Raw genomic sequence first — 55575 nt, 5'->3', positions numbered from 1 at the left:
GTAGTGATGAAATAAAAAAAGGGTACCCTCGTGCCCCAAACCGTTCCCTCCTCCGCTCACTTGGGGTCAGTGATCAGGAGATGGATCTCCCCTTCATCGGGATAGCTAATGCCTGGAACGATATCGTCCCCGGCCACACCCATCTCCGGAACCTCTCCCAGAAGGTCAGGGAAGGGATCGCCGCAGGCGGGGGCGTCCCCTTTGAATTTGGCGTCATCGGAATCTGTGACGGGATTGCGATGGGCCACCAGGGGATGCGGTACTCCCTTCCGTCCCGTGAGAATATTGCAGACTCAATCGAACTGATGACAGAGGCGCACCGGTTCGATGGTATCGTCTGTATCGGGACCTGCGACAAGATCGTTCCCGGCATGCTGATGGCAGCTGCCCGCCTCGACATCCCTGCGATCATGCTCACCGGCGGGCCGATGATGCCAGGATACCTTCAGGGGAAGGATCTCTCCCTCGTCGATGTCTTCGAGGCGGTCGGGAAGGTCGCCGCAGGAACCGTTCCCGAAGAGGCGCTCTGCGCCCTCGAATGCGCCGCAATGCCGGGATGCGGCAGCTGCCAGGGTCTTTACACCGCAAATACGATGGCATGTATGACCGAGGCGATGGGAATGTCCATCTCCGGGTCAGCCGCCATGCCTGCTGTTGAAGCCGGGAAGCTCAGGGTTGCAAGGGAGACGGGAGTGCGCATCATGGATCTCGTCAGATCCGGAACAAACGCGACCGATATCATCACAAATAAGAGCCTCCGAAATGCCATACGCGTCGATATGGCGCTCGGAGGATCAACCAATACCGTCCTCCACCTCATGGCGATCGCCCGGGAGGCAGGGGTTCCCCTGAACCTTGAGACCTTCAACAGCATCAGTGACACAACACCCCATATCTGCCATATGCAGCCGGCAGGGCCGCATGCAATGGTCGCCCTTCACAGGGCTGGCGGAATCCCGGCGGTCTTTCACAGGCTGATCGATTCGCTTGAGGATGCCGAGACGGTTTCAGGAAAGACCGTGTACCAGATCGCAGAAGAGATCCAGCTCATCGACGAGACGGTTGTCCGGCCGATCACCGATCCGGTCCATACAAGCGGCGGCCTCCGGATCCTCTCCGGAAGCCTCGCCCCGAATGGTGCCGTCGTCAAGTACGCGGCGGTTCATGAGTCCATGTGGCAGCACAGGGGACCGGCCCGTGTCTTTGATGGCGAAGAGCTGGCGATCAAGGCGATCCTTGGACGGGAGATCCGGGAAGGCGATGTCGTCATCATCAGGTACGAAGGTCCACGCGGGGGTCCGGGGATGCCGGAGATGCTCGCACCAACATCAGCACTGATGGGGCTTGGATACAAGAAGGTGGTCCTGATCACCGATGGAAGGTTCTCCGGGGGAACACGGGGGCCATGCATCGGCCATGTCGCACCTGAGGCGGAGGTCGGGGGCCCGATCGCTCTTGTCAGGGACGGGGACGAGATCATCGTCGACATCACGACAAAACGTATGGATATAAACGTTGATGAGGCAGAACTCGACCGGAGACGGAGTATGTGGAGGCCGAAGGCGCGCACGCTCAAAGGGGTGCTTGGACGCTATGCACGCACCGTCGGCCAGGCAGATTCCGGTGCTGTCGAATTATAACCCTTTTTTTCCTCTGGAAAAGCCGTATCTCCAGCACCCTCAATTCAGAGTGTTTATATCGGTTCATCACCAGAATCAGAAAAAGGGGAGAATAACCCCGGTGTTCACATGATTGAAGAATTCATCAAAGGAAACAGGTCTTTTATCAAGAAGGATTTTGAGAAGGATCGTGCACGGTACGATGCCCTTGCCGTCTCGCAGAGCCCAAAAGCACTCTGGATCGGATGCGCAGACTCGCGGGTTGAACCCGAACGGATCATCGATGCAGATGCAGGCGAGCTCTTTGTTCACCGGAATATCGCAAACATCGTGCCGGTCGGAGACTGGAACTTCGCTGCCGTCCTTGAGTATGCAGTCGCCCACCTCAGGGTTCCGGGTATCGTCATCTGTGGCCACTCCGAATGCGGAGGGATCAAGGCACTCGACAAGGAGATGGATGACTCCTATATCCCCCTCTGGATCGACAATGCCCGTGAGGCGAAACGGAGGGTCGATGCACGGATAGCTGCACCCATAACCCCGGAAGAGTCAAAGAACAGGCTCACTGAGATGGAGAAGGAGAATATCAGGCTTCAGATCGAGCATCTGAGGACATATCCGATCGTGAAGAGGGCCGAAGCAGGGAAAAAAGTGGAGATTTACGGGGTATATTACGATCTCGCAACCGGTCTCCTTGAAGAAGTTAAATAACTACTTATCCAGTTCTTTTTGTATCTCTTTCCGAATATGATGGAGAGATACCCGCCCAATCGGGGTGACACGCCCATTGATGATGACGATTGGGAGAGGCGGCTGATGCTCCTCGATGATATCGCGTATCCGCCGTGGGACGCCATCGTCGAGGAGGGTAAGCGTGACGCTGATCCCATCACCATATTCCGATCTGAGCTTCTTTTTCAGTGCATCCACAGCCGGCAGGAGACGCTCGGTCGGGAAACATTCTGTCAGTTCACAGGAGCGGTCATCATCGCAGGGGAACGGTCCACAGGGGAGTTCAGACAGACCGATGATCTCAATCTCAATATCCATAGAAGATATCTGAATGGAGACGATTTAGCACCATCGTTTGATGCAGGGGAGTATCCGCAGATACACCCTCACTCATCGAGATTCAGCAGAACCATCTGCGACTCATCGATCCCCTGCACCGTCAGGCTCCCGCCGCCGGAGCCGGGATACGTTGTTTGAAATGACTCATGCGGCGGCAGGGCGACCCGCCAGCACTTCGTCGTCTCCCCGTCGAGATCAGAGACGAAGTGCGGAGGAACGGTCGCCCCCTCACCGGTATCTGCTGAGATATCGTAGAGTGTCAGCTCAACCGGCTTAGCCGTATGGTTATCAACCCGGATAGAGACCACATCTCCACGGAGCCCCCGCTTCACCACCACGCGGCGCATGATCCTCCCTTCAATAGCCGAGGTGTCGGGGACCGGAGCTTCCACAATCTCTGCGACCTTCAAGGCGATATCAGGGATGATGGCACAGACCGCACGTGCCCGATCCTCTGCTATCCTGCCCCGGTCCCGCCGTGAGAGGAAGAGTTTCAGATCCCGGCCAAGCTCCTGGAGTGCAAGGACGATCTCACGTTCGACCTCGGGGATGGAGGCGACGGCATCCTTGCTCTCACTTGTAAAGGGGACATTCGTCGAGGCGACATGGACGAGGATCAGAACCGGGCCCATCGGGAGGCCTGCCTGGGATATCCCATACCCTTTCCAGTTGATCGACTGGACCGACTGGGTGATGGCACATGCCCCCTGCTGGTAAAGGAGGGGGACGCGGTTTGCAAACCTGAGTATCTTTGCGGATCCTTCGGCATCAAGCCTCCCTCCATATCCGATTGCCGCCTCCACCACAAAGGAATGTCCGGAGAAGACCCCGGGTGCCCTGCTCCGGGCCTTCACAAAGTCGAGGGCAAACTCCTTCTCAAGCCCCTCAACCAGAAGCTCCTCCCCGATTGGGGAGAGGCAGGTCTGCGCCGGTGGTGCCGGGATCCGGACCGTCTGCATGGTGGCAAGGAGCGTCTTCAGATCTGGTGGCGGGAGTGATGATGCAGGAAGACTCCCTTCTATCGATGCAAGGGCAAGGATCTCAGAGGCGGTCTTCTTTCCGACACGCGAGAACTCCTCCTGGAGGAATTGTTCCACCGGACTATCGCTTCCCGCCGCCATCCGTTTCAGGATACCAAGCTCGATTCCATGCGGATGCGGCTTGATCGACCGGGGGCAGGGGGGTACCTCACCGGATACCCGTTCAAAGGTCGTCCCCTCGCCATCGATCTCGATCCGGAACCGGGCATGCGGATTGACGATGGAGGTGTACTTCAGGTACTCAAGGAGCCGCTTCTTTGCAGCCATCGAGCTGGCAAACTCAAGCTCGATCCTGGTTCCGTGAGGGAGCGCCCAGTCTGTCTCCTCATGCGAGAGGATATCCGGCTCATTCGTCTCCGTCCTGATCATCAGGGTGAACCGGTGCGCCTTCGTCTTCGCCCCGGTCCGTGAGATGACCACCGCGGGTGTTCCGCTCGTCAGCTGGGCATAGAGGACGGCAGCCGAGATTCCGATCCCCTGCTGACCCCTGCTCTGCCTGACCTGGTGGAACCGGGAGCCGTAGAGCAGTTTTCCAAAGACGAACGGAACCTGCTCCGGCATGATACCGGGACCGTTATCCTCAACAGCAATTGAGTAGGTATCCGATCCCGTCTTCCTGATGATCACCAGAATATCAGGGAGGACCATCGACTCTTCACAGGCGTCGAGGGCATTATCTATCGCCTCCTTTATCGTGGTGATGATGCCGCGTGTCGGGGAGTCGAAGCCGAGAAGATGCTTGTTCTTCTCAAAGAACTCCGCTACACTGATACTCTTCTGTTGCTTCGCCAGTTCCTCAGCGAGAACCACCGTTCACCACCCGGAGCACCGCCTCATCCACCGAAACCGTCTCCTGATCACCGCTCCCGAGGTTTCGAAGCGTCACCATCCCGCTCTCAGCCTCGCGGCCACCGATGACGACGGCAAAGTCTGCATGTTTTGCCGCATACGAGAGCTGTGCCGAGAGACTTTTTCCGGTCAGATCAGCAAGCGTCCGCACACCGGCTCTCCGGAATGATGCAGCAGCACCGATACCCGCCAGTCTCCCTTCAGGCGTCACCACCAGGGCAACCGTCACCGGGCGCAGAACCCCCTGTTCACCCCGGGAGACCATCACACGGTCAAAGCCGATGGCAAACCCGCAGGAGGGGGTATCCTCGCCGCCGAAGAGGTGGGCGAGCCGGTAGGCGCCACCTCCCATAATCTGGTTCTCAGCACCGAGATTCTCGGCAAATGCCTCGAAGACACAGCCGGTATAGTAATCAAGGCCCCGTGCAATGCCGAAGTACTGGGTATATGCCACCTCGTGTGCATCAAGGAGGGCAAATGTCTCCCGAATCCGCTCCTCTTCGGGGATTGATCCGGTGATCGCAAACGCATCATCGAGGGTTCGTGACTCGATGAGTGCGGTGAGCCGCTCCGCGAGATCACCCTCCGGGAGCACCGTCTGAAGAGCACCATAATCCCGCTTATCGAGGCAGCCCATCACCTGCTTCTGGTGATCGGCCCCGAGATCGGCGATGAGACTCTTCATCATCGCGAGATGGCCGACACGGAGTTCAAATCTCACCCCGGCAGAAGTGAGGAGATCAGAGCCGACCGCGATCACCTCGGCATCCGCCTGTGCGGTATCCGCACCGATCAGCTCGATACCAAACTGCCAGAACTGACGGTAGCGGCCCTTCTGTGGCCGTTCATACCGGAAACAGTCCCCGAAGTAGTACCACCGGACCGGCCTGTTCAGCACCTTCGCCTCATTGACATACATCCGGAGGACCGGGGCGGTCAGCTCGGGACGGAGCGAGAGATCACGGCCTCCCTTATCCTGGAATGCGTACATCTCCCCGATAATGCCTTCGCCGGAACGTATAGTGAAGAGTTCGAGATGCTCAAATTCGGGTGTTGCAACCTCCCGGTATCCCCACCGCGATACCGCCCTGCGTAATGTCTCCTCAACACCCCTCCGTTCTTCCAGTTCATCCGGGAAGAAATCCCGGGTTCCTCTCGGTCTCTGAATCATCACATACCACGTCGCTTATCTCTTCTGTATCCTGACCGCGCCGAGGAACCGCTCAAGGGAACCCTCGCTTGTCCAGACCCGCTCACGCTCATCCTGCCCCTGCATATACAGGGCACCGAGGACGAGAGCGATCCCGATGAAAGGCTGATTGAAATCCGCTGCTGCAACACCTGCAAGCCCCGTCGCCGACCAGAAGACTCCCCGGAGGGCTGCCCTCCGATACCCGGCTTTGCCTGTCCGCCCGTAGATCCGGAGGTCGCGGAGCCAGAGGAAGATGACGACGGCGGCTCCAAAACAGGTGACGTAGAAGAGGATATTCATGCAATGCACTTAATATGCGCCTCATCCCTTGATAATAATAATCATGGCGAAACATCCATTCCTGATGGATCTCCTGGAGGAGGTACGGACCGGGAAGAGAACCCCGCAGGAGGCTCTGGAGGAGATCTCCGGACTCCGGGTTGAGGAGGTGGGATCCCTTGCCAGGATCGACCTTGGGCGGACCCTCCGTTGCGGGATCCCCGAGGTCGTCCTTGCGGAAGGGAAGGATACCCCGCACCTTGTTGCAATCATGAAACGCTATCTTGAGACGACCGGCCGGTGCATTGCCAGCCGGGCGACTGAAGAGCAGGCAGATGCGGTGCGGAGTGGGATCCCGGATGCCTCCTGCGAATACTCCCCGGATGCACGGATGATCATCCTCTCAGATGGCAGACCGGTACCGAAGACAGGCGGAACGGTTGCGATCATCACCGCCGGCACCTCCGATATCCGTGTCGCCGAGGAGGCGCGGATCATTGCCGAAGAGATGGGGTGCACCACCCTCACCGCATATGATGTCGGTGCGGCAGGGATCCACCGCCTCTTCCCGGCACTTCAGAAACTCAAGGATGCCGATGCCTATATCGTCTGTGCAGGGCGTGAAGGAACACTCCCTGCCGTCGTTGCAGGGCTTGTCGGCCGACCGGTCATCGGGGTGCCGGTCTCGGTCGGGTACGGGTACATGGGGAAAGGGGAGGCGGCACTTGCGAGTATGCTGCAGTCCTGTGCAGTCCTTGCCGTCGTCAATATCGACGCAGGGTTCACTGCAGGGGCCTTCGCTGCGCAGATCGCTCACGGAGCAGGTCGATGATCCGGCGCGGATTCTATATCGGCCGGTTTCAGCCCTACCATAACGGCCACCAGGCAGTCCTGGAAGGGATTGCGGATGAGGTTGATGAGATCATCATCGGTGTCGGGAGTGCCCAGCTCTCGCATGACACCCAGAATCCGTTTACCGCCGGAGAACGGGTGCTGATGATCACCCGCGCGCTTGAAAGTATCGACTGCCCCTTCTATGTCATTCCTATCGAGGATATCAGAAGAAACGCCCTCTGGGTCTCGCATGTCACCTCGATGTCACCCCCGTTTGAGATCTGCTATACATCAAACCCGCTCGTCATCCAGCTCTTCAGGGAAGCAAATATCAGAGTCAAATCACCTCCGATGTACCAGCGTGAGTCTCTCTCCGGAACGACGATTCGTCAGAGAATCCTTGATGGTGAGCCATGGGAGAGCTATGTCCCTGGGCCGGTGGTGGATGTCATCTCCGAGATCGATGGCGTTCAGCGGCTCAGAACCATAGCAGAGACCGATTGAACATTTATAGACCAGAGGACAAGGTACAGGGTAGCAATGGCACAGAAGAAACCCACCCCACCCTTTGCAGCAGCCATCTCCCGGTACTGGTACCTGACACCAGGGGTTGCAGTGCTTGGTATCGTCCTCGTCTATATGGGGGTCACCCTTCCCCTTCCGATCTATGCCTCACCAGGCATATGGGGCTGCTTCATCGCATCCCTCCTCCTCTGCGGGATGGCTTTTGCAGATCCACGCCGGGATCTCGTTTCAATGTTCACCCCGCTCTATGCGATCATCTTCTTCTTCCTCCCCGGTGACATCCCCTTAGGCCTCCCGCTCTTCGTCTTCTTCACCTTCACCATCGTCATCCTGACGATACGGCTCCAATGGCGTATCCACAAATGGGATGGAGACAGGAAGCAAACCCGTTCAGAGGATGCTCAGCCTGAAAAAGATCAGTACTGAAACGTACGTGCCGGAATGAGTGAGATAACCCTTCCGGCAATCCGGATCTCGTCCTCCTGATCAGCAGTCAGAATATATCCCCTCTCCAGACCGAAGTGATCCATCGCCTCCAGCAGCCCGCCCACCTCTCTCTCTTTATTCCGGCTGGTGACCTCATAGCAGACCTGGATTGCCTGTATGACTACCGCCTTCTCTTTCACAACAAAGTCACACTCTCCCTTCTCGCGGAAATAGAAGATCTCCCGATATCGTCTCCGCAACTCCAGAAAGACATGGTTCTCAAGAAGCCTGCCCAGGTCATCCGAAAATCCTATGGAGTTTGCCCGTATGAGCCCGTTATCGATGGCATACACTTTTTTTGGGTTAACCTGCCTGACTCTTGGGGAATAGGAAAACCGCGGTACGGTAAAGAGGATATACGCATCTTCAAGAAGATCCATATAGGATGACAGGGTAGTTACCGAACCGATCTCCGGAAACGTCTTCTGAAGCCGGGAGAGGGTAACCTCTCCTGATATATTCCCAAGCAGATAGACGGCGAGATCTGTTATAATGCCTGGATTTTTGATTAGGTGACGAAATACGATATCCCTGGCGATAATATCCATGAGCAGGTTCCCAAGAACCTCATCAAGACCTGTTCTGAGGTACTCCGGAAAACCCCCGGAGAAGAGGAAAGCCTGAAATGAATCGAATGAATCCTCCCTGTTCATATACAGAAGGTATTCCTGATATGAGAATGGAAATAGTTCTATACGCAGGTTTCTCCCGGTCAGTTTTGTTCCAAGCTCCCGGCTCAGAAGAGAGGCATTAGATCCGGTGATTATCACCTTCTTATTCTGATCCAGAAGGTATCGCACATATGATTCCCAGCCTGGGAGGTTCTGGATCTCGTCAAAGTAATAGAGATCCCGGTCTCCAAACTCCTCAATGAAGACCTCCTGAAGTAGCTCAATCTCCTTGAGATCAAAGCTACCCAGACGGGGATCCTCAAAATTCATGAAATAAAATTCCTCCTCTCTCTTCATTGACTGAAGAAGGAGCGTGCTTTTACCACATCTCCGGATACCGGATATGATGACGGCAAAATTCAACAGAGGCTTCACCTTCCCGAGATCCCCCCGTATTATTCCGAATTCGCGATTTTGAAGCATATTCCTCTGAGATATGAGAATCCGCGAGAGTTCACTCTTCAGGAGCATACCAGTACAGGAAGAGGAGAACTCATAAAACTATCCATTTCAAATGGAAACTATTGATCATTTGGAATGGAAGCTTTTGATCAATACAAATGGAAAGCCATTGTACTGAAACTCCCGACATCACTGTACAACGGGAAAAATGAAGAGATCCGATCAAGGACTAGAATGAGTCAAGGGAGACGGTACCGAAGTCATCGGCTATCTGCCTGACGTTGGTGACGCCAAACGCGGTCTGGACGATCTCAAGATCCAGGGCGACCGCGGCATCAACCATATAATCGAGGATATCGACGGAGAGCTCCTTCTTCTCGCGTGACTTGCGCATCTGGTCGAGGAGAAAGGTAACCTTCGAAGGGTCCTCGCTTCTGAGCTTTGCGAGGGTGACAACACACATCGAAATGCGGGTGAGGTTTCTATCCGATCCGGTGATGGTATCGAAGAAGTTCTTCAGCACCTGTGCCTGATAGACCTCGCCTGCCATACGTATACTCTTCTCTTGATTGATATTACTTTAACCTGTCGCTCATTTACTTCGCTGTGCTGACGATCCGGATGATATCCCCACTCTTGAGCTCTGTCGAGTCTTTCACCCGCATCTTTGTCCGCGCGTCAACCGCATAGAGGAATCCCTTCCCGATATCGGTATGAACACGGTACGCAAGATCCCGGGGGGTCGAACCCCGCCTCATCAGGAAGGCATCCGGGAGGATCCGGTTCTTTCCATCGGTGAAATGGGTCTCATCCTCGACGGGATAGACGACGATCATATCAAGGAGCGAAAAGACTGCCCTGTTCACCGCCTCCTGCACACCGGTTCCATTGAACCTCTGCATCACCGCCCTGACCATTGAGAGCCCCTTCTCCTGCTGCGGAGTGAGGGTTCCACCCGGTTTGACCGTAAAGTCGGGATCACCAGGAAGATAGGAGATAACCCCGGCAGAGACGGCTCCTCTGAGGGCGAGCTCTGCCGCTGCCGTTGTCCTGACGACCTCCGGAGGAAATGCCGCAAGGAGGTCTGGTGATGCGAGATCAGCCTTGTTCGCAACCGTCACCATCGGCTTGTTGATGGCAATCAGGGCATCGGCAAACCGGCAGAGTGCATCGCCATCGGCGGTGAAGAGATCGACATCGGTCTCTGCGAGTGCGGATCTGATATCATCAGCCGTCATCGAGAGCCCGGCAAGCCCTTCTGCAAGAAGGTCGACGAGTGCCGCCTCCTTCCCCTGGGCAGCACGGGCAAGGCGCGGGAGATGCTTCTCAATAATGCCTGCAACCCACATTGCCATCTCGAACCTGAGGAACCGGATATCCTCCATCGGATCATGGCTCCCCGGATCAACGGGGTTCCCCTCGGCATCCGTCCCCCCGCTTGCATCCACGATCTGAATGATCGCATCGGCAGCCCGGAGGTTGTCAAGAAACTGATTGCCAAGCCCCTTCCCTTTGTGGGCATCCGGGACAAGACCCGCGACATCGATGAGACCGACATTGATGAACCGGAATCCGTCATGGCAGTGTCCACAGTCAAGGTCAAGCTCACGGCACGGGCAGGGAGACCGGACATAGGCGACACCATTGTTTGCATCGATCGTTGTGAACGGATAGTTTGCGATCTCGACATCCGCCAGGGTCGCCGCCTTAAAGAACGTGGACTTGCCACAGTTTGGTTTACCAGCAAGAGCAAGCGTGATCATAGTAATTCACTTGTACGACCGATGCATATTAAGATACATGGGCTACATCACACGAGAAACGGCATACTTTGACAAGCCAGGAAAAGAGAATACCGCAGATGTGGTTCATCTCGCGGTCGAACGGGCGCGCCTGCTGAATTGTACGCAGATCGTGGTCGCCAGCACCAGCGGGAAGACCGCACTCGCGTTCCTTGATGCGGTCCGGGGAACCGGGATACGCCTCGTTGTCGTCTCGCATGTCGTCGGCTTCTCAAAGCCCGGCGTCTGGGAGTTCTCCGAAGATGCCGCTGCAACCCTCAGAGCCGAAGGCCATACCATCGTCACCGGAACACATACCCTCTCCGGGCTTGAACGCGCCCTCTCACGTTCAGAGCGTGTCGGTGGAGGCTCACGATCCGAAGCGATTGCCGAGGCGCTCCGCCGCGTTGTTGCCGTCGGGCTGAAGGTTGCGGTCGAATCGGTGCTGATCGCAGCAGACCAGGGCGCCATCCCGATCGAAAATGAGGTGATCGCGGTCGGCGGGACTGCCACCGGCGCAGACTGTGCCGCTGTCATCCGGCCTGCACATACAGCCACCTTCTTCGATCTCCAGGTCAGGGAGATCATCGCGATGCCAAGGAACCGGTAACCATGATCCGTGAAGCACTCGCAGATACCGTCGGGCTCCTGAAGCGCAGGCCGCTCCTCTGGCTCTCCGGCCTTCTCATCGCAGCAGTCACAGCAGGCGATATCCTGATCACGGGATCAGATCCCCTCGCAGGCGGGCAGTTCCAGATCCTCGCTCTCCTCGTCTATCCGTTCATCATCGCCGCAAGCTATGGGATCATCAGGGAGGATTCAAATGATCCGTCCGTCTATCTCCGGTACGGGCTCTCATACTACTTCCGGGTCCTCCTTCCGCTCCTCGTCATCATCTTTGCAAGTATCATCACCATCATGCTGGTGATTGGCACGACGACGCTGATTGGAATACCGCCAACCGCTGATTTCACCATGATGATAGCGATGTGGATCATGATTCCGATCTTCCTCTTCACCTACTTCTACGACACATTCGTCGTCTTCCGGGATGAGAAGATCTTCGACTCGCTCCGTGCGAGCATCACGCTGGTCATGGTCCATGGCTGGAAGGTGCTCCTCTTCATCGCCGCAAACATCATCATCCTGCTTGGCATCCTCTTCGGCCTTGCATTCCTCTGGATGGGTCTCCTCTGGGAGAAGATGGCGGAGGTTGCAGAGATGGATCCGGATCTCATCAGCGCAATGACCGGCGATGAGGTGATGGCACTCCTCGGACCTGATGCCCTCACAGCAACCGCAGTCGTCCTCTTCATCTGGGCACTCATCGCCACCCCCTTCACCCTCACCTTCAAGGCGGCCTTCTTCAGGAGACTGGAGAAGATCTCTGTCATTCAACAGGAGATCGGTGAGTATGATGAGAAGGGGCGGTGGTATAAGTACTGAGAAGGGGGAATTCCCCTTCATGCCCCACACCCTCAGAGTGTGATTCAGACTCTTTTTTTGCAAAAGGCCGGAACGCGAACCGCACGCAATCCAAAATAAGGCAGCAGATACCGATCTCCTGATCAGATCAGCACAAGCACCAGCACTGCTGCTGCAACCCCGCCCCCGAAGGTTGCAATGAGGTTCGTCCCGGAATTACCGATGATCCCACGGTTTTCGATAGTTGCACCGACGATACTGTCGATATTTGTCCCGATGAGCCCGGCAAGGGTGCAGATGAGGAAGACCGGGAGTGTGATCATCCCGAGGAGCACCGCAAGGCCGGAGATGATCAGGGAGCCAACAAGCGCCGCCATCTCGCCACGGAGGGTCACCCCCCCGTTTGTCCCTTCCGGAACGGGCTGAAACGTCGTGATCATGTACGGGCGGCCCCCGGTGACCCCTATCTCCGAGGCGACGGTATCAGCCGTCGCCGTTGCGATGCTCCCGACAAAGATGGCGACCCAGAGCGGATCGTGTGTGATCCCAAAGACGATCGCCGCACAGGTCGCCACAAGGCCGTTTGAGAAGGCATTTTTATATCCCCGGGCACCCCCACGCTCCTGCTCAACCCCCATCAGCTGCTTCTTTCGGTACTGGTATCTGGTGCTGGCCGATCCGATGATGAAGAAGGCGAGCATCACCAGGAACCAGCGGGCATCGGCAAAGACGATCAGAAGAATGCCGATGAGCGCACCCGAGAAGAGGCCGGAGAGGTCAGCTGCACCAACACGGAACGATGAGTACCCGAAGAGGAGCGCTATCGTCACCGCAAGGATCAGGAGCAGGATATTAACCTGGAAGTCAAGCTCGAGGAAGAGGAACATCGTCATCGCCACCCCGAGCATGATGATCATATACGCATCCTCACGGGTCGCAAGGATAGACCTGAGGAGGAGGGCAACAAGCACACCGATGATCAGGACCAGAGGCTGAATATTCCCAAGATATGCCATCACGATGAGGGCTCCAAGGGTTGCGCCCGCAGTATAATGGATATAGGCAAGCTTCTCCTCACCACCGGCCCGGAATGCTAATTCGCCAAGCGTCACGATTGCCACTGTCCCCCCGAATGCAACCAGCGGCAAAAGGCCGGCGCCATAGAGGATCGCCGTCACCCCGAGTGCCAGGGAGATATACTGAGTACCGCGGATCAGGTACAGGACAGCCGAGAATGCGATGACAAAGATTGAGAAGAGCCACGCTGGCTGAATATACGGGGCAAGCAGGATACCAAGGATGGCGATACCCGTGGCCAGCAGGAGGCGTGGCTGAATCTTCATGGATACTAAAGGTTTGGTCAAATAGAGAGAAGAATCTTCGTACAGGCTCGTCCGGTTGTGCGAACAGTATATCAGATGACGATGACAACCAGATATAAATGTCGTCACCAGAGGATCTCGATAAAACCTATGATTATGCCGGGGTTGAGCAACGATGGCTCGATACATGGCGTGACGAAGACTTCTACTTTGACCGGGCCTCAACAAAGCCGAGGTACATCATAGACACACCACCGCCGTACCCGACCGGCAGACTGCATATCGGCCATGCATTGAACTGGGTCTACATGGATATCATCGCGCGGTATAAGCGGATGCGCGGATACAATGTCATGTTTCCACAGGGCTGGGACTGCCATGGCCTCCCGACCGAGGTGAAGGTCGAGGAGATCCATGGGATCACAAAAAATGATCTCCCACGACATGAGTTCCGGGCAATGTGCCAGGAGCTGACCCGTGAGAACATTGAGATGATGCGCCGCTCCATCAGGGTAATGGGCTTCTCTGTGGACTGGAGCAACGAGTACATCACGATGGAGCCGGAGTACTACAGCCTGACACAGGCATCATTCCTCAGGATGCTCAAATCTGGGTACATCTACCAGTCCGATCATCCCGTCAATTACTGTACCCGGTGTGAAACCGCCATCGCATTTGCGGAGGTTGCATATACGGAGAATACCACCCTCCTCAATTACTTCACCTTCGATGGCGTTGAGATCGCAACAACACGGCCCGAGCTCCTCGGAGCCTGTGTCGCCGTCGCCGTCCACCCCGATGATGAACGGTACACCAGCCTCAGAGGGGGAACCCTCACCGTCCCGCTCTTCTCATACCAGGTCCCGGTTATCGAGGATGAGACGGTCGATCCCTCATTCGGATCAGGCGCTGTGATGATCTGTACATTTGGCGACAAACAGGATGTCGTCTGGTGGAAGACACACAATCTTGACCTCCGGAAAGCGATCGATCACACCGGCAGGATGACCGCCATCTGCGGACCCTATACCGGGATGAGGGCGAAGGAGTGCCGCGACGCCATCCTCGCCGATATGACAAAGGAGGATATCCTGATCCGCCAGGAGGAGCTCCCCCAGCGTGTCGGCACCTGCTGGCGGTGTGAGACACCGATCGAGATCCTCTCTGAACGACAATGGTTTGTCAGGGTCAGACCCGATGAGATCACCGAAGCCGCAAAGGAGATCACCTGGTTCCCGGAGCATATGCTCACCCGGCTCCTGAACTGGACATCCCAGATGGAATGGGACTGGTGCATCTCCAGGCAGCGGCTCTTTGCCACCCCGATTCCGGTCTGGTTCTGTACAGCCTGTGGCGAATTACTCACCCCCGATGAGGCTGATCTCCCCATTGATCCGACGGTCGAATCCCCCTCGACACCCTGTCCGTCATGCGGATCAACAGAATGGGAGGGAGAGACCGATGTCCTCGATACCTGGATGGACTCATCCATATCCCCGCTCGTCGTCTCAGGATGGGACGGGAAGACCACCCCTGCGCTCTATCCGACCCAGCTCCGCCCCCAGGGCCATGATATCATCAGGACATGGGCATTCTACACCATCCTCAGATCCCTTGCCCTCACCGGTGAGAAGCCCTGGGAAGGCATCCTCATCAACGGGATGGTTCTTGGAGAGGACGGATTTAAGATGTCAAAATCCAGGAACAACGTCATCTCTCCCGATGAACTGATCGACAAGTACGGCGTCGACGCCCTCCGGCAATGGGCCGCTGCCGGCGGCGCAACCGGATCCGATATCACCTTCTCATGGAACGACGTCGTCGCGGCATCACGATTCCAGACGAAGATGTGGAACATCGTCCGGTTCTCCCTCCTTCAGATACGCCGGGATGAGATCAGACCAGATCCAACCACAGAACTTGCGGACCGCTGGCTGCTTGCACACCTGAGGAAGACCGTCGACGAGGTGACAACGGCACTTGACAACAACCAGTTCGACCGGGGGCTGAAGGCACTCCGGGACTTTGCCTGGTCAACCCTTGCAGACAACTATCTTGAGCTCGTCAAGGGGAGGCTCTATGGCGACACGCCGTCCCGTTCCGGTGCGGCATCCACCCTCAGGACGACCCTTGATGCCCTATGCCGCTGCATGGCACCCTATACACCATTCTTTGCAGCAGAGTGCTACCATCACCTCACCGGAGAGAGGGTCATCGACCAGGAATGGCCGGCTCTCCCGGAGTACGATGAGAAGGACCTGGAAGACGGGGATCTCGTTGTCACCATCGTCTCACTCCTGAGGAAGTACAAACATGATGAAGGGCTTGCCTTAAACGCCCCTCTCGGCCATGTCACCATCTATACTCCGGGCATCTCGTTCAATGATGGCGGCGATGCAGGAAGGACGGTAAACGCTGATATTGACTGGCGATCCGCTGCACCGAATCTAGATCGGATCGTCTCGGATATCACCTTCAACATGGGGATCATCGGCCCCACCTTCAGAAAACAGGCCGGCGCCGTCATGCAGGCGATCCGTGATCTCCCGATTGAGACCCTGAAGGAAGGCATCACCTCGGTCAGGATTGGAGATGATGAGATCGCAATTCCTGACGGGGCCTATACCCTTGTTCACTCCTACGCAATCGAGGGAGAAGAGGTCGATATCCTCACGATCAGGGATGTCGTCCTCGCAATTCATAAACGCGCCTGATCTCCTCTGCAACAAAGGAGGCGATCACCCCCCTCTCTTCTTCGGCATCAACCAGGATGAATCGTGAAGGCTCCGCCTCTGCCCGTGCCAGATACTCCGCCCACACTGCGGTGAGAACCTCCTCCCTCTCAAAATGCTCACGGGTACCATTCTCGTCAAGCCGCTCAAGCGCACGATGAACCGGGAGAACAAGAAGGAATGTGAGATCCGGCTGTATCGACCAGCCCTCGTGAAGAGCGGCCAGCCAGCGCCGGGGATCCGGGAGATGCCCCTGCAGGGTTACCTGCTGATATGCAAACCGGGAATCGGTATAGCGATCCGATATCACCATCCGGCCGTCATCAAGGGCAGGTCGGATGACCGATGCACAATGCATCGCGTGATCGGCAACAAAGAGGAGCGCCTCGGCGATCGGATCGACCTCCTCGGCGATGGCCTGACGGACGACCCGTCCGATCCATGTTGCACCGGGCTCACGGGTAAAGAGGGGATCAATATCGGAGAGCTCCTCCTTCAGCGAGGCAAGGAGGGTGCTCTTCCCCGCGCCGTCAATCCCCTCGATCGTTATCAGCAGAAGAGACCCCTCCTGATGAGATCAGGTGGTATGGCTCCGGTATGAAGCGCAGTTGCGATAATCGCGCCATCAAACCCGGCATCATGGAGGATGCCAAGATCCTCCTCACCCCGGACACCCCCTCCATAGAAGAGGGAGAGATCGGTTGCCGATCGGATACGCGCCGCCTCGCCGGGATCGATCCCTGAGGAAGACCCTACAGCGGTGATCTGTAAATAAATACATCCATCAAACTGCATCGTCTCTGCGCGGGAGAGGAGGGAGACCGGATCCTCACCGGTCGGGACGACGTGCCCATCCTTCACATCCACACTGAGATATCCGCCATAAAAACCAGAGAGATCCGGCCCTGCCGTCTCGGTGCCGATGACATTCTCAATAAAGGGTGCTCTGAGGATATCACCGGGAAACCGGCATCCACGATCCAGATAGCAGCGGTCGACGAGCCCGGAGAAGCCGAGAACAAGCTCATCATGGGATCCGGTTCCGGCAATCCGGTCGAGATCAGCGATATACAGATACCGCGGACGGATCACGTTGAGATATCCTCCCGGCTCCGCCGTCGGGGAGAGTCCCCAGGTGAGCGGTGTATAGGAAGATCGATTCCCGGACCTCCCATGCACCACCTGGCCACCCAGGAGATCCATTGCACAAACGAGCTTCATCATGAAACGTAATCACTATTATCCTCCGGGATCATTAAGTTCTATGCAATTGCTTGTCAGCCCGAGTTCTTTGGAAGAGGCGAAATTCTCTCTTTCAGCTGACATTATCGATGTGAAGCGTCCTGCAGAGGGATCCCTTGGTGCAAACTTCCCATGGGTAATCCGATCTATCAAGGAACTGGCCGGAATGAAGCCTGTATCTGCTGCCATCGGTGATTTCTCCCCGAAACCAGGAACAGCCGCGCTTGCAGCGTATGGTGCAGCCTGCGCAGGTGCCGATTATGTCAAGATTGGACTCTTGTTTTCAGATCAGGATGATGCGCGTTCGGTGATCCAGGCCGTCGTCAGGGCGATCAAGCCGGAGTTTCCTGAGAAGACGGTCGTCATCGCCGCATACTCAGACTATGAACGCCTCAATGCGATATCCCCGTTTGATATGGCACAGATTGCCGCCGAAGAGGGGGCGGATGTATCCATGGTCGACACAGGAGTTAAGGATGGGAAGAGCACCTTTGAGTTTATGGATGAGAGCGAGCTGACTGAGTTTACACGGGAGAACCGCCGGCTCAATATGAAGACGGCACTTGCCGGAACCCTCAAATTTGAGGATCTTCCCCTCCTCAGAAGGATAGATCCCGATATCATCGGTGTGCGGGGCATGGTCTGCGGCGGCGATCGATCAGGTGTTATCAATCCGGCACTGGTCGAGAAGGCGATTGATCTCATCCGGGGGTAATCATGTTTGAAGAGAAGTTCAAGATCCCATACTCACTGACATTCGATGATGTTCTCCTCGAGCCTGCTGAGTCCTATGTTGAGCCAAGTGAGGCTGATGTCAGATCCAGATTCTCAAAGAATGTTCCTATCCACATTCCGATCTGCAGTTCTGCGATGGATACCGTCACCGAGTCCCATATGGCAGTCACCCTTGCAAGGGAGGGTGGAATCGGTGTGATCCACCGGAACCTCACCGCAGAAGATGAAGCGGAGATGGTCCGGATTGTCAAGCGTGCCGAGGATCTTATCGAACGGCATGTTCTCTTTGTTGAGCCGGAAGCGACCATCATCGCCGTTGAGCGACTGATGAACGAACATGGTATCGGAGGAGTTCCGGTTCTTGAAGATGGCAATCTGGTCGGTATCGTCAGCAGACGTGATATACGGGCAATTGTCGGCAAGCGCGGGAGTGAACCGGTCAACAGGGTGATGACCCATGATCCCATCAGTGTCAATGAATCCATCACCCCTGAGCAGGCCCTTGAGATCATGTACACAAACAAGGTGGAACGGCTCCCCGTCCTTCATGCTGATGGGGGCCTGCTTGGAATCATCACGATGCAGGATGTCCTCGAGAAGCGGCAGTTCCCCCGTGCAAACAGGGATGAACATGGCCGCCTCCGGGTGGCAGCAGCCGTTGGCCCATTCGACTTTGAACGTGCGATGCTCCTTGATGACGCAGAGGTTGACGCCCTCGTCGTCGACTGCGCCCATGGCCATAACATGAAGGTCGTCAAGGCGTTCCGCGAGATTAAGGAGAGCGCAAAGGCCGACTGCGTTGCAGGGAATATCGCAACACGGCAGGCAGCAGAAGAGTTTGTGAATGATGTCGATGGGATCAAGGTCGGTATAGGTCCGGGATCGATCTGTACAACCCGGATCGTCGCCGGTGTCGGAGTACCCCAGATATCGGCCATCGCGGCGGTTGCGGATGTGATGAACGGTACAGGAGTCCCGGTGATCGCTGACGGTGGCATCCGGTACTCAGGTGATGTCGCAAAGGCGATCGCTGCGGGTGCGGACTGCGTGATGATGGGGAGTATGCTTGCAGGAACCGATGAGTCGCCCGGCAGGATAATCGTCATCAAAGGACGGCGGTACAAGCAGTACCGTGGAATGGGATCGCTTGGTGTCATGACAGGCGGCCAGTCAAGTGACCGGTACTTCCAGTCAAAGGGGATCGGTGCAACAAAGTTTGTGCCGGAAGGTGTCGAGGGAGCAATCCCCTATATCGGCGAGGTATCTGATATCATCTACCAGATTATCGGCGGCCTCAAGTCGGCGATGGGCTATACCGGTGCAAAGACGATCACTGACCTCCAGAAGCGGTCACGTTTTGTCAGGATCACCTCAGCGGGATACAACGAGAGCCATCCACATAACATCATGATAACAGATGAAGCCCCGAACTATCGGCTCACCTGATACCAACTTTTTTATACTAAAAATCCTAACATAATGTTAGTATGCTTAATCACGTCGAGGTTTCCCGCCTGCTCGACATCCTTGGAAATCGTAATCGAAGGCGGATTATCGAGCTGCTTCGGCAAAAACCCTGTTTTGTCACCGAGATATCCGACCGTCTCATCATATCACCAAAAGCGGTGATCGATCATCTCGGTATGATGGAGCGGGAGGCACTCATCTCCTCCTTCCTCGATGAACGGAGGAGGAAATATTATTATCTCTCCCAGGAATTTGACATCGTCGTCTCGATGAGGAAGAACGGAGACGGGATGCGGGTGGCAGGCCTCCCTTCAGCCGATCTCCGTCTTATCGAATCCCTCTCAATGCTCAGGCGCATGGCACGGGCACGGGAGAGTATCCTTGACACCCTTGAGAATCTTGAGCATGATATCGAGGCGACGATGAACGATATCTTCAGGATGAGCAGGGGGGTCTGTGAAGACGACCTGGATCTTGATATCATCATCACGCTCTCCCACCAGGATCTCACCCTCGGCGAGCTCGTCGAAGTGATGGAGAGGGATCCAGAGGCGGTCACTATAGCGCTTGGGCGTCTGGGATCAAGGGGTATCGTCACGAAGGAGGGGGAACGGTACAGGATTGCCGGGATGTATGGAGCAGTACAGACCTGAAGATGAGTACAGGAAGCGTCCCGGAACCCTGCGGATCATTGGGTGTATCCTCAGGCCCGAAGGCGGATTTGGCGGGTACCTTCTGGTTCCAACCTACTCCCCCCCGGCTGATCTCCCATTTGAGATGATCGAGACAGAAAACCGGATTTATATCACCGCCGGACTCCCGCCTGAGAATATGTTGAAATCGGCACCCTATGCCAGGATCGAGAGGGAGAGAGTTGCCATCGTCGTCAACGAACACGAGACCTGGATACCCCTCCCGACCAGGATCAATGTCTTCCATTCAAATTACACGGTGCGCAACGGGGTGATGGATATCCTCTGCCGCAAACCGGTCTTCTTCACCCTCTGAGAGATTGAATCGCCCGCCGTGCCATATCCCGGACATACGGGTTCTCGTCATCAAGGAGCGGTGTAATATCCTGAATAACAGCAGGATTGCCAAGACTGCCGAGCCCTTTGGCTGCCATGTACCGGACATGATCCCTCTCATCCTGGAGGGATCTTCTGAGATGAGGAAGCGTCTGGGAACTCTTCATCTCCCCGAGTGCCTCGCAGGCACGGTACCGGACTATCCACCACTGATCCTTCAGAAGTGCTGCAAGCTCAGGAATAGCCCCCTCACCGATGGAGGTAAGGAATGCGGATGCCGAGGCCCGGACCGTTTTATCATCATCCCGCAGTGCCGCAATGAGATGAGGGATGGCACGGCGGCCATCCATCGCTGTAAGAGATCTCAGATGGGTTATCTTCTCGTCGGCAGATGGTGCGGTAAGCATTGCTGTCACAGTCTCCTCAAAAGAGACGGTGCTCCTCTCATCCGGATGAAGATGCATGATCTCTCTTTGCCCTGCCATACTATCTTCTTTTGGAAGATAGATCCGTATGCGGGAACAAATATCTGCATCAAGCCCAATGGTATCAATGATCATAATGGACGGAGATGCCATCATCCGGGATGATACGACAGATCAGGTCCTCATAAACACACCGAAGGTCTTCTTTAACCGTGAACTCTCCTGGATACAATTTAACCGAAGAGTCCTCGAGGAGGCATGGGAGAGCGACCACCCGCTCCTTGAGCGGGTCAAGTTCCTCTCGATATTCTCAAACAATCTCGATGAATTTGTGATGATACGCCTCTCAGGACTCTGGCGCCAGGTGGCAGCCGGGGCACTGGAGCGCCCCCCCGATGCCCTCTCACCAGCAGAACAGATCGCAGGGATCCGATCAGAACTCCTCCCCCTCCTTGAAGAGGCGACAGAATGCTGGGAGGAGTATCTGCTCCCCCGGCTCCGTGATGAAGGGATCTTCATCCACAGGATGGACGATCTCCCCCCGGAGTGGAGAGAAAAGGCCCGTGAACGGTTTATAAAGGATATTTTTCCGATCATTACACCGATGGCCTTTGATGTCTCCCATCCCTTCCCGTTTATATCCAACCTCTCGCTGAATCTTGCCGTGGTCATCAACCACCCGCAGCGTGGCCGACTCTTCTCAAGGGTCAAGGTACCAAGGGGTATTGTAAAACGGTTCATCAGGCTCGTGGAGATGCCGGATACAGGGAAGAGACACTATCATTTCGTCATGCTTGAAGACCTCATTGCTGATAACCTCGATCTCCTCTTCCCAGGGATGGACGTGGAGGCGGCATACCCATTCCGGGTAACGAGGGATGCAGACTTTGAGATCGAGGAGGACGAGGCATCAGATCTCCTCACCAGCATCGAGGAAAGTGTCGAGCACAGGCGGATAGGCCAGCCTGTACGGCTTGAGGTGGACAGATCCGTCCCATCCTGGATCCGGGAGATGCTCGCGGGAAAACTTCATCTCCATCCAAGCCAGGTCGATACCAGCACCGGGCCGATCGGGATGGCAGACCTGATGGAGCTGACGGGAATCAACCGGCCCGAGCTGAAAGACCCGCCATTTCTTCCGATAACGCCTCCCGGCCTTGAGAATGAAAAGCAGATCTTCGCAGCCATCAGGCAGCGTGACTATCTCCTCTACCACCCCTATGACAGCTTCAACCCTGTGGTGGCATTCATCAGGCAGGCCGCCCGTGATCCGGATGTCCTTGCCATCAAACAGACACTCTACCGGGCCGGCACCAACTCTCCCATCGTTGAGGCCCTGATGGAGGCGCGTGAACGCGGCAAGCAGGTGACGGTCCTTGTGGAGCTGAAGGCACGCTTCGACGAGGAGAATAACATCGTCTGGGCACGGGCGCTGGAGCGTGCCGGGGTGCATGTCGTCTATGGCCTCGTCGGCCTGAAGGTCCATGCCAAACTCTCTATTGTCATAAGGCGGGAAGGCGAGAGGCTCGTCACATATACACACATCGGAACCGGAAACTACAATGCCCAGACGGCGCGGGTCTATACCGATCTCGGCATCTTTACCGCTGATCCCGATGTCGGATCCGATGCCGCCGATCTCTTCAACGCGCTCACCGGATACTCGGCAAAGAGGCGATACCGAACATTCCTCGTCTCCCATGGAAAGGACGGTCTGATGCGTGATGATATCATCATGAGAATTAACCGGGAGATCCAGCGCCACCGTGAGACCGGTGACGGCTGCATCGTCTTCAAATGTAATGCCCTTGTCGATCCCGCCTGTATAGCGGCACTCTACAGGGCATCGGAGGAGGGGGTCAGAATTCACCTCCAGGTACGGGGGATATGCTGCCTCAGGCCAGGAGTACACGGCCTTTCCCGAAATATCACCGTCTCTTCCATTGTAGGGCGTTTCCTTGAGCACACACGAATTTTTTACTTCAGGAACGGCGGGGAAGAGGACGTCTTAATCGGATCTGCGGACCTGATGCCACGAAACCTTGATCGGAGAGTGGAGATCCTGTACCCGGTACGGGATGCAACGATCCGGCAGAGGCTGATCGAGAAGATCCTCTGGATACATCTCAAGGATACCCTGAAGATGAGACTGATGAACGAGAACGGCCGGTACCAGCGGCAGGAACTCGGACCGGAACCCCTGGACTCGCAGGGGTGGATGATCACAAACAGGGGGGCCTGGCATGACGCATGATCTCACATCCACGGAGTATTACATCAATCGGGAGCTCTCCTGGCTCTCCTTTAACCGCAGGGTGCTTGCAGAGGCACATGATGATGGACATCCCCTCCTTGAGCAGGTAAAGTTCCTTGCAATCTGCGGTGCAAATCTTGACGAATTCTTCATGGTCCGGGTATCAGGACTGAGACACCAGATCAAAGACGGGGTCTGGAAAGCTCCTCCTGACGGAATTATGCCGGTGGATCTTCTCTGGAGGATTCAGATTGAGGTGGATGAACTCTACCGCCTCTATGATACATGCTGGCGGGAGAGGCTTCTTCCGAAACTGACAGACGCCGGTGTCTCGATCATCGCAATGGCTGATCTCAGCGATGAGGAGAGGGAGTATGTCCAGGAATACTTCATAACGACGATCTACCCCATCCTGACACCAATGGCGATCGATGCCGCACGCCCGTTCCCTTTCATCTCAAATCTCTCGGTGAACCTTCTCGTCGTCCTCCGCTCCGCCGAGCAGAGGCAGTACCTTGCGAGGGTGAAGATCCCGACACTCACCTTCGGGAGGTTTGTCCCGGTAGAGACAGGAAAGGGCACATCCAGGAACAGGTTCATCCTGCTTGAGGATCTCATCGCCGAGAATCTCGGTGTTCTCTTCCCAGGAATGAGGGTGGAGCGATCATACCGGTTCCGCCTGACACGGGATGCGGAGATCAAGGTTGTCATCGATGAGGCATCGGATCTCCTCACTGCAGTCGAGGAGAGTATCGAGTGCCGGAGGACCGGAATGCCGGTCAGACTTGAGGTTGATTCCGGGATGCCTGCGGACCTCATCCTCCTCCTCTCGGAACGGCTCGGCCTGAGCCAGGGTGATATCTATGGCGTCGGATCCTTCATCGGGCTTGCCGATCTCTGGCAGCTCCACAATCTGCCCCGTCCTGATCTGCTGGATCCCCCGCTCCTCCCCTTTGTTCACCCCGCCCTTGCAGCGGAACGGGATCTCTTTACTGCAATCCGAAATGAGGACTTCCTCTTCTACCACCCCTATGACAGCTTCAATCCGCTCGTCCGGCTCTTCCGCCAGGCCGCAATTGATCCGGATGTCCTTGCCATCAAGATCACCCTGTACCGGATCGATAAAAATTCTCCAATCGTCGATGCCCTGATGAAGGCGAGGCAGCATGGGAAGCAGGTGACGGTCGTCCTTGAACTGAAAGCGAAGTTTGATGAGCAGAATAATATCACCTGGGCACGGGCACTTGAGCATGAGGGTGTGCATGTCGTCTATGGCCATGAGAGGCTGAAGATCCATGCAAAACTTGCCCTCATCGTCAGGAGAGAGCCCGATGGCATCAGACGGTACGTTCATCTCAGCTCTGGAAACTATAACACAGTCACGACACGCATCTACGGTGATATCGGCTACCTGACGGCAGATCCCGAGATCGCAGCAGACATCACCGAACTCTTTAACCTCCTCACCGGCTATGTCGGAAAGGAGGAGTACAGGAAACTCCTTGTCGCCCCGGTAAGCCTCCAGCAGGAGATCATCAGACGGATCGACCGGGAGATTGACCACCAGAGACGACAGGGTGACGGGTATATTGCATTAAAGCTCAACGGCCTTCTCGATCCGGATATCATCAGCGCACTCTACCGGGCAAGCCAGGAAGGGGTGCGGCTTGATCTGAATGTCCGGGGTCTCTGTGCCCTCAGGCCAGGGCTGCCCGGCGTCTCCGAGACCGTTGTTGTGCGATCCATCGTCGGGCGGTTCCTTGAACATGCCCGAATTTACCATTTCCATAACGGAGGCGATGATGAAGTGCTCCTTGGCAGTTCTGATATGATGCAGAGGAACCTGAGACGGCGTGTGGAGGTTCTCTTCCCGGTCAGGGACCAAAGGATACGGAATGCCCTCATCAGAATCCTCAGGATCCATCTGGCAGACAATGTCAAATCATGGCAGCTCCTGCCGGATGGACGGTATGAGAAGATACATCCGGCAGATGGAGAAGAGAGATGCCATTCGCAGAACTGGCTGATCGAACATCATGGTGAATGGCATGGCTGGAAAGAGTAAACAAAGGGTGGATCCGGGTTTCTGTCTCTTTGGCGCAGAGATCATGGGGAAGCTCACCGAAGATCTCCTCTCTGAAGCAGATGGAGTGCGCGAGTCGGACGACATCGAATATATTCACCGTATGCGTGTCGCATCACGCCGGATTCGTGCAGCACTCCCCCTTTTTATCATCTGCTTTCCAGGAAAGGAATATACACGACTCAGGAAGAGCATCAGGGCTGTTACGCGCTCCCTTGGTGACGCACGGGATCTTGATGTCCAGATGGATTTCCTCACCTCATTCCTTGAGACCCTCCCTGATGAGGAGCCTCCTCTCTGGTATGCAGGATTTCTCCCACCAGGTGAGGAGACGGAGATTCTGGTACCGGAGGAGGAGCCACCGGCCCCACCCGAGCAAACAGGAGTTATCAGCAGGATTACTGAGGTCATCCGTCGGATGCGATCCTATCTTGCCGGTGAGATGGCGGTATCTGTTCAGCCTGCACCACCACCGCACTCGCCATCCCTCAGGCCCGGGATTGAATGCCTCCTCCTCAGATGGACAGAACGGCGGGCAGCAATTCAACCGGACGTCATCGCTGCCGTGGATACCTTTGAAGCATCCGGTGTCGGGGAGGAGCTCCTTGCATGGAGCAGGGATCAGATCATCTCCGCACGCCTCGATGGCACCGACAGCCACAGCAGGTATGCGTATGAAACTGCCTACAGGGTTATCAGTGAGAGGATTCTTGATATCTTCTCATATGAACGGTATATTCCGGATCCCGAAGAAGTGAGTAAGCACCATGAGATGCGGATCAGTGCCAAGCAGCTCAGGTATACCATCGAGATCTTCCGGGATCTCTATCCGGACCGGCTGAAAGAGGAGATCCAGTCGATTAAGCACCTGCAGGATCTTCTTGGGGATCTGCATGACTGTGATGTCTGGCTTGAGGTACTGCCTGCGTTTCTTGAAGAGGAGGAGGCACGGGTAACCGCCTTCTTCGGCCATTCCGGGTTCATGCAGGTCATCAGACCGGGGATCATCCACCTTGCACGTGACCGGCGTATCAGGCGCGAGGATCTCTACAGGTCTTTCGCCGCATACTGGGAGACGATGAAGAGTGAGGGGCTCTTCGACCGTCTCAGGCAGAAGATACTTGAACCACTTGTTATCGGCCACCAGAGCACGCATCTCCGGAGCGGGAGTGATCCGATTCGGATCGCCTTCATCAGCGACATCCATGGGAACCTCCCCGCTCTCAATGCTGTTCTTGAGGATGCCCGCCAACGTGGGGCATCCCATATCCTGCATCTTGGCGATCTCGTCGGCTTCGGCCCGTTTCCGGAAGAGGCGATCCGCCGTATCAGGGAAGAGTCGATCACCGGTGTTGCCGGCAATATCGATGCAGATACCCTCCTGATGACGAAGAAACAGTGTAAGAAGAAGGATTCTGAGAAAGAGATCGCCCTCTGCTGGACACGAAGACGCCTCTCAAAAGAGAGCCGGACGTACCTGGCCGGTCTTCCGGGGGAGATCAGGACACGGGCGGGCGAGATATCCATTCTTCTGACCCATGGGAGTCCGATGTCATCCACGGGTCGGATCGGGCCTGATACGCCCGATACAGAGCTCTCAGAGTATGCAGGGTCAGCCGGGGCAGGGGTCATCGCAACCGGCCATACCCACATCCCGTTCGCCCGGTATCTCGATGGCTGCCTCTTCATTAATCCGGGCTCTGTCGGACGGCCCCATGACGGGGATCCCCGGGCATCGTACTGTATCCTGCAGACACAACCCCTCTCGGTCTGCCATATCCGGATCCCATATGATATCGATAGCGTCACGGATGCACTGGAGGCGGCGAAACTTCCCGCAATCTTCAAAACGATACTGCGTCATGGTATCACCATCGAGGAGGCACGGCTCCTGATGCACCTTCCCGAGGAGAAGGGCGATACCATCTCTGCAGGCAAAAGAGCCGAACCGGAGTTTACCTGGTATGAACCGGGAAGGCGGAGTGAATGATAGCTGAAGAGACGGTCGCTTTCATCGATATCGGCACAAATTCGATCCGCCTGCTCGTCGTCCGGCTGAACCAGAATGGGTCGGTGACGGTACTCACGATGCAGAAAGAGGTTGCCAGGCTTGGGGAGGGGGAGTTTGCACACGAGGAGCTCACCCCTGAAGCGATCGGCCGTGGTGTAACCATCTGCAAGAACTTTGTCGATCTCAGCCTTGCATTCGGAGCAACGGAGATGGTTGCCGTGGCAACCTCCGCAACACGGGAGGCAGGAAATGCCGATCAGTTCCTTGAGCTTCTCCAGCGTGAGGCAAATCTGGAGGTACGGGTCGTCTCCGGCAAGGAGGAGGCGCGGCTCATCTACCGGGGTGTTGTCAGCGGGATCGATCTCGGCAGCTCCCGCGCCCTCTTCATCGATATCGGTGGTGGTTCCACCGAGATGATCATCGGTGGTCAGCATGATTACCTCACCCTCGAATCGATGAAGCTTGGTGCGATCCGGCTTACGAACCAGTTCTTCCGGGCTGATGAATCCGGGGTTGTCTCGCGGAAAAAGTACGCACAGATCCAGCAGTTTGTCAGAAACGTACTTGCACAGCCGCTAAACCGTCTGAGAAAGACACCCTATTCGCGGGTCGTCGGCAGTTCAGGGACCATTCAGAACCTTGCTGAGATAGCAGCCCGCCTCTATCCCGCGACATCCACCCCGGATTGTCTCCGGTATGAGGATCTGAGGCTTGTTATCAGGCGATTATGCTCACTGCGGCTGGATGAACGGAGGCGGGTGCCCGGGATCAATCCTGAGCGGGCGGATATTATCATCGGGGGTGCTGTCATCCTTGAGTCGGCGATGAGTGAACTTGGGATCGAAAAAATCTGGATCTCACCCCATGGTCTCCGGGAAGGGCTGCTGATGGAGTACCTCTCACGGATACCAGGCCTTCCCCATGCAGAGAAGATCTCGGTCAGGCGGCGGAGCGTGGTCCAGCTTGGCCGATCCTGCCGGATCGATGAGACGCATGCCATGACGATCGTCGGCCTCTCAGCCAGGCTCTTTGATAGCGCCCGTGATGCCGGGCTCCATCAATCAGGGGAGCGGGAGCGGGATCTCCTCCTGTACGCGGCATATCTCCATGATATCGGGAACTTCATCTCATTCTCCGATCATCACCTCCATTCCGCATACATCATCAGAAACGCAGAACTCCTCGGCTTCGATCAGGCCGAGATTACAACGATGGCAGAGATAGCACGGTACCACCGGAAGAAGCCACCCCGAAAGAAGGATCTTCCCTTCAGCCAATATGATCCAAATCTTCAGGATCAGATCAGGATCCTCGCCCTCTTCCTGAGGCTTGCCGAGCATCTCGACAGAACCCATGCCGGCCTTGTCATGGATGCCCGGCTCACACGGTCTCCTGACGGCTCGATCATGCTCACGATTGAAGGGCGGGGTGACTGCACCCTTGAGGTATGGGGGGTTCGGTCCGAGGTGGCGGCCGTCAGGAAGGTCTTTGGCGGGGGCCTCGTCATCGAGATGAGGGAAGGGGGTGGAGAATCACTGCGCGGAGAGCTTCCGGGATGATTTCTGCACCGCTTCAGCCGATCCCACCTGTATGACAGGAACCAATGGAAAAAAAGAGAATTTAAGCCCATTTGCCAAAAAAGATAATATTTGAGGTTTTTACCTCATTCCACCATCATTTCACCCTTCGATATGTTTATATGTGATCTGAGCCTTTTTATTTAGTGCAGTTACCCGCCTTAACTCAGACTGGTAGAGTGCGCGGCTGTAGTAAGATCATCGCCTGCGGGCGAACTGCGCGGCTACCGCGATGTCCCCGGTTCGACTCCGGGAGGCGGGACCAGTAACAGAAAAAACAACGTGCCCAGATAGTGTAGTGGCCTATCATGATGCCCTGTCACGGCATCGACTCGGATTCGAATTCCGATCTGGGCGTCTTCTTCTTTTAAGCATCTCATTGAAAGAAACAATGATGCTTTACATAATATAACGCCTATTAAAAAAGAAGTGGCCCCTCTCCTACTTTGTCCCACCCACCTCACGGTGGCCTCATCCGTTTCGGAAAGGACTTACCCACGACAAGTAATAATATTTCTATCAATATAAAATGTACACTCCGCTACCGATAATCTGCATCCTCGTTTCCAGGAGGTGTGATATTCCCCTTGCGATACAATACCCTCATCAGAAATCCCTCCGCACACGATGCACACCCCGACCCCTGCTGCCATAGAACGTTTTATCATCAATACTACCCAATATGTCAGTATGCCTCAGGCAAATACTTCCGTGGGGAATTGCTTTCTTTGTTGATCGCAAACGCCCAGAGAGAGTAACTGTTTTTGACACCACCCTCAGGGATGGTGAGCAGACACCAGGTGTATCATTCACCATTGAACAGAAACTGGATATCGCACGCCTCCTCTCAGAGATCGGTGTGGATACCATCGAAGCCGGATTCCCTGCATCCTCAGCACAGGAGAAGGAGACGGTCACCCGGATCGCCTCTGAGGACCTTGCTGCGAAAGTCTGTGGGTTATCACGATCACGGATCGATGATGTCGATACCTGCCTTGACTGCGGCGTCGATATGGTCCATGTCTTCATTCCGACATCGGATATCCAGAGAGAGAATACCATCAAGAAGAGCCGCGAGGAAGTCCTCCAGATGACCGGTGAGATCGTCGGATATGTCCGCGATCACCTCGGATCCTGCATGTTCTCTGCGATGGATGCAACCCGGACCGATCTCCCGTACCTGATCGAGGTACTGAAGGTAGCAGAAGAAGCCGGTGCAACAGTCGTCAATATCCCCGATACCGTCGGTGTCTCCACCCCGATGAAGATTGGGGAGCTGATCATGGCCATCTCCCGGGAGATAACCATCCCGATTGATGTTCACTGTCACAATGACTTCGGTCTCGCCGTTGCCAATACGACAACCGCCGTCGAGGCGGGCGCCTCCCAGGTGCAGGTGACGGTCAATGGGATCGGTGAACGGGCCGGGAATGCCGATATCGCTCAGACCGTCATGATCCTCGAGGCGATTCACGGGATCAGTACCGGTATCGAGACGACGAGGCTTGTTGAGACCTCGCGAGTCGTCTCCAGGTACTCCGGGATTCCGATCACCCCGATCCAGCCGGTCGTCGGAGATAACGCCTTTGCCCATGAATCAGGCATCCATTCCCATGGCATCATGGCAAACAGCCAGACCTTCGAGCCTGGGATTATGACACCCGAGATGGTCGGCCACCGCCGCCGCCTCGCCCTCGGCAAGCATGTCGGCAGGCATGCCGTAAGGCAGATGCTCTCCCTCGTCCATATCACGCCGTCTGATCGGCAGCTGGATGAGATCGTTGAGAGGATCAAGGCGATATCATCCCGTGGCCGCCGGGTCACCGATCATGATCTCTACACGATCGCTGAGGATATCATGGATATTCAGGCAATCGCAAAGACGATCGAGCTGCGTGACATCTCCATCATGAGCGGGAACCACTGCATCCCGACAGCGAGTGTCCGCGCAATCGTCGGCGGGGTCGAGAAGACCGCCAGCGCCACCGGCAATGGTCCGGTTGATGCCGCGGTCCGTGCAGTCCTCGGGGTGATGCCGATCGCCATCTCACTCAAGGATTTCCGGATCGAGGCGATCAGCGGTGGAACCGATGCCATCGGCCATGTCACGATCACCGTTGAGGATCAGCAGGGAAGAACCTTCGATGCGAGCTCATCAGGCGATGACATCGTCCTTGCATCCGCAGAGGCGATGATCAATGCAATCAATCTCCTCCGGTGGTCCGGGGAGACACCCTGAACTTTTTTATTTCTGAATATCATTCTCGTCAGGTATGCGGGAACCACGCCCTTTCTGCCTCGCCGGCAGATGGAAGACAAGCACCACCACCACCCCTGTCATCAACCCCTATACACGGGAAGAGGTGGCATGTGTCTGCACGGGATCAGCTGACGACCTCTTCATGGCAGCCGAGTATGCCGCGGCAGCATTCAGGATAACCAATGAACTCCCCACATATCTCCGGCGACAGATCCTTCATACCATCGCTGCGCTCCTTGAAGAGAGGCGCAGCGAGCTGGTTGATGCCCTCATCGCAGAAGGCGGCAAGGTCAGGAAGGTAGCAGATGGCGAAGTCACCCGTGCAATCGAGACGATCACCATCTCTGCCGAGGAGGCGTCCCGGATCACCGGGACGATCATCCCCCTGGATCGAACCCCCGGAGGAGCCGGCCACACCGGCCATCTCATCAGGGTCCCCGTTGGTCCCCTCCTTGCGATCACCCCGTTTAACTACCCGCTGAATCTCGCCTGCCATAAGATAGGGCCGGCAATAGCAATCGGTGCACCCTTCCTCCTCAAGCCGGCAACAGCAACCCCCCTCTCCTCCCTCATCCTTGCCGAGATCATCCTTGACGCAGGATACCCCCCCGAAGCAGTATCGGTCATCCCGGCACCTGGATCCGTCGCCGATGCCATCATTGGAGATGAGCGGTTTGCGTATCTCTCCTTCACCGGAAGTCCCGAGATTGGGTGGGAGCTGAAGAAGCGTGCCGGAAGGAAGAAGGTCAGTCTTGAACTCGGAGGAAATGCTGCTGCCATCATCTGCAGGGATGCCGATCTCCCGTATGCCGCATCCAGGATTATTGCAGGAGGGTTTGTCAATGCCGGCCAGAACTGTGTCTCAGTCCAGCGTGTCCTTATTCACCATGAGGTCTATGAGGAGATGACCGCCAGAATCCTCTCAGAACTCAGAACCCTGAGGATCGGTGATCCCAGAGATCCCACAACCGATCTGGGGCCGATGATCTCAGAGGAGGCGGCGGCGGCAACCGAGGATCTGATCCGTTCATCAGACGCCCGGATCGTCGCTGGCGGCACCCGGGAGGGAGCCCTCCTCCACCCGACGGTCCTTGCCGATGTCGATCCCGCAATTCCGATCGCATGCCGTGAGATCTTTGCACCCGTCATCCTTCTCTCCCCATACAGGACTGAGGATGAAGCCTTCAGCATTGTGAATGCCTCAGAGTACGGCCTCCAGGCAGGCATCTTCACAGACTCCCTTGAGACGGCGCAGAGAGCCTTCTCCGCCCTTGATGTCGGTGCAGTCCTGGTCAATGACATCCCGACATTCAGAGTCGATGAGATGCCGTATGGCGGGGTGAAGGGATCGGGAACAGGACGGGAGGGACCGGCATATGCCATCGCTGAGATGACGGTGGAAAAGATGTTAATAATAAATAAAAGATGATTATGCAGCTTCGGGGGCCCTGCCCTCGAGAGCGTTTTTAACCTGCTGCTGAAGCTGCTCAAATCTGCCGGAGAGAGCCTTCTCCTGCTTCTCCAGAGATTTAATCCGAAGCTCAAGTGTGTCCACCTTCTCGGAGAGCATCTTCTCAACATGATCTCTCTTCTGCCGGACCATCACAGATCCAACAGTCATGTAGACGTCCGCATCCTCGGCAGCCTCTTTCAGCTCCTCTTCGGCACGTTTCGTCTCGCGGATGGTCATCTCATACTGGGACTTCTGAGAGACGATGGTCTGAAGCTGCTGCTGCATCTGCTGAAGCTGGGCGATCTGATTCTGGATCTTCTCGGGAATATTCTGATTCGGGTTCATATATGTATCTCCTGCATCTCTTCTGCTATTGTTATCAGGCGAAGCCACATATTGAGAGCGGCTCGCAAAGCCGGGATATCACCGGCCATCACTGAAAGGGAGAGGTGATCGCCGTCACAGCTGATAGTGGCATACGACCGCTCACCGGTCTCATCATATGCCTCAGGTGCAAGCGCCTCATAGATCCTCGCTGCATGAGGGGTCTCAAACCAGAACTCGGCATGATGCCTCAACTCGCTATCTGACACCTGTATAATCTCCTCTGCCTTCCATCAAAGATGATCGTATTCTCTGCATCGGCCTTCAATGTGACGGGGACATACCGTGCAAGGAGATCATACACCGATTGATCAGAAACGAAGATGCCTCGCTGCATCACCCCTTCACGGGGTTCAACTGACCAGGTGGATATGATCACCTCGCCCTTTACCTCCCCCTCAACCTCGAGGCGGAGGATCGTCTTCTCCTGCTGCTTTTCAAGAAAGATAAAGACCGGATCACGATCCTCGAGATCACGAAGGCCGGCCTTGCCCCGGTTGATATGATCACACCCAAGGGCGAAGGCAAGATCCCGTGCCAATGTCCGAAGCTCAGGAGACGGCCTTCGTGATGTCGTCAGGATTGTCATCTGGCTTTGAGGTCCTTAATACCCGCACCGCGCTCTTTAAAGAGGATACGGTGTCCGCAGTACGGGCAACGGACATTGACATCGATCTCCACTTTCTTTTTGCAACGGGCGCACTTATAGGACCCGGTCACGCCAGATTACGCCTCCTTCTTGGTTGTTGCCTCGATGTTCCTGAGTGCTACCTTCAGTCCCGGTGTCTGTGGGGTGTATGCTCCACCTGCAAACGCAAAGCCGCACTTTCTGCATCCCCAGATGCCGGTGCCCTGCCGCTTGACTGAGAATGTGTCGCAACGTGGACAGAGGTGTTTTGCGCGCTGAACCTTCTCGGTCTCATTGACGCTCTTTCTGATGAATCGTCCGTATCGCGGTCCATAGCGGCCTGCACTACCAGTTACACGACCCTTTGCCTTATGTTTACCCTTAACCATGATTGAAATCTCCGGGATATGTCTTATTCTATTTGCTATCAGGGGCTATTAAGTTACTCGATGATCCTGACATCCGCGTCCCCCTTTGAGACACGGTTAATGAGTGAGAAGAACTCTTCCTGCATACCCGCAGGTATCTTCACAAGGCAGATCCAGGAGCCGTCAGCCTGCCACTCCTCCTTCTCCATCGTGACCATCGCTGCACCTGCAATCTCCCCATATCCTCGCGGAGCATAATCAGCAGGGATCCGGACGGCATACCGCCGCTCTGCAAATTTTATCGGGAGGATCGGGCGTAAAGCCTTGACCACCTCCTTGACGAGGGCATCGACGGATTTGAAGGGATCAAAGTTTATCCTGACCTCCTCGAGTGCAAGCTCGATCCGCTGTGGGGGGTGGGGGAGATTTGTCTGGGGGTTGATCGCATTGCGCGCGATATACGTGATTACCTGCCGCTTCTTCTCCTCAGCCCTCTGCTTCCGCTGCTCGGAGGTGAGATGAATCTCCCCCTTTTTGATGATCACCTCAGCCACTGCCTCAAAGTCCGTCGTATTGAAGACCTTGTTCAGGGCTTCATCTGAGGCCTTCTCGACATGGGCGGCATTCTCATAGACATATGCAGCAGCGACGGCATCCTCGATCCCGATCTCCTCACCATCACGTATCTTCTGGGCGAGATCCGGATCGACCAGGATCTCAAAGCGCTCTCCATGCGCCTCATAGCGCGCGACAACGGCATCATCAAGAGGGATCATCGGTCTTCCTCACTGCTCAAAGGTCTCAACACAGACAGCAACCTCTTCCGGAGTCATCTTCCGGAATGTTCCCGACTGGATTGAGACGATGCCGATCTCAACGGTATTTACATCAAATTTCCCTTCAGTTGCGGCATGAAGCGCCTTAAGGCCAAGGAGAATCGCATCCTTGCAGGAGTTCTCTGGATTGTACTCCTCCTCAAAGACCTTCATAACCGCCGGCCTGCCGACACCGATGCCTGTCGCCTTGTACTCAAGGAGTGTACCGGATGGATCGGTCTCAAAGAGATGCGGCTTCCCATCGGAGATTCCTGCAATAAGCAGAGCGGTTCCATACGGGCGGGCACCACCAAACTGCGTGTAGGTCTGCATATGATCGCAGAGCCTCTTTGAGAGGGTCTCGATATCGATCGACTCATCATACGAGACGCGGTTAATCTGTGCTTCGATTCGCGCGCGGTCCACGAGGGCGCGGGCATCACCGACAAGACCGGATGATGCGACACCGATATGTGCATCTATCCGGAAGATCTTCTCGATGGATGATGGCTCAAGGAGGCGTGAACTCACCCGCTTATCCACGATGAGGACGACACCCTCCTTACATTTGATCCCGACAGCAGTTGTTCCGCGTTTCACTGCTTCACGTGCGTACTCGACCTGGTAAAGGCGGCCGTCCGGACTGAAGACGGTGATCGCCCGGTCATATCCCATCTGACTTGGTTGTGGTTGCATGAAAACTCTCCATATCCTCTTTCGTCAGAAATACTACTTCCTGACCTTTCATATCTCTTCTGATAAGGTCAATGTTTCCATTGGTATAGTGTATGCCGGAATGGTCGCGTCCATCGATGACACAGCTGACCTCATCTCCAGTGGAGACGGGGCGGATCTTCTTTGTAAGTGCTTTGATCGTCCCTGAGGTGCTGATCGCCTGAAGATGGACGGGGGTCTGGTGGACACCCCGGACTGTGGTAAGTGCAGTACTGAGCTCCTCTTCCCATCCTCTTCTGCATCGGATAATAAGGTATGCCCCTTCCTGCCGGATTGTTCCGGCATGAATCTCTGCCGCGATAATATCACCATATAATGAGGATACCGCCTCGGATATGGCAATATGCCAGTCCCGCTCATCAGCCTCAACAGTTGGCGGCCGGATCCTTGCAAGAACATACCTGCGATTCTCCCTGAGTGTGGGTGGAAGCGGCTTCATGATACCACCCGTGGGAATGAGGACTCCTGACGGAGTTTGGGGATGGTGGCAAGAGCCGTGCGCACCTCATCCCTCTCCATACCAAAGAGCCCGCAGAGCTGCACCATCTCACGGACCGAACGCTGATCAAGGATGGATGCAGCGCCGCTCCCAAGAGCAAACGGGAACTCATACTTCCTCTGGAGGAGGAGAAGTTCATGGTACCGTGTGAGCACCTTCTGCCGGGTATGGCCGCGGCAGGTTATGAGCATCCCGATATCAAGATGGACCGCCACCCCCTTCTCAGCGGCATACCGCGCCGTTACATGATCAAAAGCGTTCCTCCGTGTCGAACAGATCCCTGTCAGGAGAGAAACGCCCGGGGTCTGAATGACTGAGCGGTTAAAACTGTTCTCTCCGGCAGCAACACCGATGATCGTATCGCCGCGTTTCCGTACCGCTGCATTGACCGCCTTCATGGTCCTCTCGGAGACGATGATCCCTTTCAGAATAGAGACACCGTGATATTCCGCAGACGGCTGATCGATGGCAACAAGGGTATCAAATCCATACTCGCGAGCGGTGCGCGCCATTCGCCGTATGGTCGAGTCGCCCCTCGGATGGGGCTGGATGAAGACATCCGTGACCGTCATAAAAAAGAGGGATTATTTCCCCTGGTTCTTGTGTGAACGGATGCTTGGGCGGGTCTTCTCAGTACCCTTTCCGCGGTGGCGCATCCCACGCCCTTTCCTGCCTGCTGAGGTCTTGCCACGGAATACACGGTTCTTCTGGTCACAGATCCAGTTGAGTGTCGCGTCGCTCCGGACGGATGGGTGGTCGCGGTCGACGAGGATGACCTCGAAGAACTTCCGGACACCATCTTCTCCAACCCAGTAGGAGTTGAGAACTTCCATGTTCGGATACCGTCTGCCGGCACGCTCCTCTGCGATCCGCTGGATGCTCTTTCCTGCGGTGACCCGGGCCATACCCATCCGGGCAGTCCTGCGGCCACGGACGTATCTGGATTTCCTTCTTCCTCCACGGCGTACCTGCACGCGGACGACGATAACACCCTGCTTTGCCTTATACCCGAGGGTACGGGCGCGGTCGATACGGGTCGGGCGATCGATCCTGACGACCGATCCCTGGCGACGCCACTTCTGCATGCGGTGCCAGAGGAGTGCTTTTACTTCTGTCTCGTCAGGCTTTTTCCAGGCCTCACGGACGTACGAATACATTGATCGTGACATAGTTGCTCCAGGTTCAGCTCGTATGAGCCACATTCCTTTACGGGAAAGATCCCGTGTGCGTATTTGTTCGCTACAAGCGCAGATAAAGGTGTCTGGTTATGCGGTGCCCTTCTCTTTTGACAGAACACGAACTCCCTCAATCCGGGTCGTCGGGTACTGCCCCCCATCATCCTTCTCCGCCGACTTCACCATATCCCAGATGGTGAGGAGGGCGACAGAGACACCGGTGAGCGCCTCCATCTCGACACCCGTCTTTCCATAGGTTCTGACAGTGACTGTAGCGCTGATATACTCATTCGTCTCGGTAAAACCGACCGAGACACCACCGATGGGGAGAGGGTGACACATCGGGATGATCGCAGATGTCTCCTTCACTGCGAGGATGGCTGCCACCTCGGCTGTTGCAAGGACGTTTCCTTTCAGGGTCGTACCATCCCTGATTGCGGCAAGCGTCTCACCGCTCAGATATATCCTCCCTTCCGCCGTTGCGGAGCGGGAGACATCGGGCTTGCCGGTGACATCAACCATCCGGACATGCCCCTCGTCAATATGGGTAAATTCCACCATCAGTATGACTCTCCGTATAGTATCCGGGCGATGAAGAGAAGAAGATCACCCGCGATCATGCCATCACCCACCCCCTCTGCCGCAGATTCCCCGGCAACACCGTTTGCATATGCTGCAACACATGCCGCCTCAAACGCAGGCATCCGGCAGAAGAGTCCCGCAGCAACCCCGGCGAGAATATCTCCGGTACCCCCGACCGTCATCGCAGGATGGCCGGTCCTGTTCAACCGCACCCTTCCCCCGTCGCTGATGATATCGGTCTTCCCTTTGAGGAGGACGACGCGCGCCTCAGATGCGGCAGCCGAAACGAGGGCGGCCTTCTGCCGGGACCTCCCATCGGGGGACCGGCCGAAGATGCGTTCAAACTCCCCTGCATGCGGTGTGTAAATCGTCTCTTTCCCGGCAGGGAGCGGAAGGCGGAGTGCATCAGCATCAATAACCACCCTGCGTGCTGCCTCTGCAACACGGATCGCAACACCGTGGCTCCGGCTGCCCATCCCGGGCCCGATGAGAACAACATCCGCCTCTTCTGCATGGGTGATCAGCATCTCTGTATCAGCATCACCGATGACCCCTCCGGCAACAGGGAGGTGGATGAGATCCGGATAATCGAGGGGATGAGGGGTCGCAACCCTGACAATATCCGCGCCTGCGCGAAGTGCGGCGAGGCCGGCGAGATAGGGAGCCCCCTGGTACGGCCCCCCGCCAATGACGAGGACCTTTCCTCCCGCACCTTTATGGGCTCCCCTCTGCTTCGCCGGAATGAGGAGGAGATCCCCGGGACCCGTGCAGCACTCAGCCTCGATCGGAATCCCGATATCCGCCACATCTGTTGCATCGCCTTTGCTCCGGTGAAACGCGAGGATGCAGTCCGGGGAGATACCCGGAGTCGGGAGATCGGCCGAGAGGATGAACGCATCCGATTCCCCTGCCATCCGGACGCAGGTGGCGACCGGTTCACGGAGGGGGCCTGCTGATCCGGTCCCGATAAGTGCGTCGATGATAAGATCGGCAGAGGAGAAGAGAGGATCATGAACAAGGAGATCATCGCGGCAGGTGATCTCATGAATCGGTACACCGCATCGCCTGAGTGCATGAAGGTTTGCCGCCGCGTCACCCTCCCGTTCCCCGGAGAGGGCGAGGCAGGTGACCTCAGTATGCCTGGCAAGGTATCTCGCGGCAACGAACCCGTCACCGCCGTTGTTCCCCCTTCCACAGAGGAGGAGGACATGAGCAGGCGCCTCGATGAGCGCCCGGTCTGCAAGGGCCTTGCCTGCACTCTCCATCATCTGAAGGGTCGAGACCCCGAGTGCAACCGCGTTTCTCTCGATCGCCTGCATCAGGCGCGGAGTCACCGGTCGTTCATCCACCCATTCTGACGTCCTGTATGGCATAGCACACCTTTGATGTATTGGGAGATCGTATCTATTAGTGTATGGCTTTTACTGACGATCTCCGCAAGGCATCGGAGATCATCAGATCTGCATCCGCAGTGACGATCCTCTCACATATCGATGCCGATGGCATTGCAAGTGAGGCGATCCTGAGGCAGGCAGTATCCCGACTTGACATTCAGACACGGTCGGTCTTTCTCAGGCAGCTTGAACCTCTTATGATGAAGTGGGTTCCCAAGGATGACACCCTCAAGATATTCGTTGATCTCGGTGCAGGCCAGCAGAACCTCATCGAAGAGCATGGTCTTGTGGAGGACGAGGTTCTCATCCTTGATCACCATATCAGCCAGCCGTCAAATATCGAGTACCGGCAGGTAAACTGCCTCCCATATGGAATTGGGAAACTCTCTGCGGCAGGTATTGCATACTTTGTCGCCAGGGAGATGGACTCTAAAAACCGGGACCTGGCAAAGCTTGGTGTCGTCGGGAATGTCGGGGATATGATGGCGCGGGAGGCATGCGGGCTTGTCGGTCCCGCCCGTGAGATCGCACTCGATGGTGTCACGGCTGGCAATGTTAGAATAACCACGCATGATCTCAACTGCTACGGCCTCTCCACACGCCCAATCCACATCTGCCTCAGCTATAGCGACGACCCGATCATCCCGGGGATCAGCAACAACCCAAATGGTGCGCAGGCGTTCCTTGAGAGGCTCGGGATTACTCTTCGTGAAACTGATGGCAGATGGCGGGTCTGGGAGGAGCTGCCTGATGAAGAGAGAAGGACGATCGCCTCTGCGATCGTTGAACAGCTGATCGCCCATGGAGAGCCTGTGAACCGGATCTTCGGGGAGTCCTATATCTTCCCGGACGAAGCACCGAGATCTCCGCTCAGAAATGCATCCGAGTACGCAACAATGCTGAATGCCTGTGGACGATGGGCTCGTCCCGATATCGGGAGCGCCGTCTGCACCGGAGATCGGGATCTGCAGTACCGCAAAGCTGAACATATGCTCCGTCACCACAGAAGCGTCATCAGAGAGCTCTTCCAGTATATCCTGGATACAGGCGTAGCCAGAACCGATAACCTGCAGTGGATCCATACCGGGGACCGGTTCCCTGACACCATCGTCGGGATCGGGGCCGGGATGGCCCTCTCGAAGCTCGACTGGAAGCGGCCGATTATGGTCTTCTGTACCCTCCCTGATGATCCCGAGGTGGTGAAAGTCTCGATGCGAACGGTCGAGCGGGTCGTTGCGAGAGGAATTGACCTCCAGGCCGCACTCTGTGAGGCATCAGAGCGTGTCGGTGGGGCAGGTGGCGGACATGCAATCGCCGCAGGGGCGTATATCCCTGCAGGGACGGAGGAAGTTTTTGTCAGAGAGATCGACGATATCCTCGCACGGCAGTCTTCGCCGTGTGCGGAGAATAGCTGAATTTCAGTTTGGACGAGGAGCCGGAGAGGCACTCTTTCCAGAGACATGCACGTTTCAGTACTCAACATCAAAGCGGATACGCTATATCAGTGATGGCGGCAGGAGGCTTGCCACGGTCCGTGCGCAGGACGGGCGTCTCACCCTCAGTTATGATGGTGCAGAGCGAATCCATGCCTTCTCCGCGCCCCCCATGGGAAGGGTCATCCTCCATCCCGAGGCGGTCCCCTTCGTCCTTGCAGGCAAGAATGCGATGGCGAAGCATGTGATCGGCGCAGATCCGGATATTCGTGCCGAAGATGAGGTCTTCGTCGTTGATGAGGAGGATACACTCCTTGCGACCGGAATGGCAGTCCTCTCCGGATCAGAGATGTTGGAATTTAAGTACGGTGGTGCCGTAAAAGTACGACAGGGAAGAGATAAACGATGATGCCAGGTGGAATGAACCCAAAAAAGATGAAACAGATGATGAACAAGCTCGGCATGTCGATGGAGCCCATCGAGGGTGTCACCCGTGTCACCATCGAGGCACGGGATGGGACCTATATCTTCGACGAAGCCGAGGTCGTCGGCATGACGATGCAGGGTGTGACAACCTACCAGCTGACAGGAACCCCCAGACTTGAGCCTGCGAGGATTGCCGACTCCGAACCCGTTGAGGTCGAGATCTCCGAGGATGATGTGCAGCTCGTCGCCATGCAGGCGAATGTCTCAGAAGAAGCCGCTCGTGCAGCCCTGAAAGAGACGAACGGCGATATTGCTGAGGCGATCGTGAAGATCGGCATGCAATGATCGAGGAAGGAGATCGCGTACTCCTCATCGGCCCGAAGCGGGAGTACTACCTCCGGGCAGGGCCCGGAAAATTTGGATCCGATGCAGGAGAGATAGAACTCTCCGATCTCATCGGAAAGGAGCCAGGCGACGAGATACGTACACACCTCGGGAAGGTATTCTCCATCCGGGTACCCCGCCCCCCGGATCTCTTCACCCACGGCAAGCGGAGCGGGGCACCGATGCTCCCAAAGGACATCGGGATGGTGATCGCCTATACCGGCATGAACCGCAGAGACCGGGTTCTCGATGCCGGGACCGGGAGCGGTGTGGCAGCCATCTACTTCGGCGGGATTGCCGCGTCGGTTGACACCTATGAGATCCGCCCCGAGTTTGCACGCCTTGCGGAGAAGAATATCGCTGATGCACGCCTGGATAACGTCAGGATTCACCCTGAGGATTTCCTGTCTGCAACCGGGAGCTATGATATTGTTCATCTCGATATGATGATACAGCCCGAGCATGTCGCCCATGCCCACACCCTTCTGGTACCAGGCGGATTCTTCGCAACATATACCCCGTTCTTTGAGCAGACATTTGCTGTCATCGATGCCGCCGCAGAGCTCTTTGCAGGAGAGGTGCACTGCTACGAGTGTATGGAACGCGAACTGACCCGGAGCGCGAGGGGAACCCGCCCATCAACACGGGTCGCTCATAGCGGATTTCTGACAATCGCCCGGAAGTGATCCCCTCGTTTTATCTGGATAGCCGGGTAATCTCTGGGACAATGAGGAGATATCCTCGTACTGGCGGATCATTATGGATCATATAATCTCGATAAAAGAGGTGTCCCGGGAGGAGATCGATGATATCCTCAATCGGGCGGCTGCGATCGACCAGGGGTCATTTGATCCCGGTGCCCTGACAGGGAAGATCCTTGCCGTCCTTTTTTTTGAACCAAGTACCAGAACACAGATGTCATTTACCGCGGCGATGCAGCGGCTGGGTGGCACCGTCATCAATCTCGGCTCGGTAGAGGCAAGCTCGATTGTAAAAGGTGAGACCCTTGCAGACACCATCCGGGTGGTCTCAGGATATGCCGACGCCATCGTCCTGCGCCATCCAAAGGAGGGGGCAGCACTGCTTGCATCCGAGTTCTCGACGGTGCCTGTCATTAATGCCGGTGATGGAGCCGGCCAGCACCCTTCCCAGACACTCCTTGATCTCTTTACGATCCGGCAGTCGATGCCGCTTGAAGGAATAGATGTCGGATTCCTCGGGGATCTCCGGTATGGGAGGACGACGCACTCCCTCGCATTCGCCCTCTCACATTATGGGGTCCGGATCCATACCATCACCCCGCAGGGGCTCGAACTCCCGCCAAGCCTCGTCCATGATCTCCAGGAAGCCGGGACCGAGATTGTGGTGCATGAACATATTGACGACATCATCCCGTCCCTTGATGTCCTCTATGTCACCCGTATCCAGCGGGAGAGATTCCCCGATCCGGGCTCCTATGCATCGATAGCCTCATGGTACCGCATAACACCGGAGGTGCTCGCCGGGGTCAGGGACCATTTCATCCTGATGCACCCCCTCCCCCGTGTCGATGAGATCGACCCTGCCGTCGATGCGCTCCCCTGCGCCCGCTACTTCCAGCAGGCGAAAAACGGCGTTCCCATTCGGATGGCCATGCTGCAGAAGGTGTTACAATGAAGAGAAAGCCGGAGGAAGGGCTGCTGATCAGCCCCATCAGGAACGGGACAGTGATCGATCATATCGATCCGGGGGAGGGACTCTCTGTCCTGCGAATTCTCGGTGTGACCGGAAGGACGACGGAGTGCCTATCGATTGCGACGAATGTACAAAGCAGGCAGATGGGAAAGAAGGATATCGTCAAGATCGAGAATCGTGAGCTGAAGAAAGAGGAGGTGGATCGGATCTCTCTGGTAGCCCCCCATGCCAGTATCAATATCATCCGGGAGTTCCGGGTTGAGAAGAAGATCGGAGTTGAGATCCCCTCCCTCATCACCGGGGTCATCCGGTGCCCGAATCCCGGCTGTATATCAAATGCGAATGAGCCGATAGAGAGCTCCTTTCACTGTCAGTCAAGAGGGTACCGGTGCCGGTACTGCGAGACCCTGATCACCCGGGATATTGCAACCTATATCATCTGATCAGGTGGCCATCGGGATCTATCTCCCCCCGATAGATCCGGGTACTGGAGACGATCTTTCCATCGTCTGCGAGGATGCACTGGATCGTATAGATATCAACCCGCTTTTTTCCCATCTCCTCCCGCAGCCTGTTTATCTCCTCGGCAACGGGAAAGGTCTCTTCTGAGACGACGAGTGCGTCAAAATCATCGTTAAGGGCTGACCCATACTGGTCTGAGAGGCATTCAACGGTATATGAAGCCTCAAAATCCATCGACCCGATCCAGCAGATCAGTTCTCTTTTACGAGTGTCATAAGGGCGGACCGGGTGGCTCTTCTTCTGCACAAATTCATCGGATGTCAGTCCGATGGTGACAGTACCGGCTCTTCCGGCAATCTCAAACGATCTGCTGAGGAGAACCCGGTGGCCGGCATGGAGCGGATCAAAGGTGCCCCCTACCATAACGTTCATGCAAATCATCGTACAACATATACACTATTATGTGTAATGGTGGAAGCCTCAGCTCCTGCATCTTCGTCGCAGGGAACAGCACCATCGTTGGTGATGTGACCTTCGGCAACGATGTGAGCGTCTGGTTTGGTGCCGTGATCCGGGGAGACCGCGAGCGGATCGTCATCGGTGATGGATCAAATGTCCAGGATAACGCTGTCATCCATGGAAGTACCGGCCATCCAACGCTCATTGGTTCACAGGTATCTGTCGGCCACGGGGCGATTCTGCATGGCTGCACCATCTCAGATGAGGTCCTCATCGGAATGGGGGCAATCGTCATGAACGGAGCAGTGATCGGAGCCGGGAGTATCATCGGTGCCGGAGCTGTCGTCACCGAAGGGAAGGTCATTCCACCACATTCCCTTGTTCTTGGCGTTCCCGGAAAGATCCTCGCGGAGACGACAGAGGAGCAGCGCGCATCCATCCTGAAGAACGCAACCGACTATATCGAACTCGCAGGGAGGCACAGGGATGCGTAGGGTTGTTGTCATCGGCGGAGGTGTGGCAGGGATCCAGGCGGCACTCGATGTCGCCAACCATCATATCCCGGTAACACTGATCGAACGGGAACCCAGTATCGGCGGCCACATGGCACAGCTCGACAAGACCTTCCCGACAAACGACTGTTCGATGTGCATCCTCTCACCGAAGATGGTTGATGTGCAGCGTCATCCTCTTATCACCATCAGAACACTTGCAGAGGTGACCAGTATCGAGGGTGAGGTCGGCGACTTCCGCGTAACTGTCCGGCAGCACCCACGGTACGTTGAGACAAATCTCTGTACCGGGTGTGAGGACTGCGTCGATATCTGCCCCGTCGAGGTGTATAACCGGTTTGATGCAGGTGTCGGTGTCCGCAAGGCAATCTACAAGCCGCACCCCCAGGTTGTGCCAAACGTCGTCGTCCGGGATTCAGAGCACTGCATAGAATGCGGTCTCTGCTATGATATCTGCGGCCGTGAAGCAGTTCTCCGTGAGGACACGGAGAAGACGGAGGTGATCGAGGCGGCGAGTGTCATCATCGCCACCGGCTATCAGCTCTTCGATGCCAGGCGCAAGGAGATGTTTGGATACCTCAGGTATCCGGATGTCATCACAAGCCTTGAATTTGAACGCCTGATCAATTCGAGCGGACCAACCGGGGGAGAGGTGCGGAGACTCTCGGATGGTGCAGTACCACGCTCCGTCGTCTTCGTCCAGTGTGTCGGATCACGTGATATGCAGATTGGCAAGAGCTACTGCTCAAGCGTCTGCTGCATGTACGCACTGAAGAATGCGATGCTCATCCGTGAACATCACCCCGAAATCGAGGTAACTATCCTTTACAACGATATCCGTGCCTATGGAAAAGGATATGAGGAGTATTGTGTCCGTGCCGAGGCGGCCGGAATCCGACTACTCCGTGCCTTCCCGGGAGAGGTGATCGCAGGCGACAATGATCTCATCCTGCCCCTTGAGGATACGGAGACCGGCGAGTTCATCAGCCTCCATGCAGATATGGTCGTCCTCTCAGCCGGGATGGAAGCTGAGCCGGATACACAGGCGATTATGGAGCAGCTCGGTATCCCTCTTGATCAGAACGGTTTTGTGAACACAACCGACCAAAAGCTCGATCCCGTCGGGACTATCCGGCCGGGGATCTATGTCGCAGGCACGGTCACCGCCCCACGTGATATACCGGATTCGGTGATGACGGCGGGTGCTGCGGCAATGAGAGCTACCCGCGATACCCTGACGACTGGTGAGTGATGCAGGAGCGGACGATCTGGTGGGAGGAAGGGGGCATTGGCCTTATCGACCAGACACTCCTCCCAGGCCGGTATGAGCATATCGTCTGTGCAACCGTCCCCAGGCTGGTCGAGGCGATACAGAGGCTTGAGGTCAGGGGTGCGCCTGCGCTCGGAGTGGCCGGAGCGTATGGTGTTGCCCTCGCATGCAGGAGAGCACTGCAGGAGAGTCCTGACACCTTCCGTCAGTCTGTTCAGAAGGATGCGGGAGCTCTCCGGTCTGCCCGGCCGACTGCGGTGAATCTGGCATGGGGTGTGGATCAGGTCCTCGCAGCCGTCATGGAGGAGGATGAACCGGTTGCGGCGGCAGAACTGGCACGTAGCCTGGCAGAGGCCCTCGCTGATGAGGACGAAGCTGTCTGCAGGCGAATCGGATCGCATGGCGCAGAGATCATCCCGGATGGTGCCACGGTACTGACCCATTGCAATGCCGGTGCCCTCGCCTGTTCGGCATGGGGCACTGCCCTTGGCGTGATTCGATCGGCTGTGGCTGATGGGAAGGATGTCAGCGTCATCTCATGCGAGACACGCCCCCTCCTCCAGGGATCGCGGCTGACGGCTTGGGAGCTTGCCAGGGACGCCATACCGGTGACGACGATCATCGACTCTGAAGCCGCCTGCCTGATGCAGAAAGGGGAGATAGATCTTGTTATTGTGGGTGCCGACCGGATCTGCCGCGACGGGATCTTCAATAAGATCGGTACCTATATGCATGCGGTCACTGCGCGATACCACCAGATTCCGTTTTATGTCGCTGCACCGAAGTCCACCTTTGATCCATCACAGACTGTTGGTGAGGTTGTCGTTGAGGAACGGGGGCGTGATGAGATAGCTTCATTTTCCGGCGTCAGAACCGTTCCAGATGGTGTGCCTGTTCGTAATTATGCATTTGATGCAACCCCGTTTGATCTCGTCTCCGGTATCATCACCGAGGAGGGGATCATAACCAGTCCAGCTGACCACCCCTGGCTTCTGCCCTGAAGCAAGGGGATAAAGGTGTCAATGGTATATACTAGATGACTATGATCTTTACGGATCCGACTTTGCAGAACCTGATGATCCTCCTTGGAGAGGTGACCCTCTTCGTCATTCTCTTCCTCTTTGGAATTGCGATCCTCATGGTTGTTTTAATCGGCACATCGATCCGATCCGGGAAGGTCATCTTCCCCGCCCTCCTCCGGCCATTCCTTTTCCTGATGGAGGGGTTCGTCAAGGGTCTCTGTGCCTTTGTGGGGATTGAGCCGGGAGAGCTCCTGAAGTTTCTGATCAGACTTGATAACAGAATGAATACAAGTGCGTTCTCTGCGATACCGGTGTCTGAGCGGGCCGTCTTTCTACCACAATGCCTTCGCTCCGCACAATGCCCCGCTCATCTCACCCCGGAAGGGCTTGCATGTGTCGGCTGCCGACGGTGTGATCTAGGTACTGCAATCCCAAAGATGGAGGATCTTGGCTACCGGGTCTTCATCATACCGGGATCGACATTTATCAAAAGAATGGTGCAGAAGTATCGCCCAAAAGCGATCGTTGGTGTCGGCTGCCTGATGGAAGTGAAGGAAGGGCTTGAGATGTGCAACCGGATCGGGCTCGTCGGGATGGGTGTTGTAACCGTGAAGGACGGGTGTGTTGAGACGATCGTCAACTGGCACGACATCTGCGAGGTGATCACCATCGGGGTTGATTCCTCATCAATCCCCGATGATTTTGACGTTCCTTCCAACTAATGTTCCTGAGTGTATCTTGCCATAGATCAGGACAGAGTTCTCGGACCGCACATCTCCGACAGTCACACCAGGTCTGATGATGATATCACCGCCTGCTTCGATGGAATGGATATGTGCCCGATCGCAGATCGTTGCATTCTCATCAACCCGGAGCGGGCCTTTAATGGTGCTTTCCCGCCCGATGACAGCATTTTTACAGACGATATCCCCTTCGACCGATGACTGCGGGCCAAGTTCAAGATCGCCGTCAACGACAAGCCTTCCCCAGAAGTGTGTCCGTGTGGGCACCATAAAGTTACCATGTATATGGACATTTCCTTCAAAGAAGGCTCCCGGTTCTGCCAGATAGGTTGTATTTCGCTTATAGACTCGCATATCTCCCCTCTATACTAAGCAATTAGTCAATCGGGATAAAGATTTCCATTCCTGCCGCAACCGCAAAGATGAGCAGGGCTGCATACATCAGGTATGCCAGCTGTTTTGTCACATGAAGATCCCGCACACATGCCGGGGTGGAACACTGTCTCACAGAATAGACGGATTTCAGAATCGCTGCATCCACAACAAGTATCCCGATAAGGTATGGAAGGCCCCACCAGAGAACAGGGATGAAGCTTGCCATGACAGCAACGATGGCACATCCAAATGCAATCGCTGCAGAACGCTGAAGACCGGCGACCATGGGAAAGGTCGTTGCCCCACCTGCGGCATCCCCGTCAATATCCTCTGCATCCTTGAGGATCTCACGCGAAACTGTTCCGAAGAAGGTGATAGCCACCAGCGGAAGCGTGATGATGAGCCCGTCAATCCCCGCGAGTGCACCCCCGAAAAGGAAGATGCTCCCTGAAAGGTAGGCGACTGAGAGATTTCCAATAAGTACTGCCTTTTTCAGATTTCGTGCATAGAAGATGAGGATCAGGGTGTTGAAGACCGCAATCGCAAGGCAGATTGGATTGGTAAAGAGTGCAGCTCCAATACCTCCGATGAAGAGGAGGATGGAGTACAGCCCGGCCCCCCGGACTGTCATCTCACCCGAGGGTATCGGGCGATCTGGCCGGTTGATGGCATCAATTGCAGCATCGTACGCATCATTGATGGTATTGCCCGCCGCTGTGATCAGAAGGACGGTGACAAAGAGAAAGAGCGTCTCCGGGATGAGCGACCCGGCCGCGATAAAGTAGGCGATGATCGCCGCACCTCCGGCAACGAGGCAGTTCGCAGGCCGAGTGATCCGTATGAATCCCGGTAGATGCATTACGTACTACGTAGGTAGTCGATCTATTTATCATTGGATGTACTATTCCGGCCTCTGCGGACCTGGAGGGGCAGAAGGGTGGTTGTTCAAAAAGAGACGGGCATGGAGGGATTTGAACCCCCGACCATTAGCTTAGGAGGCTAACGCCCTATCCTGACTAGGCCACATGCCCTTTGACCATTATAGTTAGGGTGACGAAGGTATAAGTTTTGCGAAGACCAGGTGTACAGAATGGATTTTGCTTCTGTCGTCGAAGGGACGACCCGGTTTACCATTCCCCGGCAGGATGATGATGCTCACTTCCCACCAGGGACGGCCCCTGTCTTCTTTAATAAACGGATGGAACTGAACCGTGATGCCACCATCCTCCTCCTCTCCGAACTCCTCCCATCGGACTATCTCGACCTGATGGCCGCAACAGGCGTCCGGGCACTCCGTGTCGCACATGAATGCGCCATCCCCGTCATCGCCAATGATCGTGATGCTGCGGCTGTCAGGTTTCTGAAAGATAATGCCCGGCGCCTCAATCTCCCCATCAGGGTCGTCAACCGGGATGCCCATGCACTCCTTGCAACCGAGCGGTTTGAGACGGTGGATCTCGATCCATTCGGGAGCCCGGCACCCTTCATCGATTCCTGCATCAGATCTGCACGGCGGTATCTCTTTGTGACCGCAACCGATACTGCACCGCTCTGTGGTGCTCATTTAAAAGCAGGGATGCGGCGGTATGCAGCCCGGCCGATGAATACCGATTATCATCCCGAGGTGGGGCTCAGGATGCTCATCGGGCATGTGGCACGGGAGACGATGAAGTATGACCGGGGCATCGAGCCGATCCTCTCGTTTGGGTTTGAGCATTTTCACCGGACACATCTGCGGCTTATCCCCGGTGTCCGGGCAGCCGACAGGACCCGTGCATCCCTTGGATATATCCACCAGTGCCCCGACTGCGCATTCCGGGAGGTGGAGGCGGACCTGCTGCCCGGATCCATTACCTGCCCGTACTGTTCAAAAAAAGCTGATCCCATCGGGCCGCTCTGGGTCGGAGAGATCATCAACCGTGAGATTGTACAAAACCTTCTTGAGCGGATCCAATCGATGCCACTGGGATCAAAAGCGAGGCTGACCCGGCATCTCACCCTCCTTCTTGGAGAACTGCCGCTCCTGCCCCATTATGACTATCATCTGATGGCAAAGAGGACCGGGGCATCACCCCCGGCGATGGATATTTTTTTAGCCCGGCTGCGGGAGAGGGGGTACCAGGCGAGCAGGGCACATTACTCCGGCACTGCCGTTCTGACAGATGCCCCTCTTGATGTTATTCAGGGTGCGTTCAGAGTTTCGTGACGATGGTGAGGATATCACCGTCTGCGAGGACATGGGGGAGGCCGACACGCTGGGCATCATGCTTGACCGAGTCACCCCAGACCTTCGCATACCTGAACCTGTCAACGAAGTCGCGGTGAAGCCGGTTGCAGACATCCTCGACGGTGCTGTCCTTTCTGATGATAAGCGGCTCTTCCATATCGGCAGGACCCCCGACCGGCTTTAGGAAGATCTGGATGAAACCCAGATGATTGTAAATAGCATCCTTCAGACCGGTGATGTTGTACCCGGAGACTGCCGAGATCATGATTGGCGGTTGTCCAAACTGTTCGGTGAGGTGGTTCTCGATCTCGCCGCGCGTCTGATCATCAACCAGATCTACCTTGTTAATTGCAACAAAGGCAGGGATATACCGGCGGTTGCCAAACATCGCATCAATGAAATCCTCCTGATCCACATTTCCACGGATGAGAACATCGGCATTGACGATCTTGTTCTCGGCAAGGATAGTCCGGATCTCATCGAGATCAAGTGTGGCTGTCCCGACGGTGTTGAGCCTGATACCACCCATCCCGCTCTTCTTGATGGTGATATCCGGCTTTGGCTTGTTAATCCTGATCCCGGCATCATATAACTCCTTCACCAGGACATCGATATGCCGGTCATTGAAGACATCACCAAGGATGATGATGAGATCAGCCGTCCGAACGACGGCGATAACCTCCTTGCCACGCCCCTTCCCCATCGCTGCACCGGCAATAAGCCCGGGAATATCCAGGATCTGAATCTTTGCACCTTTGTACTCCATCAGCCCGGGAACAACGGTAAGCGTGGTAAATGCGTATGCACCCGTCTCGCTCTTCGTTCCGGTCAGTGAGTTTAAGAGTGTTGATTTACCGACCGATGGAAAACCAACGAGAACAACAGTTCCATCCCCGGACTTCTTGACAGAATAGCCTTCTCCCGTTCCGGAGGACTTCATGGCGCGGGCAACCGCCTCATCTTTGAGTTTGGCGATCTTTGCCTTTAAGCGGCCGATGTGGAGGGATGTTGCCTTATTATATTTCGTATTCTTGAGCTCATCCTCAATCTCACGAATCTGCTCTTCAAGGCTACTCATTCCTATATTATGGGCTCTCTCTCTTCATGAATCTATGGAATAGCCCGCCCGAATCTAAATCATAACGATTAAATATTCAGAAGATATAGTTAATAGAGCACAAGCGTTGCTGATATAGTGTAGTCGGTCAATCATGTAGGACTCTCACTCCTACGACTGGGGTTCAAATCCCCATATCAGCATTATCTCTGTTTTCTTGTCTTTTTCCCCATTGCAGCCCTTATTCAACTAAAAGAGATTGCACGAACGATTCAGGCTACCACCTGTCATTTGATTTACAAGGCCATTTCATCCCCAGCTTCGGGATCAGCCCCTCCTTCCTCTTCTTCCGGTAGATGACACCCCCAAAGACCATCATAAAGATGATCCCAAAGATGGCGATCACAAGGACCATGAAGATGATCTGGGGGTCCCTGAAGTTGGCGGTAACGACGACGAGGGCAGCGGAGACATTCCGGAACCCGGTACCAAAGGAGAGGACCTCGCGGCTCAGCCGGTCTGATCCTCCCATCAGGTGGCCGATGGCAAATGATCCGAGGATGAAGAGGATCGCAACAAGCACGCCCTGAAGGCCGAGGACTGCACCTGCCCTCACGGTGAAGTCGCTTGTCACAAGGACGAAGGTATGGATGAGAAGCACAAGGATGATGGAGAGATCTGACGTCCTGCTGACGACCGGATGGAGCAGTTGTGCCACCTCCGGGAGCTGTGCCCGCAGCGCCATCGTGACAAGAAGCGGAATCAGCATGAATGTGACGAGATAGAGTGCGGTGCTGCTCTTATCAATAGCGACATCCCCGATCAGGAGAGGAAGAACAAGCGGCATATAGAGGATGGTGGCCAGGATCAACACCATTGTCAGCCCGACCGCATACGCGACATCCCCCTTCACAATCGAGATCGCCTTTGGGAGCGACGGGGCACCGGCGGCGGCAGCGACGATCAGAAGGCCGGTTGCCAGGCCGGGATCAAGGGGGATGACCCTCAGGATGAGAAGGGCAAAGAGGGGGACGGCAAGAAAATTTGCAAGGAGCGAGATGGTCAGGAGCCCTTTCTTCTTCCATGGGGCGAGGATCTCCCGTGCAGTCAGGTTGAGCCCCATCGCAGCAATACTGGTGATGACAAAGAACCAGATCGCATAATTGCCAATATCAGATACCAGCGGGTTTGCAGCCATCCCTCACCCCTCCGGGTTCATTGATTAGTGCCGGGAAGTTAAAAATGGGTTGTGATTGTTCTAACCATTTGAGGGTGGATACGGGGGAGGAATCCGAATTGTATGCGTTATCCGGTACCCGTTTCCATCGTTTTGTTGCGCTCCTGATAAAAATACGAAACGATTATTGCTCATCTGCTCTTTCCATGTATACCGCAGGGAAATAGGACGTCGTAACGGAAACCAAGGCTAGAAAACGTGTTCCGCTTGATCAGCCTTCTGCGATAGCCAGGATGAGCCATCATGAATACTAAAACTGATATCAAACGAATTCTTGGAGTACTGATTATCCTCACCTGCATGGTTGGAGGTGTCAATGCCGCCGGTTCGCTTTCAGCTGACTTTTACGCCACGCCTGAAAACGGTAGCGCTCCATTGACAGTCGAATTCACAGATCTATCCACTGGGGATGCTTCCGGCTGGGCATGGTACTTTGGTGAGGGGATCACCGATCCTGAGTGGACTGAGATGGCCCCGGATGCAGGATGGTCGCCCCGGGGAGGCCATTCAATGGTTGCCCTTTCCGATGGGAGCGTCGTCCTGATGGGTGGCATTGAAGATGGTGCCTACACCCATGATGTCTGGCGATCAGAGGACTCCGGTACCACCTGGAGCCGGATTGCTGAAGCACCCGGGTGGCCACCCCGCGTCTCCCATAGCAGCCTTCTCCTCCAGGATGGCAGTATCCTTATTATGGGGGGCTTATTTTGGGATGGTGAGCAATATCTCGATTATAATGATGTCTGGCGTTCAACCACGGGGGGCGCTCACTGGACGAAGGTAACCGATGAAGCCGGGTGGTCGGCCCGTGATGGCCTAACCAGTCTTCTCCTTCACGACGGCAGCATACTCGTGATAGGAGGGTGGGACAGGACCGGCCAGAAGAACGATGTCTGGCGTTCGAATAATAACGGTATTTCCTGGTCCCAGATCTCTTATCGGGCCGGATGGCCTGCCCGGACATACCATTCCAGTGTTCTGCTCCCTGATGGCAGTATTGTCCTGATGGGCGGCTACTTTGAAGATGATGAGGGCTGGTCATACTACAATGATGTCTGGCGCTCAACCGACAATGGTGCCACCTGGACTGAAATGACATCGGATGCCGGGTGGTCGGCCCGTGATGGCCATACGAGCGTTGCACTCCCCGATGGGAGCATTCTGCTGATGGGAGGCAGGGATGATGATACGAGGTATAACGATCTCTGGCATTCAACAGATTCCGGTGCCACCTGGACCGAGATCACTCCTGAGACGGGGTGGCATGCACGTGACCGTCAGGACAGTCTGCTCCTTCCTGATGGGAGCATTCTCGTCACAGGTGGCTGGCATTATGATGGGAATGACGAATTTACCTACTTTAACGATGTCTGGCGGCTGGAGACAGCCAGCTCAATGATACAGAATCCCTCTCATCTCTATATGGCTCCGGGCAGCTATAGCGTCACACTCCGGGCATTCAATGCCGCAGGGTTTTCCACCCTCACGAAAGAGGATTCTATTACCGTCACCGAGCCTGTCCCTCCAGAGACACCAGCTCCCCCAGTCACTCCTGAGCCTGAAGAAACACCTGTTCAGACACCAACACCAGAGGAGTCCCCGGTTGCCTATGCACCGGTTCTGCTCATGATCGCAGGGCTGATTGTAGTTGCGATGCGAAGAGAGGAATAATCTTTTTTGCGCGATTTTATACGAGAGAGTCTATCCCGGTAACTCTTTTTCCCAGACCTTGAATTCAAAAAAAGTATTTAATTTATATTTTACGCAGATATAAAAGGATTATAAGAATTGCACCTATGGTTATCAAAGCCGCTGTCGGGGCAGGAGTCGGCTCTGGTGTGGGAGTTGGGGTTGGAGTGGCAGGAGTCGGCTCTGGTGTGGGAGTGGGTGGAGGTGTGGCAGGAGTCGGCTCCGGTGTTGGAGTGGGGGTTGGAGTGGCAGGAGTCGGCTCTGGTGTGGGAGTGGGAGTGGGGGTTACTCCACGGACCTGATATGTTATCGTATTTGATTCAGGAGCATAATCTGCAAATCCCTGTGGGTTCTCCCATATCACCCGAATTGAATGGCCACCCCTCCCAAGTTGCTGAGAGGTAAACGAACCCACAACTTCATCAGTATACATAACAGGTGATGTGATATTTATATTTGAGAAGTCCATGCCATCAACGACCCACGTCTCTCCTCCATCCGGACCGGTGAATATGACGGTGACCGTTGCCGGATAATGATTCCCCACCCGGTAGTGTGCTGCGACCCTTGAAGATATAATCTTCACAGCGAGTCTTGTTGTCTCAGGGATGGTAATTCCTTCGGTTGATTCGTGATGATAAGGACTGGCCAGAACAACATCTATCTCAAGACCTGGACGCTCGATACGTATGGATGCACCTGCACCATCAGCGGACGAATACGCAAAATAGGTTGCTGGTACTTCCAAAACCTCTACATCAAGGACATGAAATGAAGTATCATCAGAAACAGGGATCGTATCCAGAATTGCTTTTGATGGATTATCATCCCGATATCTCTGTAAACTTTCAACAGGATTGTTGGTTGTGGTGTTTCTTAGCTGGGTGAGATCCAAATCCCGTTCCCAGATAAAGATCGTATCTCCAGGTTGAATGTCAGATATCCCAGGTCCTCGCGCCATTGCTGAATGTGTTATCAGCGATACGGCAAGGATGAATACTATGAGGAGGGTAACCCCTCTTATAAATCCGGTTGTCATGCTCATGAGAAGACCTCCCAGTACTCTCCATACAAGAGAATAGATTATATAAAATTATTGTAACCGGACTGAAGAAAATAGGATCACCAGGCTGGGGCCCCCCAAACTCCTCCTTAGAAGAGATTGGCACAAATACAAAAAGATAGCAGGAAAGAACCAGAATTCTTCCAACATCTTTCTCCAACCTTTTTCACACTGACGCTTTCCTGAATAAAAACGCCCC

The 55575-nt window shown here is 55.6% G+C and carries 60 protein-coding genes and 4 tRNA genes (2 of these 64 only partly in view); 33 read left to right on the top strand and 31 right to left on the bottom strand.

The window, feature by feature from the left end:
* Window positions 1-1640, top strand: partial view of a dihydroxy-acid dehydratase gene (gene ilvD, locus J2T58_RS06285; RefSeq protein ID WP_253488256.1) — the 3' portion only. 4 nt of this gene lie to the left of the window's left edge; 1640 of the gene's 1644 nt are visible here — the last part of the coding sequence; its start codon lies beyond the left edge, outside the window; its stop codon occupies window positions 1638-1640.
* A gap of 108 nt (window positions 1641-1748) precedes the next feature.
* Entirely contained in the window at window positions 1749-2330 is a 582-nt protein-coding gene (locus J2T58_RS06280; RefSeq protein ID WP_253488255.1) for a carbonic anhydrase, read from the top strand.
* On the opposite strand, the gene J2T58_RS06275 is transcribed toward J2T58_RS06280, so the two are convergent.
* The 4 genes from J2T58_RS06275 to J2T58_RS06260 form a co-directional block, all read right to left on the bottom strand.
* On the bottom strand, window positions 2331-2669 hold the full coding sequence (locus tag J2T58_RS06275) for a hypothetical protein (RefSeq protein WP_253488254.1): 339 nt from the start codon (window positions 2667-2669) through the stop codon (window positions 2331-2333). It lies immediately after the preceding gene.
* A 68-nt stretch (window positions 2670-2737) separates the two neighbouring features.
* On the bottom strand, window positions 2738-4540 hold the full coding sequence (locus tag J2T58_RS06270) for a DNA topoisomerase VI subunit B (protein ID WP_253488253.1): 1803 nt from the start codon (window positions 4538-4540) through the stop codon (window positions 2738-2740).
* Window positions 4527-5750: a histidine--tRNA ligase gene (hisS, locus tag J2T58_RS06265; RefSeq protein WP_253488252.1), complete on the bottom strand. Its 1224-nt coding sequence runs from the start codon at window positions 5748-5750 to the stop codon at window positions 4527-4529. The genes J2T58_RS06270 and hisS overlap by 14 nt, the downstream gene beginning before the upstream one ends.
* Before the next feature lie 15 nt (window positions 5751-5765).
* Window positions 5766-6071, bottom strand: coding sequence for an ABC transporter permease (locus J2T58_RS06260; RefSeq protein WP_253488279.1), 306 nt, complete (start codon window positions 6069-6071; stop codon window positions 5766-5768).
* Window positions 6072-6114: 43 nt separating this feature from the next.
* Here J2T58_RS06260 and larB point away from each other — a divergent pair, with 43 nt between their 5' ends.
* The 3 genes from larB to J2T58_RS06245 are packed head-to-tail and all read left to right on the top strand — an operon-like array spanning window position 6115 to window position 7835.
* On the top strand, window positions 6115-6882 hold the full coding sequence (gene larB, locus J2T58_RS06255; RefSeq protein WP_253488251.1) for a nickel pincer cofactor biosynthesis protein LarB: 768 nt from the start codon (window positions 6115-6117) through the stop codon (window positions 6880-6882).
* A complete protein-coding gene (locus J2T58_RS06250) occupies window positions 6882-7388 on the top strand; it encodes a nicotinamide-nucleotide adenylyltransferase (RefSeq protein ID WP_253488278.1) in 507 nt (168 codons plus the stop codon). The genes larB and J2T58_RS06250 overlap by 1 nt, the downstream gene beginning before the upstream one ends.
* A gap of 36 nt (window positions 7389-7424) precedes the next feature.
* Window positions 7425-7835 (top strand): hypothetical protein, encoded by a 411-nt coding sequence (locus J2T58_RS06245; protein WP_253488250.1) that lies wholly within the window; start codon window positions 7425-7427, stop codon window positions 7833-7835.
* Here the strand turns inward: J2T58_RS06245 and J2T58_RS06240 are convergent.
* From J2T58_RS06240 to J2T58_RS06230, 3 genes are all read right to left on the bottom strand, one after another.
* A complete protein-coding gene (locus tag J2T58_RS06240) occupies window positions 7826-8989 on the bottom strand; it encodes an ATP-binding protein (protein WP_253488249.1) in 1164 nt (387 codons plus the stop codon). The two genes, J2T58_RS06245 and J2T58_RS06240, sit on opposite strands and share 10 nt — an antisense overlap.
* Window positions 8990-9197: 208 nt before the next feature.
* Window positions 9198-9518: a hypothetical protein gene (locus J2T58_RS06235; RefSeq protein WP_253488248.1), complete on the bottom strand. Its 321-nt coding sequence runs from the start codon at window positions 9516-9518 to the stop codon at window positions 9198-9200.
* A 46-nt stretch (window positions 9519-9564) separates the two neighbouring features.
* Window positions 9565-10731 carry a redox-regulated ATPase YchF gene (locus J2T58_RS06230; protein WP_253488247.1) on the bottom strand — a complete coding sequence of 389 codons (1167 nt, stop codon included), beginning with the start codon at window positions 10729-10731 and terminating at the stop codon, window positions 9565-9567.
* A gap of 37 nt (window positions 10732-10768) precedes the next feature.
* Here J2T58_RS06230 and J2T58_RS06225 point away from each other — a divergent pair, with 37 nt between their 5' ends.
* Window positions 10769-11359 (top strand): pyruvate kinase alpha/beta domain-containing protein, encoded by a 591-nt coding sequence (locus J2T58_RS06225; protein ID WP_253488246.1) that lies wholly within the window; start codon window positions 10769-10771, stop codon window positions 11357-11359.
* Between the two features lie 2 nt (window positions 11360-11361).
* Entirely contained in the window at window positions 11362-12195 is an 834-nt protein-coding gene (locus tag J2T58_RS06220) for a DUF7847 domain-containing protein (protein ID WP_253488245.1), read from the top strand.
* A 122-nt stretch (window positions 12196-12317) separates the two neighbouring features.
* Here the strand turns inward: J2T58_RS06220 and J2T58_RS06215 are convergent, their stop codons facing one another.
* Entirely contained in the window at window positions 12318-13517 is a 1200-nt protein-coding gene (locus tag J2T58_RS06215; protein ID WP_253488244.1) for a TIGR00297 family protein, read from the bottom strand.
* Window positions 13518-13615: 98 nt separating this feature from the next.
* On the opposite strand from J2T58_RS06215, the gene J2T58_RS06210 reads away from it, so the two are divergent.
* Window positions 13616-16210 (top strand): valine--tRNA ligase, encoded by a 2595-nt coding sequence (locus tag J2T58_RS06210; protein WP_253488243.1) that lies wholly within the window; start codon window positions 13616-13618, stop codon window positions 16208-16210.
* Here J2T58_RS06210 and tmk read toward each other — a convergent pair.
* Together tmk and J2T58_RS06200 are read right to left on the bottom strand one after the other, a co-directional pair.
* On the bottom strand, window positions 16173-16727 hold the full coding sequence (gene tmk / locus J2T58_RS06205) for a dTMP kinase (RefSeq protein WP_436262635.1): 555 nt from the start codon (window positions 16725-16727) through the stop codon (window positions 16173-16175). The genes J2T58_RS06210 and tmk overlap by 38 nt on opposite strands.
* Window positions 16728-16777: 50 nt before the next feature.
* A complete protein-coding gene (locus J2T58_RS06200) occupies window positions 16778-17452 on the bottom strand; it encodes a HisA/HisF-related TIM barrel protein (protein ID WP_366518451.1) in 675 nt (224 codons plus the stop codon).
* Window positions 17453-17492: 40 nt separating this feature from the next.
* On the opposite strand from J2T58_RS06200, the gene J2T58_RS06195 reads away from it, so the two are divergent.
* From J2T58_RS06195 to J2T58_RS06180, 4 genes are read left to right on the top strand one after another with little or no spacing between them, the layout of a single operon-like run.
* Window positions 17493-18185 carry a (5-formylfuran-3-yl)methyl phosphate synthase gene (locus J2T58_RS06195; RefSeq protein ID WP_253488242.1) on the top strand — a complete coding sequence of 231 codons (693 nt, stop codon included), beginning with the start codon at window positions 17493-17495 and terminating at the stop codon, window positions 18183-18185.
* Between the two features lie 2 nt (window positions 18186-18187).
* Entirely contained in the window at window positions 18188-19651 is a 1464-nt protein-coding gene (guaB, locus tag J2T58_RS06190) for an IMP dehydrogenase (RefSeq protein ID WP_253488241.1), read from the top strand.
* A 41-nt stretch (window positions 19652-19692) separates the two neighbouring features.
* Entirely contained in the window at window positions 19693-20325 is a 633-nt protein-coding gene (locus tag J2T58_RS06185; protein ID WP_253488240.1) for an ArsR family transcriptional regulator, read from the top strand.
* Window positions 20306-20680: a hypothetical protein gene (locus J2T58_RS06180; protein WP_253488239.1), complete on the top strand. Its 375-nt coding sequence runs from the start codon at window positions 20306-20308 to the stop codon at window positions 20678-20680. The genes J2T58_RS06185 and J2T58_RS06180 overlap by 20 nt, the downstream gene beginning before the upstream one ends.
* Here the strand turns inward: J2T58_RS06180 and J2T58_RS06175 are convergent.
* Window positions 20670-21185 carry a HEAT repeat domain-containing protein gene (locus J2T58_RS06175; RefSeq protein ID WP_253488238.1) on the bottom strand — a complete coding sequence of 172 codons (516 nt, stop codon included), beginning with the start codon at window positions 21183-21185 and terminating at the stop codon, window positions 20670-20672. The two genes, J2T58_RS06180 and J2T58_RS06175, sit on opposite strands and share 11 nt — an antisense overlap.
* Before the next feature lie 67 nt (window positions 21186-21252).
* Here J2T58_RS06175 and ppk1 (J2T58_RS06170) point away from each other — a divergent pair, with 67 nt between their 5' ends.
* The 8 genes from ppk1 (J2T58_RS06170) to J2T58_RS06135 all read left to right on the top strand — a co-directional run bounded on the left by ppk1 (J2T58_RS06170) (window position 21253) and on the right by J2T58_RS06135 (window position 32739).
* On the top strand, window positions 21253-23379 hold the full coding sequence (ppk1, locus tag J2T58_RS06170) for a polyphosphate kinase 1 (protein ID WP_253488237.1): 2127 nt from the start codon (window positions 21253-21255) through the stop codon (window positions 23377-23379).
* Window positions 23369-25444 (top strand): polyphosphate kinase 1, encoded by a 2076-nt coding sequence (gene ppk1 / locus J2T58_RS06165; RefSeq protein WP_253488236.1) that lies wholly within the window; start codon window positions 23369-23371, stop codon window positions 25442-25444. The genes ppk1 (J2T58_RS06170) and ppk1 (J2T58_RS06165) overlap by 11 nt, the downstream gene beginning before the upstream one ends.
* A complete protein-coding gene (locus J2T58_RS06160) occupies window positions 25428-27452 on the top strand; it encodes a YfcE family phosphodiesterase (RefSeq protein WP_253488235.1) in 2025 nt (674 codons plus the stop codon). Before ppk1 (J2T58_RS06165) ends, J2T58_RS06160 begins: the two co-directional genes overlap by 17 nt.
* A complete protein-coding gene (locus J2T58_RS06155) occupies window positions 27449-29032 on the top strand; it encodes a Ppx/GppA phosphatase family protein (protein WP_253488234.1) in 1584 nt (527 codons plus the stop codon). The genes J2T58_RS06160 and J2T58_RS06155 overlap by 4 nt, the downstream gene beginning before the upstream one ends.
* 173 nt (window positions 29033-29205) lie before the next feature.
* Window positions 29206-29315 (top strand) — tRNA-Tyr (locus J2T58_RS06150).
* A gap of 19 nt (window positions 29316-29334) precedes the next feature.
* A tRNA-Asp gene (locus tag J2T58_RS06145) sits at window positions 29335-29407 on the top strand.
* 325 nt (window positions 29408-29732) lie between these two features.
* The gene (locus tag J2T58_RS06140) at window positions 29733-31289 is read left to right on the top strand and encodes a 2-isopropylmalate synthase (protein ID WP_253488233.1); all 1557 of its coding nucleotides are present in this window, start codon (window positions 29733-29735) and stop codon (window positions 31287-31289) included.
* A gap of 34 nt (window positions 31290-31323) precedes the next feature.
* Window positions 31324-32739, top strand: coding sequence for an aldehyde dehydrogenase family protein (locus tag J2T58_RS06135; RefSeq protein ID WP_253488232.1), 1416 nt, complete (start codon window positions 31324-31326; stop codon window positions 32737-32739).
* On the opposite strand, the gene J2T58_RS06130 is transcribed toward J2T58_RS06135, so the two are convergent.
* From J2T58_RS06130 to J2T58_RS06075, 12 genes are all read right to left on the bottom strand, one after another.
* Window positions 32740-33108 (bottom strand): prefoldin subunit beta, encoded by a 369-nt coding sequence (locus J2T58_RS06130; protein WP_253488231.1) that lies wholly within the window; start codon window positions 33106-33108, stop codon window positions 32740-32742.
* Window positions 33105-33356: a KEOPS complex subunit Pcc1 gene (locus tag J2T58_RS06125; protein ID WP_253488230.1), complete on the bottom strand. Its 252-nt coding sequence runs from the start codon at window positions 33354-33356 to the stop codon at window positions 33105-33107. Before J2T58_RS06125 ends, J2T58_RS06130 begins: the two co-directional genes overlap by 4 nt.
* A complete protein-coding gene (locus J2T58_RS06120; protein WP_253488229.1) occupies window positions 33338-33736 on the bottom strand; it encodes a Brix domain-containing protein in 399 nt (132 codons plus the stop codon). The genes J2T58_RS06125 and J2T58_RS06120 overlap by 19 nt, the downstream gene beginning before the upstream one ends.
* Window positions 33733-33867, bottom strand: a complete 135-nt coding sequence (locus J2T58_RS06115) for a DNA-directed RNA polymerase subunit P (protein ID WP_211530545.1) — start codon at window positions 33865-33867, stop codon at window positions 33733-33735. The genes J2T58_RS06120 and J2T58_RS06115 overlap by 4 nt, the downstream gene beginning before the upstream one ends.
* A 6-nt stretch (window positions 33868-33873) precedes the next feature.
* Window positions 33874-34164, bottom strand: coding sequence for a 50S ribosomal protein L37ae (locus J2T58_RS06110; RefSeq protein ID WP_253488228.1), 291 nt, complete (start codon window positions 34162-34164; stop codon window positions 33874-33876).
* A 53-nt stretch (window positions 34165-34217) separates the two neighbouring features.
* Entirely contained in the window at window positions 34218-34919 is a 702-nt protein-coding gene (locus J2T58_RS06105; RefSeq protein ID WP_253488227.1) for a ribosome assembly factor SBDS, read from the bottom strand.
* Window positions 34920-34928: 9 nt separating this feature from the next.
* Window positions 34929-35654, bottom strand: a complete 726-nt coding sequence (gene psmA, locus J2T58_RS06100; protein WP_253488226.1) for an archaeal proteasome endopeptidase complex subunit alpha — start codon at window positions 35652-35654, stop codon at window positions 34929-34931.
* A complete protein-coding gene (locus tag J2T58_RS06095) occupies window positions 35623-36132 on the bottom strand; it encodes an Rpp14/Pop5 family protein (RefSeq protein ID WP_253488225.1) in 510 nt (169 codons plus the stop codon). The genes psmA and J2T58_RS06095 overlap by 32 nt, the downstream gene beginning before the upstream one ends.
* On the bottom strand, window positions 36129-36764 hold the full coding sequence (locus J2T58_RS06090) for an RNase P subunit p30 family protein (RefSeq protein ID WP_253488224.1): 636 nt from the start codon (window positions 36762-36764) through the stop codon (window positions 36129-36131). Before J2T58_RS06090 ends, J2T58_RS06095 begins: the two co-directional genes overlap by 4 nt.
* A gap of 12 nt (window positions 36765-36776) precedes the next feature.
* Window positions 36777-37361: a 50S ribosomal protein L15e gene (locus J2T58_RS06085; protein WP_253488223.1), complete on the bottom strand. Its 585-nt coding sequence runs from the start codon at window positions 37359-37361 to the stop codon at window positions 36777-36779.
* Window positions 37362-37457: 96 nt separating this feature from the next.
* Window positions 37458-37928 (bottom strand): cyclic pyranopterin monophosphate synthase MoaC, encoded by a 471-nt coding sequence (moaC, locus tag J2T58_RS06080; RefSeq protein ID WP_253488222.1) that lies wholly within the window; start codon window positions 37926-37928, stop codon window positions 37458-37460.
* On the bottom strand, window positions 37928-39322 hold the full coding sequence (locus J2T58_RS06075) for an NAD(P)H-hydrate dehydratase (protein WP_253488221.1): 1395 nt from the start codon (window positions 39320-39322) through the stop codon (window positions 37928-37930). Before J2T58_RS06075 ends, moaC begins: the two co-directional genes overlap by 1 nt.
* A gap of 41 nt (window positions 39323-39363) precedes the next feature.
* Between J2T58_RS06075 and recJ the strand changes: the two genes are divergently transcribed.
* The 6 genes from recJ to pyrI all read left to right on the top strand — a co-directional run bounded on the left by recJ (window position 39364) and on the right by pyrI (window position 43703).
* Window positions 39364-40758: a RecJ family nuclease gene (gene recJ, locus J2T58_RS06070; protein ID WP_253488220.1), complete on the top strand. Its 1395-nt coding sequence runs from the start codon at window positions 39364-39366 to the stop codon at window positions 40756-40758.
* Complete coding sequence (locus J2T58_RS06065; protein WP_253488219.1) at window positions 40742-41185, top strand: PUA domain-containing protein; 444 nt, start codon at window positions 40742-40744, stop codon at window positions 41183-41185. The genes recJ and J2T58_RS06065 overlap by 17 nt, the downstream gene beginning before the upstream one ends.
* On the top strand, window positions 41182-41547 hold the full coding sequence (locus J2T58_RS06060; protein WP_253488218.1) for a nascent polypeptide-associated complex protein: 366 nt from the start codon (window positions 41182-41184) through the stop codon (window positions 41545-41547). The genes J2T58_RS06065 and J2T58_RS06060 overlap by 4 nt, the downstream gene beginning before the upstream one ends.
* Entirely contained in the window at window positions 41544-42272 is a 729-nt protein-coding gene (locus J2T58_RS06055) for a protein-L-isoaspartate carboxylmethyltransferase (RefSeq protein WP_253488217.1), read from the top strand. The genes J2T58_RS06060 and J2T58_RS06055 overlap by 4 nt, the downstream gene beginning before the upstream one ends.
* Before the next feature lie 73 nt (window positions 42273-42345).
* Complete coding sequence (gene pyrB, locus J2T58_RS06050) at window positions 42346-43242, top strand: aspartate carbamoyltransferase (protein WP_253488216.1); 897 nt, start codon at window positions 42346-42348, stop codon at window positions 43240-43242.
* A complete protein-coding gene (gene pyrI, locus J2T58_RS06045) occupies window positions 43239-43703 on the top strand; it encodes an aspartate carbamoyltransferase regulatory subunit (protein WP_253488215.1) in 465 nt (154 codons plus the stop codon). Before pyrB ends, pyrI begins: the two co-directional genes overlap by 4 nt.
* On the opposite strand, the gene J2T58_RS06040 is transcribed toward pyrI, so the two are convergent.
* Window positions 43696-44154: a phosphopantetheine adenylyltransferase gene (locus J2T58_RS06040; protein ID WP_253488214.1), complete on the bottom strand. Its 459-nt coding sequence runs from the start codon at window positions 44152-44154 to the stop codon at window positions 43696-43698. The genes pyrI and J2T58_RS06040 overlap by 8 nt on opposite strands.
* Before the next feature lie 29 nt (window positions 44155-44183).
* On the opposite strand from J2T58_RS06040, the gene J2T58_RS06035 reads away from it, so the two are divergent.
* From J2T58_RS06035 to J2T58_RS06020, 4 genes are read left to right on the top strand one after another with little or no spacing between them, the layout of a single operon-like run.
* A complete protein-coding gene (locus J2T58_RS06035) occupies window positions 44184-44675 on the top strand; it encodes a gamma carbonic anhydrase family protein (protein WP_253488213.1) in 492 nt (163 codons plus the stop codon).
* Complete coding sequence (locus J2T58_RS06030; protein WP_253488212.1) at window positions 44668-45945, top strand: CoB--CoM heterodisulfide reductase iron-sulfur subunit A family protein; 1278 nt, start codon at window positions 44668-44670, stop codon at window positions 45943-45945. The genes J2T58_RS06035 and J2T58_RS06030 overlap by 8 nt, the downstream gene beginning before the upstream one ends.
* Window positions 45945-46964, top strand: coding sequence for an S-methyl-5-thioribose-1-phosphate isomerase (gene mtnA, locus J2T58_RS06025; protein ID WP_253488211.1), 1020 nt, complete (start codon window positions 45945-45947; stop codon window positions 46962-46964). Before J2T58_RS06030 ends, mtnA begins: the two co-directional genes overlap by 1 nt.
* Before the next feature lie 35 nt (window positions 46965-46999).
* Window positions 47000-47707 (top strand): DUF116 domain-containing protein, encoded by a 708-nt coding sequence (locus J2T58_RS06020; RefSeq protein ID WP_253488210.1) that lies wholly within the window; start codon window positions 47000-47002, stop codon window positions 47705-47707.
* Here J2T58_RS06020 and J2T58_RS06015 read toward each other — a convergent pair.
* The 3 genes from J2T58_RS06015 to J2T58_RS06005 all read right to left on the bottom strand — a co-directional run bounded on the left by J2T58_RS06015 (window position 47672) and on the right by J2T58_RS06005 (window position 49134).
* Window positions 47672-48082: a polymer-forming cytoskeletal protein gene (locus tag J2T58_RS06015; protein WP_253488209.1), complete on the bottom strand. Its 411-nt coding sequence runs from the start codon at window positions 48080-48082 to the stop codon at window positions 47672-47674. The two genes, J2T58_RS06020 and J2T58_RS06015, sit on opposite strands and share 36 nt — an antisense overlap.
* 22 nt (window positions 48083-48104) lie before the next feature.
* Window positions 48105-48962 carry a geranylgeranylglycerol-phosphate geranylgeranyltransferase gene (locus J2T58_RS06010; protein ID WP_253488208.1) on the bottom strand — a complete coding sequence of 286 codons (858 nt, stop codon included), beginning with the start codon at window positions 48960-48962 and terminating at the stop codon, window positions 48105-48107.
* 97 nt (window positions 48963-49059) lie between these two features.
* A tRNA-Arg gene (locus J2T58_RS06005) sits at window positions 49060-49134 on the bottom strand.
* Window positions 49135-49193: 59 nt separating this feature from the next.
* Here J2T58_RS06005 and J2T58_RS06000 point away from each other — a divergent pair.
* Window positions 49194-50309, top strand: coding sequence for a tRNA (guanine(26)-N(2))-dimethyltransferase (locus J2T58_RS06000; RefSeq protein WP_253488207.1), 1116 nt, complete (start codon window positions 49194-49196; stop codon window positions 50307-50309).
* Here the strand turns inward: J2T58_RS06000 and J2T58_RS05995 are convergent.
* Window positions 50296-51408 (bottom strand): OBG GTPase family GTP-binding protein, encoded by a 1113-nt coding sequence (locus tag J2T58_RS05995; RefSeq protein WP_253488206.1) that lies wholly within the window; start codon window positions 51406-51408, stop codon window positions 50296-50298. The genes J2T58_RS06000 and J2T58_RS05995 overlap by 14 nt on opposite strands.
* A 108-nt stretch (window positions 51409-51516) precedes the next feature.
* Here J2T58_RS05995 and J2T58_RS05990 point away from each other — a divergent pair.
* Window positions 51517-51590: transfer RNA gene (locus J2T58_RS05990), tRNA-Glu, on the top strand.
* A 74-nt stretch (window positions 51591-51664) separates the two neighbouring features.
* On the opposite strand, the gene J2T58_RS05985 is transcribed toward J2T58_RS05990, so the two are convergent.
* A complete protein-coding gene (locus J2T58_RS05985) occupies window positions 51665-52585 on the bottom strand; it encodes a bile acid:sodium symporter family protein (RefSeq protein WP_253488205.1) in 921 nt (306 codons plus the stop codon).
* 282 nt (window positions 52586-52867) lie between these two features.
* On the opposite strand from J2T58_RS05985, the gene J2T58_RS05980 reads away from it, so the two are divergent.
* Complete coding sequence (locus J2T58_RS05980) at window positions 52868-54295, top strand: Kelch repeat-containing protein (RefSeq protein WP_253488204.1); 1428 nt, start codon at window positions 52868-52870, stop codon at window positions 54293-54295.
* Between the two features lie 82 nt (window positions 54296-54377).
* Here the strand turns inward: J2T58_RS05980 and J2T58_RS05975 are convergent, their stop codons facing one another.
* Window positions 54378-55358 carry a DUF3821 domain-containing protein gene (locus J2T58_RS05975; RefSeq protein ID WP_253488203.1) on the bottom strand — a complete coding sequence of 327 codons (981 nt, stop codon included), beginning with the start codon at window positions 55356-55358 and terminating at the stop codon, window positions 54378-54380.
* 184 nt (window positions 55359-55542) lie between these two features.
* A protein-coding gene (locus tag J2T58_RS05970) for an ABC transporter permease (RefSeq protein ID WP_253488202.1) crosses the window boundary here: on the bottom strand, window positions 55543-55575 show its end. The gene runs 720 nt beyond the window's last position; the window shows 33 of its 753 coding nt (coding positions 721-753); the start codon falls outside the window, past its right edge — the gene reads right to left on this strand; its stop codon occupies window positions 55543-55545.

Origin of the sequence: Methanocalculus alkaliphilus (assembly GCF_024170505.1) — an archaeon.
Lineage (GTDB): Archaea > Halobacteriota > Methanomicrobia > Methanomicrobiales > Methanocorpusculaceae > Methanocalculus > Methanocalculus alkaliphilus.
Note: the sequence above shows the minus strand (reverse complement) of the source record. Positions and strands in the feature narration are given on the sequence as shown.

Bases quoted from the DNA above. Each gene is read 5' to 3' on its own strand.
- J2T58_RS06280 (WP_253488255.1), top strand. From the start codon at position 1,749: ATGATTGAAGAATTCATCAAAGGAAACAGGTCTTTTATCAAGAAGGAT.
- J2T58_RS06275 (WP_253488254.1), bottom strand. From the start codon at position 2,669: ATGGATATTGAGATTGAGATCATCGGTCTGTCTGAACTCCCCTGTGGA.
- hisS (WP_253488252.1), bottom strand. From the start codon at position 5,750: ATGATTCAGAGACCGAGAGGAACCCGGGATTTCTTCCCGGATGAACTG.
- J2T58_RS06260 (WP_253488279.1), bottom strand. From the start codon at position 6,071: ATGAATATCCTCTTCTACGTCACCTGTTTTGGAGCCGCCGTCGTCATC.
- larB (WP_253488251.1), top strand. From the start codon at position 6,115: ATGGCGAAACATCCATTCCTGATGGATCTCCTGGAGGAGGTACGGACC.
- J2T58_RS06245 (WP_253488250.1), top strand. From the start codon at position 7,425: ATGGCACAGAAGAAACCCACCCCACCCTTTGCAGCAGCCATCTCCCGG.
- J2T58_RS06240 (WP_253488249.1), bottom strand. From the start codon at position 8,989: ATGCTTCAAAATCGCGAATTCGGAATAATACGGGGGGATCTCGGGAAG.
- J2T58_RS06235 (WP_253488248.1), bottom strand. From the start codon at position 9,518: ATGGCAGGCGAGGTCTATCAGGCACAGGTGCTGAAGAACTTCTTCGAT.
- J2T58_RS06230 (WP_253488247.1), bottom strand. From the start codon at position 10,731: ATGATCACGCTTGCTCTTGCTGGTAAACCAAACTGTGGCAAGTCCACG.
- J2T58_RS06225 (WP_253488246.1), top strand. From the start codon at position 10,769: ATGGGCTACATCACACGAGAAACGGCATACTTTGACAAGCCAGGAAAA.
- J2T58_RS06220 (WP_253488245.1), top strand. From the start codon at position 11,362: ATGATCCGTGAAGCACTCGCAGATACCGTCGGGCTCCTGAAGCGCAGG.
- J2T58_RS06215 (WP_253488244.1), bottom strand. From the start codon at position 13,517: ATGAAGATTCAGCCACGCCTCCTGCTGGCCACGGGTATCGCCATCCTT.
- J2T58_RS06210 (WP_253488243.1), top strand. From the start codon at position 13,616: ATGTCGTCACCAGAGGATCTCGATAAAACCTATGATTATGCCGGGGTT.
- J2T58_RS06200 (WP_366518451.1), bottom strand. From the start codon at position 17,452: ATGATGAAGCTCGTTTGTGCAATGGATCTCCTGGGTGGCCAGGTGGTG.
- J2T58_RS06195 (WP_253488242.1), top strand. From the start codon at position 17,493: ATGCAATTGCTTGTCAGCCCGAGTTCTTTGGAAGAGGCGAAATTCTCT.
- guaB (WP_253488241.1), top strand. From the start codon at position 18,188: ATGTTTGAAGAGAAGTTCAAGATCCCATACTCACTGACATTCGATGAT.
- J2T58_RS06185 (WP_253488240.1), top strand. From the start codon at position 19,693: ATGCTTAATCACGTCGAGGTTTCCCGCCTGCTCGACATCCTTGGAAAT.
- J2T58_RS06180 (WP_253488239.1), top strand. From the start codon at position 20,306: ATGGAGCAGTACAGACCTGAAGATGAGTACAGGAAGCGTCCCGGAACC.
- J2T58_RS06175 (WP_253488238.1), bottom strand. From the start codon at position 21,185: ATGGCAGGGCAAAGAGAGATCATGCATCTTCATCCGGATGAGAGGAGC.
- ppk1 (WP_253488237.1), top strand. From the start codon at position 21,253: ATGATCATAATGGACGGAGATGCCATCATCCGGGATGATACGACAGAT.
- ppk1 (WP_253488236.1), top strand. From the start codon at position 23,369: ATGACGCATGATCTCACATCCACGGAGTATTACATCAATCGGGAGCTC.
- J2T58_RS06160 (WP_253488235.1), top strand. From the start codon at position 25,428: ATGGCTGGAAAGAGTAAACAAAGGGTGGATCCGGGTTTCTGTCTCTTT.
- J2T58_RS06155 (WP_253488234.1), top strand. From the start codon at position 27,449: ATGATAGCTGAAGAGACGGTCGCTTTCATCGATATCGGCACAAATTCG.
- J2T58_RS06140 (WP_253488233.1), top strand. From the start codon at position 29,733: ATGTCAGTATGCCTCAGGCAAATACTTCCGTGGGGAATTGCTTTCTTT.
- J2T58_RS06135 (WP_253488232.1), top strand. From the start codon at position 31,324: ATGCGGGAACCACGCCCTTTCTGCCTCGCCGGCAGATGGAAGACAAGC.
- J2T58_RS06130 (WP_253488231.1), bottom strand. From the start codon at position 33,108: ATGAACCCGAATCAGAATATTCCCGAGAAGATCCAGAATCAGATCGCC.
- J2T58_RS06120 (WP_253488229.1), bottom strand. From the start codon at position 33,736: ATGACAATCCTGACGACATCACGAAGGCCGTCTCCTGAGCTTCGGACA.
- J2T58_RS06110 (WP_253488228.1), bottom strand. From the start codon at position 34,164: ATGGTTAAGGGTAAACATAAGGCAAAGGGTCGTGTAACTGGTAGTGCA.
- J2T58_RS06105 (WP_253488227.1), bottom strand. From the start codon at position 34,919: ATGATCCCTCTTGATGATGCCGTTGTCGCGCGCTATGAGGCGCATGGA.
- psmA (WP_253488226.1), bottom strand. From the start codon at position 35,654: ATGCAACCACAACCAAGTCAGATGGGATATGACCGGGCGATCACCGTC.
- J2T58_RS06095 (WP_253488225.1), bottom strand. From the start codon at position 36,132: ATGAAGCCGCTTCCACCCACACTCAGGGAGAATCGCAGGTATGTTCTT.
- J2T58_RS06090 (WP_253488224.1), bottom strand. From the start codon at position 36,764: ATGACGGTCACGGATGTCTTCATCCAGCCCCATCCGAGGGGCGACTCG.
- J2T58_RS06085 (WP_253488223.1), bottom strand. From the start codon at position 37,361: ATGTCACGATCAATGTATTCGTACGTCCGTGAGGCCTGGAAAAAGCCT.
- moaC (WP_253488222.1), bottom strand. From the start codon at position 37,928: ATGGTGGAATTTACCCATATTGACGAGGGGCATGTCCGGATGGTTGAT.
- J2T58_RS06075 (WP_253488221.1), bottom strand. From the start codon at position 39,322: ATGCCATACAGGACGTCAGAATGGGTGGATGAACGACCGGTGACTCCG.
- recJ (WP_253488220.1), top strand. From the start codon at position 39,364: ATGGCTTTTACTGACGATCTCCGCAAGGCATCGGAGATCATCAGATCT.
- J2T58_RS06060 (WP_253488218.1), top strand. From the start codon at position 41,182: ATGATGCCAGGTGGAATGAACCCAAAAAAGATGAAACAGATGATGAAC.
- J2T58_RS06055 (WP_253488217.1), top strand. From the start codon at position 41,544: ATGATCGAGGAAGGAGATCGCGTACTCCTCATCGGCCCGAAGCGGGAG.
- pyrB (WP_253488216.1), top strand. From the start codon at position 42,346: ATGGATCATATAATCTCGATAAAAGAGGTGTCCCGGGAGGAGATCGAT.
- pyrI (WP_253488215.1), top strand. From the start codon at position 43,239: ATGAAGAGAAAGCCGGAGGAAGGGCTGCTGATCAGCCCCATCAGGAAC.
- J2T58_RS06040 (WP_253488214.1), bottom strand. From the start codon at position 44,154: ATGAACGTTATGGTAGGGGGCACCTTTGATCCGCTCCATGCCGGCCAC.
- J2T58_RS06035 (WP_253488213.1), top strand. From the start codon at position 44,184: ATGTGTAATGGTGGAAGCCTCAGCTCCTGCATCTTCGTCGCAGGGAAC.
- J2T58_RS06030 (WP_253488212.1), top strand. From the start codon at position 44,668: ATGCGTAGGGTTGTTGTCATCGGCGGAGGTGTGGCAGGGATCCAGGCG.
- mtnA (WP_253488211.1), top strand. From the start codon at position 45,945: ATGCAGGAGCGGACGATCTGGTGGGAGGAAGGGGGCATTGGCCTTATC.
- J2T58_RS06020 (WP_253488210.1), top strand. From the start codon at position 47,000: ATGACTATGATCTTTACGGATCCGACTTTGCAGAACCTGATGATCCTC.
- J2T58_RS06015 (WP_253488209.1), bottom strand. From the start codon at position 48,082: ATGCGAGTCTATAAGCGAAATACAACCTATCTGGCAGAACCGGGAGCC.
- J2T58_RS06010 (WP_253488208.1), bottom strand. From the start codon at position 48,962: ATGCATCTACCGGGATTCATACGGATCACTCGGCCTGCGAACTGCCTC.
- J2T58_RS06000 (WP_253488207.1), top strand. From the start codon at position 49,194: ATGGATTTTGCTTCTGTCGTCGAAGGGACGACCCGGTTTACCATTCCC.
- J2T58_RS05995 (WP_253488206.1), bottom strand. From the start codon at position 51,408: ATGAGTAGCCTTGAAGAGCAGATTCGTGAGATTGAGGATGAGCTCAAG.
- J2T58_RS05985 (WP_253488205.1), bottom strand. From the start codon at position 52,585: ATGGCTGCAAACCCGCTGGTATCTGATATTGGCAATTATGCGATCTGG.
- J2T58_RS05980 (WP_253488204.1), top strand. From the start codon at position 52,868: ATGAATACTAAAACTGATATCAAACGAATTCTTGGAGTACTGATTATC.
- J2T58_RS05975 (WP_253488203.1), bottom strand. From the start codon at position 55,358: ATGAGCATGACAACCGGATTTATAAGAGGGGTTACCCTCCTCATAGTA.